This window comes from Thermostichus sp. MS-CIW-38 (assembly GCF_054058415.1).
The window spans coordinates 1-45,476 of record NZ_JBSSAH010000023.1; the positions used below are offsets into that span (position 1 = coordinate 1).

Consider the following 45,476-nt stretch of genomic DNA (forward strand, 5'->3'; position numbering starts at 1 on the left):
TGGACTCCGTCCCGCTGACGCGAACAGAGATAGGCAGGATGCGATCGCTTCTTTCCTGAACCATGTTCAGGAGAGTTCAGCGTGAATGTATCAGGCTCAACAAAGTACCTCAAGTCATCTAGGGAAGACTGCTCGACGAGTAGTCCTGGGATCCAGACTGGAGAGAGCGGCGGGCCAGCTTGGCATAGGTCTTCACCGTCTCGTAGGGCATCTCCAAATCAGCGGCGATCTGTTGTAAGCTCTCTCCACCTTCGCGGCGGGCCAGGATCGTCGCCCACAGTTGGGCAGTTTTTTCGGCGCGGGATCCCCCTTGTCGTTGCCGCTGGCTGAGAAAGAGGGCGCTCAGCTCCTCGATCCGCTGGGCCACCTGCTCTTCCCGGGAAGGGACAGGGGAGGCGGGTAGCTCTTCGGCCAACCAACCCAGGCGGGTTTGCCCTAGCCCAAAGGGGGTTTTGTGGCCGGTGCCGCAGTAGGGGGCAAGGTGGATCAGGGCTTGGAGCTGCTGCTGCAACAGCTCAGGCGCACGGGAGGAGACAGCCAACTGCACACAGCCGATGAATCCCGTCACGGATCCCTGGCGACCTGCGGTGGTTTTCACCGATTCCAGACGGTGCCGCTGGATGATCACTTCCCCATCCACCCAATCCAGAAAAGGCTCCGCCTCGATGGGCAGACCGGAAAAATCGTTCCAACGGCGCAGATAGCTGTGGAACAGGTTGCGAGGGATCGGCAGCGGCAGATGGTGGCCCCGGTGGCGAAAGCTGGTGGGCGAGACGAAAGAAAGGCTCCAGGAGCGGGAGGAAAGAGGCTGCTCCAACAGTTGACGATAGGTGCGCGGGGGGATCGAGATCTGCCATCCCAGGATCTGCAGCGGGGATCCCCGCAATTCCAGCCAGGTGGGCAGCCGTTGGCACCACCCTCGCAGCCACTCCACCACCGGCGGGTTGAGGCCGGTGATCCACCAGCGGAAGGGGAGATGAGGCGGGATCAGCGGTCGCCCCCCCTGCTCGCGGAACGGCCCCATCAGCCGGGAGAGGGTAAAAGGTTTCTCCGATTCTCCATCGTGCAAATAGGCCGATAGCTGCGGGTCTGTCTCTTGCACCTGGCTCAAGAACCAGGCGTGCAGCCCTTTGGCATAGTGGGGATCCAGCAGGTAAGACCGAGGAGCCTGAACTTCCAAGGTGATCCCCACCAACTCGGATCCCGTCGGCCACTTGCCGTTCGCTTCTCTATCAGCAGATGGCTCTGAGAAACTCAGCATAGGCACAGCCCATTCCCAGTCCACAGCAACAATCAACACAAAACCCAACTTTCCATTGAGAAAATTTTAGAAGGGATCCCTTCTTATTGGGTTTACTCTCGAATTGCCCGTTGTACAGGCAGAAAAAATCTCACAATCTGAAGAAAGCCTTGAAATCGTCTGCAACCCATCGCACTCGATCTATACTGCTAGCAAGCTAGAGGACTGAAAACCATGAGGCGAGAGCGTTTATCGGATATGGCTGAAACAATCGGTAACCTCAATGGCATCTCTCGGCTTGATTCGATTGGATTCGATTGGTTACCCACCCAACCGGCAAACCCTTTTTTGAAGGGCTTTGGTCTTCCGCGAAGGATTAAAAATCGAGGCCAATTGCCCCCAGCCTTTAGGGATCTGTCCGTCGCAGCCGATGGAAGCCCTGTCCAAGACTTGTCTTCCTTTTTCGCATTTCGCAGGTGCTGCTCATGACCCCTACTTCTGCTCCCTCTCCCGTTCCTGTTGCCTTGGCCTGGTGCCTGGCGTGGGGAGAACAGCGGGATCCCCAGTTTGCCCTGGAGACCTTGCAGCAGATGCGGGCCGCCGTTCGCGCCGACAACGAGGCCGGGATCCCAGAAGAGCTACGGCCCATTTTGGCTCAGGTGCGCCAATTTCAGGAGAGCATGGCGGCGAAGACCTTTCCCAGAACCCCGGCGGAGCTGCAATCCCGCTACCCGGAGCTGTGGCAGCAGACAACCCGCATCGGCTTGGTTTACGGGGGGGCCACCAAGATCAAGAGCTATGTCTTCGAGTCGGCCAAGCTGTCGGAAATCCGCGGGGCCTCCGCTTTGTTGGATCGCATTAACCTGGTGGATCTGCCCGCCTTTTTCGGGGATCCCGAGCAAACCTACCTGGGATGGGAAGGTTTGGGGAAAGAGTCTCAAGCAGAGCTGAGGGCCTATGTGGCCGAGCAGATCCGGCCTTGGCTGCAGCAGCACTACCCGGCTTTGGCGCAAGCCCTGATCCCGGAGCTCATCATCTACTCCACCGGGGGCAATCTCCTGGCCTTTTGCCCGGCGGCCCATGTGGACGATCTCTGTGAGGCCATCGAGCGGCGCTACACCGAAGAAACCCTCACCGCTAACGCCTGCGCCGTGGGATCCGCCTTTCGGCTGCTGGAACTGCGCTACGGCCTGTTGCGGGATCCCATCGAACGCACCCCCTGGCTGGATTGGCTGGCGCAACACAAAACCCATCCCCTGGTGAGAGCCTATTTTGGGGATGGCAGCGAAGCCAGATTTCAAGACCGCAAAAGTTTCAACGAGTTGGTGGGTTACCTGGCCGCCCGCTTCAACCACCGCCGCAACGGCAATCCGGATCCCGGTCGCCCCAGCCGCGCCCATCCCGCCTTTTTTGAAACCCATCCCTACCTGCGCCGCGACAGCACCGACCGTCGCCCTGCCATCGCCAAAGCCGACCTGGTCGATCAGCCCTGGCTCTCGGAAGCCACCGCTCGCAAAGCCCTGGTGGGTCGCCAGGCCAAGCGCATTGAAACAGGCAAGCAAGGGTGGTTCCGCAAGTTCCCCACCTGGGATCCCGGCTTTGTGGAAAGCTGGGTAGCGCGATTTGCCCGCTTTCTCAACTCTCCCGCCGGCGAGCCCTACCGGGAGCGCTATTTGCAGCCCCATCAGGGATCTGTCCAGGGGATCGGCGAGGCCCAATCTCTACGGGAAGTGGCCAACGCCAGCCTGGGCAGCCAGGGCTTTGTGGCTTACCTTTACGCCGATGGCAACGACATGGGGGGCTATGTGCAGCAGATCCAAACCCCAGAAGCCTACCGACAATTTAGCCGGGATGTTTCCGAGGCAACGGAAAAAGCCGTTTACCACGCCCTCGCCCAGCACCTGCAGGCCCATCGGCTGCACGGCCTATCCCCAGATCCGGAAACCGGCAGAGACCGCAACGGCGAGTGGATCCACCCCTTCGAGATCCTGACCATCGGCGGAGACGATGTGTTGGTGGTGGTGCCTGCCCACAAAGCCCTGGAAATTGCCGCCACCTTCTGTGAGCAGTTTGAGCAGCTCCTGCTGGACACCTCGGCAACCTATGCAGCTCAATCTTCCGGCAAGGTGCCTCACCGCTACCCGGCGGCAGATCGGAAGCTCTGTCGGCTCTCCGCCTCGGTGGGGGTGCTGATCGCCTCGGAAGACACCCCCATTTACTACGCCGAAAAGCTCACCGAACAACTGTTGAAATCCGCCAAGAGCTACGCGAAAAAGCTGAAGCCCAAAGACAAGGACTGCTCTGTGGCCACCATCGACTTTCTCTCGTTGAAGTCGGTCGCCCTGGTTGCCTCCAGCATCCAGGATTTTCGTCGGGAAGCTCTGGAGATCCGCCAGAACAGCCACACCCTCAAGCTCTACGCCGGCCCCTATACCGTCCCGGAAATCCACGGGTTGCTGAGAACGGTACAAGCCCTGCAGGAGGCCAATTTTCCTCGCTCCCAGCTTTATCAGATTCGCAGCTTCTTGGAAAAAGGCAAACGCACCGCCACCCTCAACTATCTCTATTTCCGCAGCCGCCTGGGCAAAAAGGGGCAGCCGCTGATGGAGGCTTTTGAGCGCACCTGGTGCAAGGCCAAAACCAACGACGGCCACCTTCCCCCCTGGATGTATGTTGAGCCACAGGTATCCTCGTCAACGCCAACCTATGAAACCATCTGGCGGGATCTGGTGGATTTGTACGCCTTTGTGCAAAAACAGCCCCAGGCCGAGGGTCGGCCCGTTCTGGCGGAGGTGGAGTGATGGTGAGACTGGCAGAGCTGCCCCAAGCGGGGCGAACGATCACCTCTATCCCTTTGAGGGCCACCCTCGCCTCTGCCCTGGCGGTGGGAGCCGGCGGCTCCAGCGGCTCCCTGGCGGATAAGCCCCTGCTCAAAGATGCCTTTGGCAGGCTGATCATTCCCGGCTCCCAACTGAAGGGGCGGCTGCGCCACGAGTGCGAGAAACTGGCCCGTGGCCTGGGCTGGGCCATTTGCCGCTCTCCCGACCCAGAGCGCATGTGTCCGCAGCGGGAGGGCAGCGCAGGAAATTTCCACCGCCCCGAATACCAGGTGGAGGGCTATGCCGGATCCCATTGTCTGGTCTGCCAGATATTCGGCAATCCGGCCCTGCCTGCCCGCCTGTGGGTGGAGGATCTCGTCTGCGAGGTGCCGCCAGCAGCTCTGGAACCAACCCTTCGCCCTGGGGTCACCCTCAACCGCCGCCGCCGCACCGCCGAGGATCAGCGGCTCTACCTCATTGAGACCTCTCCCGCGGCTGAGCTGACTTTTTCCGGATCCCTGCAGCTTTTGCCCGATTGCCCTTCCTGGGGCAAAACTCTCCTGTTGGCGGCCCTGCACCACCTGATCGCGCTGGGGGGCAGCAAATCCGCAGGTTTGGGCTGGCTGCACTGGGATCCTGGATCCCTGCAGGCTCTCCAGCCCACCGCAGCCGATTGGGCTTTCTTGGCCCAGGGAGGGAGCTGATGGAAGCCATTCAACTCACCCTAACGGCTCAGTCTCCCTTGGCCATCGGTCGGCAAAAGCCGGGCGGCTCCATCAGCGAGGCCCAGGATTACATTCCCGGCAGCGTGATTCGCGGTGCTCTGGCCGACCTCATGCTCAGCCAAACCCAACATCGCCCTGCCGAGGCGCTGGAAGGAGATTTGGCCGCCCTGTTTACGGCAGCTCGGCCTGCTGTGTTTACCCACGCCTATCCGGGATCCGGCAGCAAGGTCTTGCCGGCCACGGCCTTCAGCTCGAAAAACAATCCCGGCTTCCGCTCAGAGGCGGGCAAAACGGGGGTGTTCGACACGCTCCTGGATCGCTTCTGCTCACAGCGGCTGGGGATCCCGTTCGATCCCACAGAGCCGGACGGTTCCGGGGGAAGAGTGGAGCCCTTCGGGGGGTTCTACAGCCAGCAGGAGTCTGACCTGGGGCCCCGCTACGAACGAGCTGCTGTGTCCAAACGCCTGCTCACGCGGGTGGGGATCAACCGTCGCCGCGCCACTGCTGCCGACCAAATCCTCTACAGCCTAGAGGTGATGAACGAGGGCAAAGCCCGCCCCAATGGGCATCTGGAGCGCTCCCTTTTCAGCGGCTACATCTACCTGCGGGATCCCGAGCTGGCCGAGACCCTCACCCGCTACCTCAACGCCCACGCCCACCTGCTGCGCTTGGGAGGAGGGGTGTCGCGGGGATTGGGCCGGGTCAACGTCACGGCTCGGCGTCTGGCTGCTCCCCGGCCTTCCCTGGCCCAGCGGGTGGAAGCCTTCAACCAAAAGCTGCGGCAGCGCTGGCAACAATGGCAGGTGTTCGGGGATCCCTGGCAGCCCCTTCCGCCGGAGCGGCAGTATTTCTCCATTGGGCTGCAGTCGGGGGCCATTCTCAAAGAGCGCTGGCAACGCACCACCGTGCTCACCCCCCAGATGCTCCAGGAAGAGGCCAACTGCGAAGATGGATCCCTGGCTTTGGAGCTGGCCTTCAGCAGCTACGCCTATGTCTCCGGCTGGAACGCTGCCTGGGGTCTGTTCAAAGATGTAGAATTGGTAACCACGCAGGGCAGCGTCTTTCTGCTGAGCACCACGCAACTGGAGCGTTGGATCCCGATTTTGGCGGAGATGGAATACTGGGGGATTGGCGAACGCACTGCTGAAGGATTCGGCCAAATCGAAGTTTGCAGTCCGTTCCATCATCATTTCTGGGAGAACCCGCTATGACCTTCGCCACCAGCGAGATCACATCGGAACAAGAGCTCAAGATCCAACGGCAAATCCGGCTGGCCGAAGATGATCTGGTCGCCAGAATTCAAGCCGCCTTGGATAACTTCAGAGGTCTCAACAGATTGGAAGAGGCCCAATATCGCAACCTATTGCACGTGGCAGCTTCCACCGAAAGCTCAGAGGTGATCAAGAACTTTTTGCGCTACCAGGTGGGGCGCGATGACAAGTGGGGGCGGGGCAAAGACTCTTTGGCAGAAGCCATCATCAAAGACATCGACAACTGGATTCATCAAAGGGCTATAGCCATCGCCAGGGAAGCCGGAATTGAAAGAGCATCCCCCAAAGTCAACGAGATCAAAATTGACTTGATTCGGCGCTACCTGGGCTATGGGGCCCGCTACCTCAAGTACAAGCGAGAGGGAGGAGGATCCTAGACCGTGACCTACAGCAGTTTTACCCTTGAGAGAGCCATTTCGACCTTTCAGCTCAGGTCAAGAATCATCCATGGCCTGTTTGCAGAGGTTCCACCGACTGAGTGCTCCGATTACTTGAAAATAACCCTAGATCGCTATCTCGGCTTGGCCACCTCGGTCAACAGCGAAAAAGCCCGCTCCGAGTTTATCATCGCCCCTGTGCTGGGAGAGGTGAAGTACCTATGTCGGGATCAAATCTCGCTGTTTTCCGGCAAGGAATTCAACGTGGATCCCGAGAGGGGGTTGGTGGGCCTATGCGACTACATCATTTGCCTATCCCCTCTCCAACTCTACATTCAAGATCCGGTGGTGATTATCGTTGAGGCCAAAAAAGAAGACTTGATCGGGGGTCTGGGCCAGTGCGTTGCCGGTATGGTGGGGGCACAGGTCTTTAACAAGAACTCCAATTCTCAAGTAGACAGTGTCTATGGAGCAGTAACCTCAGGAACCAACTGGCGATTTGCAAAACTCGAGGGTGACCAACTCTTTATCGATGACAGGGAGTACTTTATCTCAGAAATTGCTCAGATCCTAGGGATCCTCTTGAGTTTTATTAGGGGCTCCGTCTCGCTTCGGGAATGGCAAACCTCTGCAGTACAAGCCTTAACTTGAGCAGCCATTTGAGGGAACAATGTTCGACGTTTTCAAAAACCGCTTGGAAATCACCGGCACCCTCACCACCGTGACCGCTCTGCACATCGGGGTGGGCCGCTCCACCGAACCCATCGGCTCGGATTTGCCGGTTCTCAAGGATGCGCTGGGCCGTCCGCTCATTCCCGGCTCCAGTTTGAAGGGGGCGATGCGCTCTCGCCTGGAAAGTTTCTTGCGGGGCATCAACCCAGAGCTGGCCAGGGATCCCGGCGAATTGACCAGCAGCGAGCAATTTCAGATCATCAACCAAATTAAAAATGACTACAAAGGGGACGATGCGGCTCTGACTCAAAAGCTCATTGAGGCCACCGACTGGGTCTCGCAGGTGTTTGGATCCCCTTGGTTGGCCGGCAAGGTGCAGATCCGAGATTTGCCCGTGGTGCCGGAAGCCTGGTTTGGCCAGTACCAAGAGCGGGATGGCGTGGCCATCGATCGGGATACGGAAACGGCGGCAGATGGCAAGCTGTACGACTTGCAAGTGGTGCCTGCCAGCACCCCCTTCCGGTTTCATGCCGTCGTCGAAAATGCCGAGGAATGGGAACTGGGCCTCTTGGCCATTGGCCTGCACCAATTGGAAACGGAACAGATCCCCCTGGGAGGGGGGCGCTCCCGTGGCTTGGGGGTTGTCCGCCTGCAGATCTCGGCAATCTATTGGTTCGACTCGGAAGGGGATCCAAGACGGCTGCTGGCCTACCTTCAAGAGCTGGTGGCCGGATCCCGACAGCCGCTCAGCCCGGAGCAGGCTGCCGCTTTGCGCCAAGACTGGGTGGAAGCCCTGGTTGCCAAATTAACAACGGCCTCTCAACGGCAATCGGTCGGCCCCCGCCGCTAGCCCTATTTCATGTCAGGAGGGATCCCGATGGTCTTCATGGACTCTACAACGGTTGGCGATACGGTCAGCGTTTTCCACCCCTATCGGTTGACAAACTGGACAGACTGCTTGCCGCCCCAAGCCCCTCAACCAAAAGCTCCTGTTCTGGTGTGAAGGATCCCAGGCTATGCACAAACGCTACGTTAACCATTGCACCCTCTGCCTCACCCTCAAGCCCGATGGCCCTGTTCTCATCAAGGCGGGCAAAGAAGGGGCTGACCCGACGAAGCCGGATATGGAGTTCGTCGAAACCTATCACGGCGGCGGGCGAACGGTCTATTTTCCCGGCAGCTCCCTCAAAGGGGCAATTCGCGCCCATGCGGAGCGCATCGTCCGAACGGTGGGCAGCGACAGACGTCCTGAGGGGGGAGGCTTCAAACTCTGGGCCAGCGATCCCCTCGACCAAAAGGCCAATCAATGGCTGGAAAAAATTGAAGAGCCCCACCAGGTTTACGCCCTTTCTTCCTTTACGGATCAGATGTTCGGCAACACAGCCATCGCCAGCCGGGTCCGCATCGAAGATGCCTATCCCAAGCCGGGAACCCCTCTGCGCCTGGAGGAACGTAATGGGGTGGCCATCGACCGCGTCTTCGGCTCAGTGGCGGTGGGGCCGTTCAGCTATCAAGTGTGCGTAGAGGGATCCTTTCAAACCAAGATCCACCTGAAAAACTTTACCCTGGCCCAACTGGGTCTGCTGGGACTGGCGTTGCGGGATCTGGATGAAGGCTGGTTTGGCATCGGCTTTGCCAAGTCCCGCGGCATGGGCACCGTTCGGGTTGAGTACGAGTGGGCGGTGGTGGACTATCCGGGCTGCCTGGTGGATGAGGCAAACAAGCAGATTCGACTGCTGGGATCCCCCCTGACCTGGCCACAGGGATCCCTGTTGGGGGCGGGCGAATTTTTAACCCCCGAAGAGGCAGGCAAATACGGCTTCCCCAAACCCGATTGCCAAGCGGTGCCGGTGGGAGCGGAGCCAATGCCTTTGGGATTTGGGGCGCGGCTGACCTGGGATCAGACGTCTGAGGCCAAGGTGGAACATCTGCTCGCCACCGCCGTAAACAGTTGGGCCAAACTCCTGCAAGCGGAGGCCAAAGCCGTATGAAACCAGCCTACGTCGCCTCCCTCAAGATTCAAGATGGGGCAGAGTCCTCGCTTTCCCAAGTGCTCTCGGCTTGTTTTTCCACTTCTGAAAAAACCTACTCCTTTCTGCGCTGGCCCCATCGAGTCAGCGGCATTCAGGTGGGGATCCCGGCGGATCCCGTCTGTCCAGAGGGGCAAGTTTTCTCCCAACAAGGGGAACTGCGCTGGAAAAGCACCCCCCACGGCTGGGATCTGCTGTATCTGGGGATCCAAGCTCCCCCGGACTCCTTTATCCCTCTGCCGGGAGAGTGGCGGTGGGAGGATCACGCAGCCGACCTGTACGGATCCCAAAATCGAGAAACCCGCTTTCCCAAGCCCCTCAGCCATCCCCAAGATCTCAAGGTGGGCCAGCGCTACTTCCGAGATGAGCGAACTGCCCGCGTTCACTTTATTGCCCTGATTCCGAGGTGACCATGACCCCCCAAGGCCCTCGCCCATTGCCCAACCAGGCCGCATCTGCAAGATCGTCTGCCGGCAACAGCAGTCGAGGTGGAGGCAAACCAACCGTGTTTCCCAGTGGAGGCAAACCAACCGTGTTTCCCAAACCCTACGAGCTGATCCCGTTTCCCACCCAGCGCCCCACGCTGGAGCGGCCCGCCGGCCACGCCCAGTTCCATCCCGATAGGTTGCACGGCACCCTCTTCCTCACCCTAACGGTGCAGACTGCCGTCCACATCTCCACCGGCCACTTGGCCTTGGGCAGCGATGTCGGGGTGAAAGGGATCCCGGTGCTCAAAACCATGACCACCACTCCCAACGGAAGGCTTAAAATCCAGGGCAGCTCCCTCAAGGGGGCCATCCGGGCCATGTACGAGGCGATCACCAACAGCACCCTTGCGGTGATGACGAGCCGGTACAAAAATCAGATCCCCCCGGAGCGGCACCCCTGCCGCAACAAGGAGCAGCTTTGTCCGGCCAGCCGCGTTTTCGGTGCCCTGAACTGGCAGGGATTGGTGGAGTTCAGGGATGCCATTGCCACCAGTGCCGGATCCGGCGGCGGATCCCTGCCCCCCCTGTACCGTCCACGCCCGGATCAGTGCAAAGCTTATTTTCAGAGGGAAAACGGCAGAGTCATCGGGCGCAAGTTCTACTACACCCACAGAAACGCGTTGCAGAACAGTTCAAGGGGAACGCCCACCCAGCAAGCGATACAAAACACAGTTTTCAAAACCCAAATCCACTTCAAAAACCTCACCCCTGCCGAGCTGGGCACCTTGCTCACGATTTTGGGGCAGGATCCCAACCATCCCATGCTGCTGAAGGTGGGGGGCGGTAAGCCCGTGGGCCTGGGATCCCTGCAGGTCACCCTCGACAAGATCGAGCGGCCCGGCAACCTAAAAGATCGCTACAGCCGCTACGATCCCCCAGAAGCCGATACCCTGGAAGGAAAACGCCTCCAAGCCTTTGTGCAAGAGCAAATTCAAGCTGCCCAGGGCTACATCTTGCCCGAACAACTCAAGCGATTGGCCGCCATCCTGAGTCCCACTGCTCTGCGCGAGCCGCCCACCGGAGTGTACTGAGGGTTCCCCCATGCTGTCAGACACTGTCGATCTCAGCCCCCAATCTTGGGATCTCGCCCACGGCATCGCCCTGACCTTGGCCAAGGAAAGGGTGGATGTCAACGAGTTGAGCAAATGCGTCGCCTATCTGCGCTCGGTTGCCCATCACCCTGACGCGGGATCCCGCTTTTTCCGATTCACCGGCGAGCTGGTGCGGGAAAATGGCCTATGCCGTACCCAACAAACCAGAAGGTACCATCAGCTCATTGACGAAACCTGCAAAAGGTACTTGCAACCTCTGCAAGACAGGCCGGCGGAGATGCTGCAGATCCTGGGCTGGGCAGCCCGGCTGGCTCGCTACTACAAGGATGGAGGGATCCCCATTGGCGAGATTTCACCACCTCAGGGATCCCAACCCAACGACAACTCCGGTCACAAGGACTCCGTTCCCCAAGGGGCGGGAAACAAATCCCAGGACGACAGACAACAACAAAACCATCAACACCAACAAGACCAGGCCCAGCATCAGGCCCGCAAAGCCTGCTTCCAGATCGGGCAAAAGCTGAAGGCCACCATCACCAACATCAAGGGCAACGAAGTCACCTTCCAGATTCTGGACACAGACACCAAGCTCACCCAGAAGGAGCCCAAACGGGCGGGATCCCTCTCGGTGGGGCAAGAGGTGCAGGTGGAAGTTCTGGGTCTAAAGGAAGATGGCAGAATCCGCAAGGCCAAGCTGCTCTGGGCGCAAAGCGGAACAGAGCCCTCGAAAAATTCGAGTTAACCGCCTATCATGCAGACCATCATCATGACTGTGGGCACCTCCTTGCTCACCAACCTTGACAAAGACCTGCAGCCGCAGCGCCCCTGGGTGGGACAAAAAACCATTGGGGATCCCCAGCGTGCTCTGGCCTGGATGAAAGAAGCAGACCTGGAATTGATCAGCGCCGAAACCAACACCTACTTGCGGCTGGATCCCACCTCGAATGATGCCTTGATTTTGCTGCACTCAGAAACCCCCGACGGATTGGAGTGTGCCCAGATTTTGAAGCTCTTTTTTGAGCAAGAGCTGGGTCAGCAGCAGGTCTCTTTGGTTCCCCTTCCCGGCATCAACTACGAGCTAGAGGGATCCTCTCTGGAGCGGATGGCCGAGCTGTTGAAACAGTTGGCAGAGAGCGCCAAGGGGATCGTCACCTTTGCCGCTACCGGCGGGTTCAAAGCCCAAGCCATGATCATGGCTGTGGTGGGCAGCCAATTGGGGATCCCAGTTTGCTACATCCATGAGCAATACAAGTCTTTGGTCTACCTGCCCTACCTACAGCCGGAAGTTCAGCCCCGGATCCCTCGGGCAGATCTCCCCGATTCAGGCCGAGATCGCTCCCAGATCATCCAAATCCGAAGCGATGCCAGCCATCACCGACCCCGCAGTTGGGCCAAAGTGGAAAGACTCCTGCGAGACATTCCCTGGGTGGATCTGGTTCGATACGATCCACACGCCTACGCTGCCCCCAAAAACAGCGTCAAAGCCTCAAACCGCAAAACCGAAGATGGCCGCCACATTCTGTGGATCCACCTCCACGAGAGCCAGGACACCCACCTCGCTGTCAGAGTAGAAACCACCGGCTACACCCCCGAGCACCTAGAGCTGGCTGCCACCGAATTGCGGCAACGCTTGGGCCGTCTGCTTTGAGTGTTTCCATGAATCCCGCTTCCCCAAAGGGAAGTGACTTATCAGGTATAGGGTTTTTGCTACGCAAACCTACATAAAATAAGGTATCGCATTCGGAACAACGGTTGATCCGGGTGGCGTGGAAGTTGCTTGCGGCTCAGGATCGGTTCCATTAACAGGAAATTACCGAGTACAGCGTATTCGCTTCGACCATCATCCGTTTCAACTACCCCTGCCAAAAGTGCCAGATCAGATCTAGATCATCACGCCTGCAGTTATTAAGCTTGTCTGAGACACATATTACGAACAACGCGAAAAAAGGAAGTAATATGGTAGAACATGAAAGCCTGAATACACCAACCAAACTTCTCCTAGTTGGAGTGGAGATCCTTTTTGTCTGTGCCCTGTTTCTCATGCGTCTTGGAGTCGCCGGTTGGCTTCTAATGATGTTTGGAGCGCTGCTTATTTTGCTGCTTACTTTATGGGCATTTGTGCATATAGCTTTGATGATCACATTCATTAGCGTTTTTGAATCAAGAAAGAGCGATATTGCGCTCTACCTCGCGACTCATTTTTTCTATCTTTGGGCCTGGTTATTTCAATTCGATGGCGATGATACCAGTGTAAAGTGGACTATTCGTCTCCTCCCATGCACGAACTTTCTGGAGCCTCTCCTCCGGAAATGGGGCGGAGTTCTATTTTTAACCACGAGTATCGCTACATTTGTTTGCTATTTGATAATCTTCATTTTAATAGTTATTCGCTTGGCTCGATTAATTTTCCATTGAGTTTTCATTAATTCCACTGCCCCGAAAGGAAGCGACTTCCGCCGATTATAACCCTTGCCCAGAGCGGGATCCAGGGGCCTAGATCGACAGGGTCTCGTTTAAGGACTCCGTCCCGCTGGCGCGAACGGCTGCAATTTCCCCTTATTTTTCTCCGCCGAGGGGCCTGAAACCCTTGCCCAGAGCGGGATCGACCGGGTCAACGGAAGAATCAGGGTTTGAGGCTTGTCGCCGACCCTGTCGCTAACCATGTTGGTGTAGAAATTAACATGGATCCCTGTGTGGAGGTTGCTGGGGAGCTGCTCCTGAGACGCTGAAGCAGAGGGCCAATGGGGCGAAAAAAGGACTCCGTCCCGCTGGCGCGATGAGAGGCTAGGGAGCAACGACATAGCGATCTTGGGAGAGGCGCTCGTTACCCCGATACACGCTCACCTGCAAATGCTGGGGATCCAGCCGGTGCCCCTCTACACGGATGGGTGGGATCCTCAGGGCGTGGCGGGATCCCCGTCCCAGCACGGACACAATCAGGTTTTGGCCGCGGATCTGAACTCGTAGGCGCACCGGCCAGGGGAAAGGGTTGCGCAGCTTGAGGTCGGCCAAGCCGTACCAAACGGTGGCATCTAAGCCAGGGGGCACCGACTCTACCTGCCGGTAATGGGGGTGCCTCTCCACCACCTCCAGCCCTGCCAACAGAGCGGCATTGTAAAGGCTAGAGGACACCTGACAGATTCCTCCCCCAACCGAATCCAGGGTTTCGGCCACCATAAACACCGGCGCGGGCACATAGCCTCGTTCCAGGCTGCGCGGCCCCACCACTTGGTTGAAGGAAAAAATCACTTCTGCCTGTTCCTGTGAGCGTGTCGCAGGCATGATGTAAACTCCATCCAGGCTTTGGACGGCTCGGCGAATGTTGTGGAGCTGAGAAGGGGTACGCTCCCGCAAAGAAGTAACGTATTGGCTTAGGGTTGTTGGCGTGGGATCCGTCCACCACAAGGCCAGAAGGGCCAGTAGCGCCCCCACCAGCACAGCCAACCTCCGCAGGTCAACCCTTCCTCTCACCTCACACCTTGCCCGTCAGAAGGGGTTTCAAGGACTCCGTCCCGCTGGCGCGAGCGGGCAGTTGGCGGGAACCGGTCGCGACCAGCAGCTCTTGGGCGCGGGTACCTGCCGGCAACGTGCGGGATGGGCGTAGGGCCACCAGAGCAGAGCCTTGAGCATCCACCTGAAAGTCACCACAGTGGAGGAACTCGCCATTATCCAGCTTGAGCCAGAGGGAGTAGCGCTCCCCCGCCACCGGTTGGGGCAGATCCCGTGCGGCCAAGATAACCTCCTGCCAGTCTCCTGGGCGAAACAGCACATTGGCCGTCCCCACCTCCCCCTGCAAATGCACCAGACGGGATCCCGGCTGTTGCAGGAGATGAGACAATGCTCGCACCGGCTCTAACTGGGCTAGTTGCAGTGCTTGCCGCAGTCGCCAGTTGTCTAAGCTGAGCAGAACCAAAATTGCCGCCACCAAGCCTCCCAACCAGCGCCACCCCACCCCAAAAGCAGGCAGTGGAGAGTGAAGGGGGACTGCCATCTCCTGCTCGCGTAAGCCGATAGCCCCCACCTCTGCCATCACCTGGTCGCGCAAGCTGGCAGGCGGGAGTACTCCTGGCAATCCGTAGGGCAACAATTCCAAGGTTTCTTGCAAGGCTTGCAGTTCGGCCACCAGCCGAGGGTCTTGAGTTAGGCGTGCCTCTAGAGCACTCGCCTGCTCGGGAGACAAGTCCCCCAGCAGATAGCCGGCCAGTTCTTCCCGTTCCTCTGTTAAAGGGGGCGAGGTGGATAAGGACTCCGTCCCGCCGACGCGAAAGGACTCCGTCCCGCTGACGCGATAGGACTCCGTCCCGCTGACGCGATCAGACATGGCCATCCCGACACCAGAACTCAACTCCAAACCTAGGACTCCGTCCCGCTAACGCGAGCAGAAACCCAGAAGGGCGCGCAGGGATCCCCGCAATTTGCAGAGAGCTTGGCGAGAGCGGGTCTTAACCGTCCCCAACGGGATCCCCAATTGGCGAGCAATGTCCGCCTGGCTTAACCCTTGGTAATAGAGCAACTCCAGGATCTGCCGTTGGTTTTCGGGCAATTGGCTGAGGGCCGCTTGCACCGCTTGCCGCCGCTCCTCGATGGAAACCTGCTCAAAAGGGAACCGAGTCTTGCTAAAGGACTCCGTCCCGCTGACGCGATCGGCGCTGGGAATGGTCTGCCAGCGTTTCAAAAGAAGTTGGTGGCTGCCCTGAGAACGCAGACGGTCAATGGCCCGCGAGCGGGTCAGGATGCACAAAAAACTGCTCAGGGATCCCCGCCGCTCGCGCGACTCGGACGGAGTCCTTGGATCACAGCCAACCTTGCGCCACAGCTCGACAAACACCTCCTGAGTCAGGTCTTCTGCCTCGGCCACGTGGCCCAGGATCTTGAAGGCCAGCCCATAGACCAAGCCGGCATAGCGATCGTAGAGCGCAGCCAGAGCAGCAGGTTGCCCCGCCTTGAGCGCTTCCATCAGCTCCCAATCGGCGCGGGATGACCAATCTCTCACCCGCTCACGCCAGCGGGACGGAGTCCCTGGTTGCTCACCCATGCTACACCCAGTTTCGCCCCACACAACTAGAGGATAAACCTGCCCGATCGCGCCAGCGGGACGGAGTCCTTAAGTCTACCCCCTCAGCCACGACGGGCCGCCCATTCCAGGCTGAGCAAGGCTGTGTTCACCAGCAAGGCCAGGGATCCCACCGCCAGGGATCCGGCCCAGATCTTGTCGTAGCGACCGGCCTGGGCAATGCCATCGAACAGCAGGGTTCCCAGTCCCCCTGCCCCAAACTTGGCGCCCACGGTGGCAATGGCAATGGCCACAATTGCCGCCAGCCGCAGCCCTGCCAAAACAATGGGCAGCATGAGCGGCACCTGCACCTGCCACCACCGTTGCCAGAGGTTCATCCCCATGCCCTTGGCAGCTTCCAGGATGGCAGGCTCGACCGAGCGCAGGCCCACGCAAAAATGGCGCACCAAGATCACCTGCGTGTAGATCACCATCGCCACCACCACCGAGCGGGCATTGAGGCCAAGCCAGGGCACCAACAAAATGATCAAAGCCAGGCTGGGCACTGTGTACAGGATGCTGAGGATCCCCATGACCGGCAGGGCCAACCAGCGCACGTGGTGAACCAGCAGAGCCAGCGGCACCGCCAGCACCACCGCCATGCCCAAGGTCATCCCCACCATTGCCAGATGCTCTTGGGTGAGCTGCCACATCAGGCCGGGGTGGTTGAGGAGATAGCTCACGCGGATCCCCCCTCCAGCATGGCCAAGCTGCGAATGTGATCCAAGGTCAAAACGCCGATGGCCCGCCCGTCCTCCCACACCGTCAGGGCTGCCGCCCCTGTGCGCAACAGCAGGGACAAGGCTTGCCGCAAAGTGGCCTGGGGCCTCACCATCGCTCCCTCTTGGATTTTGTGGTTGTGCGGGATCCCGGCCATCGCCGTTTCCACCCGCAGCACACTCAACTGCCGTACCATGTCATCTGCCCCCAGCAGTTCCCTGACAAAGGGAGTAGCCGGCTGGGTGAGCAGCCGAAAGGGAGTGTCGAACTGCACCACCCGCCCCTTCTGCATCACCAAAATGCGATCCGCCAGGCGCAGCGCCTCTTCCACATCGTGGGAGACGAACAGGATGGTTTTTTTCAATTGCCGTTGCAGGCGCAGGATCTCCTCTTGCAGCTTGCTGCGGGTAATGGCGTCGATGGCCCCAAAGGGCTCGTCCATCAGCAGCAGCCCTGGATCCCCGGCCAGCGCCCGAGCCAGACCGACCCGCTGTTGTTGTCCACCCGACAGTTGGGCAGGGTAGCGGTTTCTGTACTCATGGGGGGGCAAATTAACCAAGCTGAGCAGCTCGTCCACCCGCTCGCGGATGCGCTCCTTCGGCCACCCCAAAAGTCGCGGCACTACCGCCACATTCTGGGCCACCGTCATGTGGGGAAACAGCCCCGATTGCTGGATAACATAGCCGATCCGCTGCCGCAGAGCCGTGATGGGAAACTGGCGGATATCCCGCCCGTCCAAGCGAATCTGCCCCTGGGTGGGATCCAGCAAGCGATTCACCATTTTCAGAAGGGTGGTTTTGCCGCAGCCAGAAGGCCCCAGGATGACCACCAACTGGCCCGACTCCAGGGAAAAACTGCACTCCTCCACAGCCGGCTGGGAACTGTGGGGAAAGCGCAGCGATACCCGCTCGAACTCGACGGTGCTCACCTCAGGGTCTCATGCAACAGGCAAGGTTATTTCTTGAGAATGCCGGCTTCCACCAAGAAAGTTCTGGCCACCTCCGCCGGCTCCTTGCGGTTGCCGCTCACCTCGTAGTTCAACCGCTGCATCACCTCGTCCGTCAGCAGGGGGGAAAGGGCATTTAAGGCAGCGGCAATGCCGGGGTTGGCCTCTAGGGTGTCCTTGCGCACCACCGGCGCCACCTGGTAGGGGGGGAAAAGCTGCTTGTCATCCTCCAGCAGCACCAGGTCAAAGGCGGCAATTTCTCCATCGGTGCCGAAGGCCACTGCCACATCCGCTTCCCCATTGACCAAGCCCTGGTAGCGGAGGCCGGGATCCACTGCTTTGTAGGCCTTGAGCCGGAAATTACCGTAGACGGCTTGGATCCCAGGTAGGCCATCCTCGCGGGCTTGAAACTCCGGCGGCCCGATCATCACCAGCTCGCCCGCTTTGGCCACCATGTCCGAGATGGTGGCAATGCCCAGCTCAGCCGCTCTGGCGCGGGTCATGGCCAGGGCCTGGGTGTTGTTCAGGGGGGCGGGATCCAGCCAAATCAGTTGGAACTGGCTCTCGTACTCGCGGGCCACCGTCGCGTACACCTCTGCCGGGTCGCCGCTGCTGGGCAACTTGAGCACTGTCAGCAGGCCAGTGCCGGTGTACTCGGGGTAGAGATCGATCTCGCCGCTCAACAAGCCCGCATGGGCTACCGGTGTTCCGCCCAGGTTGAGCTTGCGCTCCACCGTGAACCCTGCCGCCTCCAGGGCTAAGGCGTACATTTCCCCCAAAATAAACTGCTCGGTAAAGTCCTTGGAGCCGACGGTAATGGGCTTGGCGAGGCCCCCTAAGGACTCCGTCCCGCTGGCGCGATGGGGAGTGAGAACAAGAGCTGCCAGCCCCGACAGGGCCAGCAAAGCCAAGCGACGAGTGGTTTTCAGCATAGGCAAGGGGAGAAGGGATCCCAGGCTAATGACAAGAGGCCCTGCCGAGAGCGTTCCGGCCTGGGCCAGGAAGTTTCGACTGTTAAGTCACCATTAAACCATTATTTTCCCTGAGCCGTAACTGCAAGAACCAACCGTAGAGATCGCCAGTACGGTCACTGCAAGTTGGTTTGAAATAGCCCAAGTGTAAGGACTCCGTCCGAGTAGCGCGAAAGGACTCCGTCCCGCTGGCGCGATCAGCCTCCGCTGGGGGCCGGGAAAGAGCCTGTTACCGCCCGGATCTTCTGTCGTCGCCCGGCTCGCTCGATCTCCAGCTCCAGGGTGCTGCCCACCTCAGTGCGCTCCACCTCCTGTTGCACCTGATCGGCTGTGGTTACGGCACGACCATTGATGGAGAGAATGACATCCCCAGACCGCAGCCCTGCCCGTTCCGCTGGGGATCCCTGGATGACTTCGCCAATCAGTACACCCTGATCCACCGTTATCAAAATGCGGCTATTGGGATCCTGGTTGAGGCGCTCCTTCAGCTCTGGAGTCAGCGTGAGCATGCGGATGCCCAGGTAGGGGTGATCCACCTTGCCGCGAGTGATCAACTGATTGGCCACCCGCTGGGCCGTCTCAATGGGGATGGCGAAGCCCAACCCTTGCGCTCCCTGGATGATGGCGGTGTTCACCCCTATCACCTCCCCTTGAGCGTTGAGCAGCGGGCCGCCGGAGTTGCCGGGGTTAATGGCCGCATCCGTTTGGATAAAAGATACCCGCTTGTCAGGCACCCGAATCTCCCCGCTGGAACGGCCCAAAGCGCTGATGATCCCAGCCGTAACGGTGTTATCCAAACCCAGGGGGTTGCCGATGGCAATGGCCCACTGGCCCGGCTCCAGGGTTTCCGAGCGCCCCAGCTTCACGGTCGGCAGGTTCTGGGCGTTGATCTTCACCACGGCGATGTCCGTAACCGGATCCGAACCGATTACCTGCCCATCAAAGCTGCGGGTATCCTTGAGCGTCACCGTTACCTTGTCGGATCCCTCGACCACATGGGCATTGGTGATGATCTGGCCGTCTGGGCTGATGATGAACCCAGAGCCGGTTCCCTGCTGTCGCCGCTGCCGAGGGATGGAAGGGATCGCTTGGCCAAAGAAATCCCGGAAAAAGGGATCGCTGAAAAACTCCTCCGGAAAAGGGGCAGGGGCGCGCACCGTCCGCTCAGCATCGATGCGAACCACCGCCGGCCCCACCTTTTGCGCCACATCGGCGATGAAATTCAGGTTCAGTTGGGGCGGGGTTGCCGTCGTCTGGGCAGATACCCCCTTGCCCCCCACCAGAGCCGCTCCCAGCCCAATGCCCAGCAGCACCAGCAGCACTGACGAGAGAAGAGACTTCCAAGTGGAGATGGCAAAAGGCTGGAAAGAGGATTGAGCAGGTTGGGCGGAAGCTTCTGACCCGGGAGAGGGCTGGCCCGGCATGGATGTGCTGCGCTTCATAGCTACAAGAAGAGGGTTGGGATGCTGCAAGACTTCGGCCCCACGCAGGGGAAGAAACCTAGAGCCTAATCTAACATGGACAGCAGGGATCCCAGAGTGGGCAACCCTAGCGTTTTTCCGTACTTCTATCTGGAGCGAAGAGCAGCGGAATCTGCTCACCCAAGGTAGCCCATCTCCCATTCAGTTGGCTTTGATCACGATAGTGAGGCCAGGAAAGCTTTTGTTCCCGACTTTGGCCGGTTTGCAGCTAACGTAGGAATAATGAATGGGGGTAAGACCATGACCAACCCAGCCAGCCGCCTGTTGGCTCCTCTGCTTGGCGGATTGCTCTCAGCGCAGATGGCCGCCCCAGTTTTGGCCCAAATGGGGCCCTTGCCACCACCGCCTGCCGGTGAGGGATGGCGTCCTGTGAATCCTCGCCCCCTTCCCCCTGGCCCTCAACCCCTGCAACCTGGCCAGCCCTTTCAACTGCAAACCACGTTGCTATTGCGCTCTGGGGATCTAATCCAAGCGGTGCATCGCTCTCCAGAAACCCTCTTGATTGCCCCTGGGGAAACCCGTGCCGTCAGCCTTAGCTTGGATACCCCTCTGCGGGACATCTACGGCAACATGGTCGTCCCGGCGGGGGCTGTTTTGGAAGGCCAATTTCAGCCGGTGAGCGGCGGCACCCAGTTTGTCTCGCGGGCCCTGATTTTCAACGGCCAATCCTACCCCCTCTATGCCCAGAGCCAGGTTATCCCGCTGCGCAAGGATCCCCGCCACACTTCCGGGGAAGCGATTGTGCAAGATGCCTTGATTGGGGCAGCTGCGGGGGCCATCTTGGGAGGCTTGTTCGGCGACCGGGTGATCTCGACGGAGAAAGTGCTGGGCGGAGCGGCGGCAGGGGCTGTCATCGGCAATGTAACGGCGCCGGAAGTGGCGGTGATCGACGCCAATGCCAACTTGACGCTGACGGTCACCCAAGATTTTCAGCCCTACCTGCCCTAGCGAGCTTCTGAAAACAGCTCTGGCCCTAGGGACTGGCGGTGAGCCGATCCAGAATCTCCTCGTGGGAGAGGCCCTTGCGCACCCATTCCTCGCAGTGGTGCAGCCGCTGAGCCGTGCCGATGAGGAAGCGGTTGAGATCGGCCCCCAGGGATTCGCAGGTGGTCTGTACGCAGATGAGATCCCGCCCCGAAAGCAAGGAGAAGAGGCTGGCCAGCATTCCCGCCTCCAAATATCCGGCAGGCTCTCGCCGTGCAGAAGGTTCCTCCGGGTTGAAGCTGGCGCGAGCGGCAAGGGCAAACCCGGAATGGCGGATCCCGGCCTGAACCAAGCCGTGGTCGGCGGCGGAAAAATCCAGCTCCAGGCGTCCCCAGCCGTGGGTAGCCCAGAGATCGCTGAGGGCATCCAGGAAGATCCCCATCGGCAATTCCTGCAGCGGCTGCTGGTAGTAGCCGGAAAGCTCGTCTTCAATACGGCGGAAAAACGCCTCTCCCCAATCGCGGCCACAGTTGTAGAGAATGACGCGGGTGGCTTGGCCGGTTTCGTAGCGCAGGCCGGAGTAGAGAGCTTCCAGCAGGGGCATGGGAAAGGCCGCCAAGCGGTATCCTCCGCGGCTGTAGAGCAGTCCGGTGTGGATGTCGGGGCGGATGTAGTGGGCGGGGCTGAAGCAGTGTCCGGGCAAGATCTGGTCTTGCAGAATCTCTTGCAGGGTAGTCATGGCTATTCTCGCAGTCAGGTGGACAAGAGGGCGGGGATGGATAGATTGGGGAGCGGCTGGAATTTTTGGCGTGAGGGAATGAATGATTAAGGAGTGAGCTGTATAAGCTGTATACAGTAAATCGGGAGAAGGAGGTCGCTATCGGAGGGCGCAGGGAACTTTGGTGAATAGATTGAGGGCGAATGGACTCAGTTAACCAGCATGGATTTGGCCAAAAGCAGATAAGGGCGGATCATTTCGCTCTCTTCTGCTCCAAAGATGTGGGTCAGGGAGTCGAGCATTAACTTGTAGGCAGGCTGGCATTGGTCGCGCATCTTGAAGGATTTCAGGATCGTCTCCAGCCAGTAGAGCAATTTATCCCTCAGGTAGTCTTCGTCGTTGAGCAGCATAGCCATGCAGCAGTAGCGCCACACCATGCTCAGATCCCGGCGGCAGCGCTCCCAGGCCAGGTGACCATGCTGGCGGATTAAATTCGGCATCATCGGCTGAAACTTCTCCATCACCCGATCCAGCAACTCTTGTTCTTTGGCCTGCAGAACCTGGTAAAGGCGTACCCGCCTCGGGATCCCTTCCACGTAGGCGTGTAGAGTTTTCAACTCATCTGGGCGCAGATAGCGGCCCTCACTTTGGTGCATCAGCTCGGCAACCCTTGAATTCATAGATAGAGCCTCCTTCAGTGGGCTTCACACAAACATTTCCGCCAAGGTGAGAGCCCTCTCCGGCGGAACTGTGGGCAGGTCAACCTCGGCCTCAGACCTAGAAGAAGAGGGGGAAGGGAACTGGGCCTGAGAAGTGGCGCAGACAGCTTGTAGCTCTTGCCAGTAGGGGGCAAGCAAACCCTGCTGATCCGCTGGCAGGGATCCCTGAACCACTGCCCGTAGCTGAGCGAGCGCTTGCGGCAACCCTAGGTACTGTTCCATCGCACCAAGAGTTACCTGCTGCACAGGGGTGGGATCCCCCAGCAACAGACTCAGGCCCAGGGAGCGCAAACAAAAGGCCAATTGACGAGCCAAGAGGCGCTGAGCCGGGGTTAGAGAAGGTTCTGCCCCCTCTCTGGCGGGATTGCTGCTGGGCAACGCTGTCGCGACGGGGGTTGGCCCCTGCTGTTGCAAAACCTTTTGGATCCAGGTCAGCTCTTGCTGTTGTAAGACTTGGTAGAGCTCCAGCCGTTCTTCAAAAGAGAGCGAGTAACGAATCAGGTCTTGCAGATCGTCGGGTGTTAGGTAACCCCCTTCTCGATCGGCAATGCGCTCCGGCCAAGAGTGAAGGTCATCCATGGGTGAAGTCTCCTTAAAAACAGAGGGCAAAACAAAACCGAGATCCCTGAACAAACCAGAGCTAGAGCAAAGCTCCGCCAAACAAGGCGGCAAAATCCTCAAGGGTAAAGGGATCCTCCGCTGGCAATTCCGGCACCGGCTCCACCCATGGGCGGATGCCCGACCAATTGAAGCCGGCAAAAAACTGGCCCACCGACTGGGCAAAGAGCATGGGGGACTGCGGCGGCGGCTCTTGAGCAAAGGGAGCCTTGGCCGGGGGTCGGTTATCCCAGTTCAACCCCTGCAAGAAGAGCATCAGGGGCTGGGTTAGATCTCGAGCAGGATCTAGGGTGAGCATGTCAGCTTCTCCAAAGCGCTGAGGAACGACAGAACCACAAGCAAGCCTTACATTTGCTGTAAACGCTGCTCGATCTCGCGGGCGCTGGCCCCTTCGGTGATCCAAAAATTGGCGGCATCAATGCGTTCTTGCCCGCCCAACAGGAACTTGCAGTAGGTTTCCCCCATGGCGTAGCACTGGATCTCGATGCAGGCCAGCTCGCGGGAAGTCATAGCGGTGAAAAACCCGGCAAATAGCCCGGCATAGAGATGGCAAACCGGCTTGCCCACATCCCCTAGGGTGCGAGCCACCATCGAGTCAAACAAGTTGATAAACAGGAAGCCTTTTTGTTTGGATTCGGTTTCCACCTCCCACTTGCCCCAGCCCTGAGCCGTAAAAGGCCACCACCAAGTCTCCAGCAAAAACAAAAGGTTGGACTGTTTTACGCCAATCCCATACTCCCGCTCGTACCACTCGGAGAAGTGCTTGGCATCGCGGATGCCCCAATCTCTGCCAATGGTGTACATCACCGCCGCCGAAGCATCTCCCACTTCCCGTTCCAGGCCTGTTTGCAAGCCCACAATAAAGTCTTCGCTCAACAGCAGATTTTGGGTGTTGTTCCAATCGATAATCGTGCCCTGATCTCGGTTGAAGCGAAAGAAATCGCGGTAACTGTAGTGGGCATGCTTGTCGCGGCCCACAGGCAGGGTGACTGCAGGACGGGGATCCGGTCGAGATGTGGTGGCCATGGCGCTCTCCTGATAAAAAATGGATAATTCTAGATTGCAAAGCAACAGGATTTGGTGGGATTTGTAGGGATCAACTGGGCCAGACAATGCCAATGAGTCAACAAAATGAATGGCTAAGCATTCGATAAACTTGGTCAGCTATCTGAGGGATCCAACATTGTTCAATCCTTGGTTGATTGTCTATAAGTTGTCTATAAGACAATGCCCGCTGAGCCCAAGGGATCCCTGAATATCGACAATCCATCAAACTTCCCGAGTTTGGGCCAGCGTATTGCCAATGATGCGGAAGTCCTCATTTTCTAGCTGCTTAACAGTAGAGCGAGTGATGATCTTGCCCTGCTCCACCAAAACCTTCCCCGTCCGTGGGTGCAGCAGGTCTTGTTCGGCCCGCCGACCGATGAGCACTTCGATATCCCTCAGCGAGTTCACGTACATCCCCGGCGGCAGCTCCACCACCACGCCATCGGAAACCACCCGCGCCTGACAGGCCAGCCGGGAATTGCTGCGGGCGCTGGTAATGGTCTCCAGAGTCTTGGCCTCGCGGGGGGTGATGGGAGTGAGGCTTTCCATTCCCTCTTTGACGTAAACATGACAGGTGGCGCAGAGGCCGCGACCGTTACATTCCCGCGAAACCTGCAGCTCCTCCGACAAAATGGCCGACAGCAGATTGCTGTAGGTATCGACCTCTGAGACGCGAGATAAAGGCTCTAGCCGGATTTGTTTAACCATAGACGGGATCCACATTAAGGGCAGACAAAAAACCCCGGCGGGCAGGATCTACTGCATAAGCAACGCAAACCAATCACAAAAATTGATTGATCCCTTCCCCTGCAGCCCCCTTGCAGGTCTACAGCAACACCTGAGTCCCCAGTCAATCAAACCAGAGCACTTCACCAGAGCACTTCAAATGATGAGCCCTGCACCTGTGACCCTGGGAGAGGCTGCATTCTTTACTTAACTTATATTCTGGATCTGGAGCAGGTTATTCTGGATGGAAGTGTCATAATACTTAACTACGAATAAACACGGAATTTTTTTATCGGCTAGAAAGTTACAAAGTGAAATCACGTAAATTGGAGAAAATGACAATCCTTTCGTAAATATTTATCGCAGATCTCCCCCGGTCGTTCTGTCGGCAAGGTAAATCTTAAGTAGAACCTTCACGGTCTTTTATTGGCAATTTTGTTACAGAAGGATGTGCTGAAGTTTGCCGTAAAAGCGTATTGAGCCATTCGCTACTCTCTTGGCCATTTCTTTAAAATAGCCCCTCGTTTTGTCTGTTTTTGTCAGTTCTGTCGATTGGGAGCTAGGGTTATGGAATCGCGCCAGCGCCGGCAGGATCCGCAAACGTTGCAAAACCTGTTGCGGGCTGCCTACCAACAGCTTTTGGAACGCCAGCCCTACCAGCACGAGAAAACAGGAGAGCTGGAGAAAATCGAGCAGGACTTCTTGCGGGGGCGGATCGGGATTAAGCGCTTGGTTCGCCAGATTGGGGGATCCCGTCTTTATCAGCGGCTGTTTTTCAGTGCCGGCTGCAACACCCGCTGTGTAGAGCAGGGTTTCAAGCACTTTTTGGGGCGGGCCCCGGCCAGCAAAGCTGAGGTGGCCACCTACCACGATATTCTGGTGCACCAGGGCTTGCAGGCCATGGTCAATGCCTTTATCGACTCGGAGGAGTACCGCCACCATTTCGGCAACGACCATCTGCCCCACCCCCGCCAACGGCTGAGCGGCCACCCACCTTTGGCCTACTTGCTGACAAACCAAATGCACCGGCGCCATGAGCTGGGGATGCAGGGATCCCCGCTTTTGCACAGTTTGGCGGCGATGGAAGTGGGGATCCCTTAGGCAGTGGGGCCGGGGAGGAAGTCGAGGGTATAGGCTTGGCGAACCTCCAGACCCGCTGCGCCGATCCCCAGGGCCACCATCTCCTGAAAGTAGGTTTGCCAGCGCTGGTGGGTCATGGCGCCGATCCCCAGCGTGGCGGCATCTCCACTGGTGAGAAGGCCGTAGTCTTTTAGGGCTTGGTGGGCGTAGGCCAGGAGGGCCTCGCTCATGTTGGGGTTGTCTTGGCGGATGAGGCGATTGCCGGGGCGGGGATCCTCTAGGTAGCTCTGCCAGCCCTGGATGGAGGCAGCTACAAATTTTCGCACCTGCTCCGGGTGCTGTTCGGCAAAGGGGCGGGTGGTCTCCAGGGTGGTGGCGTAGGGGGAATAGCCGTAGTCGGCCAGCAGAAAAACGACGGGATCAAAGCCCCCCTCCTGGCGCACGCGGAAGGGCTCGGAGGTCACATAGCCCTGCTGGGCAGAAGACTTGTCCAGCAAGAAGGGCGTGAGGCTGAGGTTGTAGGGGCGCTTCTGCTCGTCGGTAAAGCCAAATTTGGCCCGCAAAAAAGGCCAGTAGGTGAGGTTGGCCCCCGGTGACACCCAGATGGGCTTGCCCCGCAGGTCTTCCAGGCGCTCGATGCCCACCCCTGGATGGGCCAAGAGACACTGGGGATCCTTCTGGAAAAAGGCGGCCACGGTGAGAACAGGGATCCCAGCTTGCAGAGCCGCCAGAGCGTCGGGGCTGCCGCCGAGCACAAAATCTGCCGCTCCCCCGGCTAGCAGTTGCAGCACGTTAACCGCCGTTCCCCCCATGCGGATTTCCACCTGCAGACCGTAGTCGGCGTAGATGCCGGTGGCCAGGGCTTGGTAAAAGCCGCCGTGTTCGGCCTGGGCGTACCAGTTGGTGACCAGTCGCAAGGGCCGGGATCTGGCCGAAGAGGGGCGGGAGCCCGCTCCTACTGCTAGCAGAGCAGCTCCACTGGCCAAAAAACGCCGCCGCGGCCAAGGCTCTGGAGTTACACCGGACATAGGCAGGGATCCTCAGGCAGCCACGCTTTCAGTATCTCGCAAGTAGACCAGTTTTTCCTCAGGCTGGCCACCCCTTGGAAGAGGAGCTGTTGGGAGGCGTCTTCGATTTATATTTGCAAAGCAAGCGGGATCCCCTTCTTACAAGGGGCAAGATCGACATTCCAAGGGGTAGGGCATGGGCAAGGTGTATCTAGTGGGGGCAGGGCTGGGCGGGCGGGCGGGCCTGACGCAGGGAGCACTGGAGATCCTACGGCAGGCTGAGGCTATCTGGATCGACGAGCTGGTGGATGAGCGCTTGTTGGCAGAGTTGCCGCCGCAGGCGCAGGTGTGGCGACGCTCTGGGCCAGGAAGCCTCCAGGAGGGCATCCACTGGCTCATCCAGCGCTGCCGAGAAGGCAAACAGGTGGTTCACCTCAAGTCAGGGGATCCCTTGATCTTTGGCCGCGCTCGCGAGGAGATCCAAGCCCTTAGGGAGGCGGGCTGTCCCTTTGAGATTTGGCCGGGGTTGTCGTCGGCCCTGGCTGGCCCCCTCTGGGCAGGGATCCCGTTAACGGATAAACACTTGAGCCGCGCTTTTGCCGTTCTCACCGCCCACGAGCTGGAAGCTCTGCCCTGGGGCGCTTTGGCCCAGTTGGATACTTTGGTGATTTTGATGGGATCCCGGCAGCGACAGCACATTGGCGCACGGCTGGTGGAGTCTGGGATCCCGGCAGACCGACCGGTGGCCTTGATCTGGGGGGCGGGGCAAGCAGAGCAGCAGGTGTGGGTGGGCACCTTGGCGGAGCTGCAGCAGGAGGCGGGTCAGGCAAAGTTGCCGGGCCTACTGGTGGTTGGGGAGGTGGTGCGGCTGCGGCAGGACTTTTTGCCGGGGATCCCACCCTTGCCGCCACCGGCTCCTTTGGCAGGCAAGACGGTGCTGGTTACCCGTTCTGAGGGGCAATCGCCAGCTTTTCGGGAGCTGCTGCAGGCCCAGGGGGCGCGGGTGCTGGAGATGCCCACCCTGGTGATCCAGCCGCCCACGAGCTGGGATCCCTTGGATACAGCCATTGCCAACCTGGAACAATTCGACTGGCTGCTGCTGACCTCTGCCAATGGAGTGCAGGCTTTCTTTGAGCGGCTGCAGCGGCAGGGGCGAGATAGCCGAGCACTCCACTCCCTGCAAGTGGCGGTGGTGGGATCCAAAACCGCTTCCGTGCTGGCCCAGTACGGCATTCGCCCGGATCTGATGCCCTCCGAGTTTGTGGCCGAAGCCCTGCTACCCATTTGGCCGCAGCCAGTGCAGGGGCAGCGCATCCTCTTTCCCCGCGTTGAGTCAGGAGGGCGGGAGGAGCTGGTACAGGGGTTGCGGCAGCGAGGAGCAGAGGTGGTGGAGGTGGCCGCCTATCAGTCCGCCTGTCCGGCGACAGCGGATCCCCAGGTGGTGGAGGCTCTGAAGGCCCGTCAGGTGGACATCCTCACCTTTGCCAGCTCCAAGACGGTGCAGCATTTTGCCCACTTGATCCAGCAGGCAGGGCTAGGCCCTGAGATCTGGGATCCACCCGTGCAGATTGCCGCCATTGGCCCCAAGACGGCCGCAACCTGCAAGGCTGCATTTGGTCGAGTGGACATCGCAGCCCAGGAGTATACTTTGGAAGGATTGGTGGAAGCCCTCATCCAAGCGACCAACCGTTCTACCTAGCCTTTTCAGGCCGTTCGCGGTAGCGGTGCAGAGTACCCAGGTGCTCCTCATAGTGAGCCCCCATCAGCCAAACGGAACTCTCCTGGCCCGGCATCCCAATAGATACACCCAGACACCATGTGGCAGACGGCCAAGCTCTACGAAGACATTCTTTACGAAAAAACGGATGGCATTGCCAAGATCACCATCAACCGTCCCCACAAGCGCAACGCCTTCCGCCCCAAGACCATTGCCGAGCTGATTGATGCGTTTGCCGATGTGCGAGAGGATCCCAGGATTGGAGTAGTGCTCTTAACAGGCGCCGGGCCCCATACCGATGGGAAGTATGCCTTCTGCGCCGGCGGGGATCAAAGCGTACGGGGCGAGGCCGGTTACCTGGATGAGGCCGGGATCCCTCGTCTCAATGTGCTGGATCTGCAGCGCATCATCCGCTCTTTGCCCAAGGTGGTGATTGCCCTAGTGGCAGGCTACGCCATTGGGGGTGGCCATGTTTTGCATCTCATCTGCGACCTGACCATTGCCGCCGATAATGCCATCTTTGGGCAAACCGGCCCTAGGGTGGGCAGCTTCGATGGGGGCTTTGGGGCCGCCTACCTGGCGCGAGTGGTGGGGCAAAAAAAAGCCCGCGAGATTTGGTTCCTCTGCCGCCAATACACCGCAGCCCAAGCCCTAGAGATGGGTCTGGTCAATGCCGTGGTGCCAGTGGAAGAGCTAGAAGCTGAAGGGATCCGCTGGGCGCAAGAAATTCTCCAGCACAGCCCCTTAGCCATCCGCTGCCTCAAAGCCGCCTTCAACGCCGACTGCGATGGGCAGGTGGGGCTGCAGGAGCTGGCCGGAGATGCGACGTTGCTGTTCTACATGACCGAAGAAGCTGCTGAGGGCAAACGCGCCTTTTTGGAAAAGCGCCCACCTAACTTTCGCCAGTTTCCCTGGCTGCCATAGTTTGTTTGTTTTCATTAATTCCACTTCCCCGAAGGGAAGCGACCTGCCCCCAATTTTGTTGTTCTGGGGGAAACAGGAGGGTTTCCATTAATTCCACTTCCCCGAAGGGAAGCGACCCGCCTGTGCTGTGCGATTCAGCGGCTGTACGACCAGAGTTTCCATTAATTCCACTTCCCCGAAGGGAAGCGACTGCCTATCTACTCTTTTTACTCCTGCTCTTAGCCTTCCCGTTTCTCTGGTTGGTGGTTACCCTAGATGCGGTTCAAGTTGCTGTTGCAAAGCTCGGATTTTCTCCTAACCTATCTCTTGTGCTGCTGACCCTAGTAATTATTGGGAGTACGATTAATATCCCCCTTTATGAGAGAGTTTCCAAAGTAGCTATGGTACCTGATTTGGATCGATTGTGGACGATGCGCTTCTTTTGGGGTATTCCCTTAAGGCGAATTGAACAGAAAACGATTGTGGCGTTGAATGTCGGGGGTGGTCTGATTCCAACCCTATTGGCCATTTATCAGTTTACCTGTGTTTCGCCAATTTTGATTGTGCTTGTCACGGCTGTGGTGACAATAGTTAGTTATTATTCTGCCCAGGTGGTGCCGGGGATTGGGATTCAAATGAATGCCTTGATTGCTCCCCTAACGGCGGCGATGACTTCTGTGCTATTAACGGCGGGGTCTGATGTTGTGGCAGCACCGATTGCCTTTGCTGGCGGTGTATTGGGAACACTAATTGGGGCTGACCTGTTACACCTGCCCCAAATTGAGCGGATGACTCCAGGCATTCTTAGTATTGGTGGGGCTGGGGTTTTTGATGGTATTGCGCTGTGCGGTTTATTCGCCGTTTTGCTGACTTAGAAATTACTCAGAAATTCCAACAATTCACTTAATTGGTACATTCGGTTGGCTCGTAATTTATTCTGAAAAACGTTCTGAACAACACGACTTATCCCTAAAATTGATCCCCCATTAAGGTGGTTTTTCTACCCACTCATACAGTTCTAAATCCGTTGAGGCGCAGGAGTGACAGCCCCCACACTTCCGCTGGTGTACGGGGCGCACCCGCCCTTTGCGAATTAATACATCCAGGATCGGACGGAGGGCATCGGCATCCATTTGCCAGTGTTGACATAATTTGGTCAACGAAACTTGCCGGTGCGTTTGCAGATAACGTTGTAGGTCTTGCAAGAGCATCCCTTACCTCCCGGAGGGTACCCGCCGCAAACGGGGGCTACTGACGGCACGCAATCCCCACAAAACCCCCAACTGTACCAGCATGAGTCCCAATACCCACAACAGGGAACGTGCGGGGTGTTCATTAAAAGTCATGAACTGGTAATAAAAGGTGGCAACCCAATAGGCCAGCCCGGTTGTCCAACAAGCGATAAACACCGTCCAGCCTAGATTGGTTTCCCGATAAACCGCCGCCGTCGCTGATACACAGGGGAAATACAGCAGGACAAACAGCAGAAACGCAATCGCCGCCGTGGTACTGCCAAAGCGGGAAGCCATCTGCCCAAAGGTAGTCGTCTGCACCCCCAATTCCTCCGCCACTGCCTCCTCATCCCCACTCCTGCGGACTACCCCCATCCCCAGCGGGTCCAGCAACTGCTCCCCTAGGGCGGCAAAATTTTGGGGAATGCTGGCAACTGCTTCCTGGAGACCACCCCACAGGTCAAATGCCGCCGGTGGTTCCCCACTATCTGCTGCTTCCGCCTGCGCCAACTGCCCATAGAGGGAATTCATGGTTCCCACCATCACCTCCTTGGCAAACGTCCCGGTAAATATCCCCACCGTTGCCGGCCAATTCTCCGGTTGCACGCCCATCGGTGCAAATACCGGCGTAATCTGCCGCCCAACCGCACTGAGCAGGGAATCGGTACTGTCCTGTTTCCCAAAGGAACCATCCGTTCCCACCGAATTTAACAAGCCCAAAATCATCACCATCACGATAATCATCCGCCCCGCTTTGGTAATAAACGCTTGCAACCGTCCCCAGGCGTGGATGGCTACCCCCTTGAGCGTGGGCAAATGGTAGGGCGGCAATTCCATAATGAAGGGAGCCGCTATCCCCTGTAGCAGGGTGCTTTTCATCACCAAACCCGTAAACACCGCCGCCCCAATACCAATCAGGTAAAGCAGAAACACCACATTTTGGGCATTTTTCGGAAAAAACGCCGCCCCAAACAGGGCATACACGGACAGCCGCGCCCCGCAGGACATAAACGGGTTCATCAGAATCGTCATCAACCGATCCCGCCGATTTTCCAGGGTACGGGTCGCCATAATGGCGGGGATATTGCACCCAAACCCCACCAGCATCGGCACAAAGGACTTCCCCGGCAAGCCAATCCACCGCATCAGCCGGTCCATCACAAACGCCGCCCGCGCCAAATACCCGGAATCCTCCAACACTGATAAAAAGACAAACAATAAGCCAATTTGGGGAATGAAGGTCGCCGTCGTTTGAATGCCACCCCCCACCCCGTCCGCCAACAGCCCAATCAACCAGCCGGGTGCATGGAGTTGGGTCAACAGATGCGCCGTGCCCTTCACCGCAATCGTGCCCACCCCTATATCAAAAAAATCCACAAAGGCTCCCCCCACATTCATCGCCACGAAGAACATGAGGTACATCACCCCGAGGAAGATGGGAATCCCCAGCCACCGGTGCAGCACCCAGCGGTCAATCCGATCCGAAAGCGTTTGGCTAACCTGCCCAGCGAAAGTGACCGTCGCCCCCATCACCTCCCGAATCCAGGTGTAACGGACATCGGCAACCAAGAGGTCAATGTCTTCCCCCAAGGTTTGAAAAATCTCCTGCCGATGGGTTTCTAACACCGGTGCAACGTTCGCCCCATCCACCGCTTGCAACCCGTACAGCACCGCCCAAGGGGAACCCAGACCTGCTGTATAGGAAAGTTCGGTAAAGGCTTGCTCGATCACCGGGGGATAAACAGGGCGCACCCCCGCCCCCTGCGGCTGGGTCAATGCCTGCCGGATGACTGCCTTAAGTTCTGCCACCCCCCGCCCCCGATGGGCACACAAAGGCACGACCGGACAGCCCAACCGCTGTTGCAAACCAGCCACGTCAATCCGTATCCCCCGCCCTTCCGCTTGATCCATCATGTTCAGGGCAATTACCAGCGGCACCCCCATTTCCAAAAGCTGGGTCGTCAGGTAAAGATTCCGCTCCAGATTGCTGGCATCCAGGATATTCACCACCAGGTTGGCTTCACCGCTGAGCAGGTAATCCCGTGCCACCTGTTCATCCAGCCCCGTGCCCCCCGCTGCCACATCCAGGGAATAAATCCCCGGCAAATCCACCACCGTCACCGTTTGCCCCTGATCCCGGTAGGTGCCCTCCTTGCGTTCCACCGTCACCCCGGGCCAATTCCCCACCCGTTGGCGCGCCCCCGTCAAGGCATTGAATAGGGTCGTTTTCCCACAGTTGGGATTTCCCAGTAAGGCAATCGTCCGCTTGCTCATTGCCCATCGCTCCCTAAATTTGCTTCTCCCTCCACCGGCACTACCTGTAATGCCGCCGCTTCCCCTTTGCGCAGACTCAGGGCAAACCCCCGCACCTCAATTTCCGTCGGGTCTCCCAAGGGCGCATGGCGTTTCACCTGCAGGATCGTCCCCGGCGTTAAGCCCATCCCCAGCAATTTCCGCTTGTAATCCCCCGCTCCCGGCGCATAGCCCACCACCCGCACCCGACTGCCAATAGTCGCCTCCCCCAAGGTCATCCTGGGCATTGCCGCCTCCCATCGCTCGACACCAATCCGTTCCGCCATACCCGCCCCCAACCCCCACCGCTGACCTTGACATTCCACCAGCACCGACCCGGAATCCAGATGGCTCAGCACCGTCAGCACCGCCCCCTGGGTAATGCCCATGCCCACCAACCGGGGATTGGCATCATCACAATCCACCCGCACCACCCGCACCCGTTCCCCTGCCCGCATTTGAGATAGGGGCATTATTTGCAAATTACCTTCACTAGCAATTCCCGGCTTAGCCCGGCTCACTGCCGCCTCGTTGACATAGGTAAAACCCAGTTTTTGACCGTTATTTCCCGGCTGACTCCCTGAATGTGGCACCAGAACCTCCTTGATTATTAGTGGCGTTTGTAATAACTTTAGACCTGAACATAATAAATATCATTCTCAATTCAATTCAATTAACACAAAGGCAACCCGACGGCGCCCCTGCCTTAAGCAAGTTTTAATGCTCAGGACGCCAAATTGTTATCAAATATTACGGATGGGATGGATTATAACTGGGAGGATTCTTGGGAGCGATTGTTTTGCAATGTACTGCCAATACCCTGCAAAATCCCCCGCCCAATCAAGCCCAAGCCCCGCCCAATGATCCGGGTGAGCAGGTAGGCACTGGTACGGCCAATGTAATTTGCCACCGCCCGCAGTATGGGTGCCACCGCATCTTGAAACTCCAACCAGAGGGTGACCAGCCAGGGAATGCCCCGGAGTTGGGCCAGTTCCGCCGTGCGCCCCGCATACACCGGGTACAGGACAATCGCCTGGTCTTGGATACGCAAAAGTTGATAACAACTCTCAAAAATCGCCCGGGGTTCGTCCCAGTAGCGTTGCCAGCGGTAGCGTTGGGAAAGTTGGTTGCGGAGCCGTTCGGTTTCCCGGGTAGAGAGCAGGTTGCGGCGATAAAACCGTTGCTTCACCGATTCATGGTGGGGAAAGCAGTTGAGCAGGGGTTGCACCACCCCGTTGGCGACCTGGATCACCAGATTTTCCAGGAGGATGGCGGCGTGGTCGCTGGCGATTTGGCTGTTGGCCGCATACAAGACCCCATCAATGCCCAGGGGCGTTTGAAAGAGATGAAAGCTAAAAAGGTCCTTGACCAGGGGAATTTTGTCTAAAATCAGGGCGCGCACCGTGTCCCGTTGTGCTAGGAGGATGTCAATCACATCCTGCCCGTCAATGGTGTAATAACGTCCGACAAAATCCGTCAGGGCTTCCTGCCACAGCCGTTCCACCAACTCGGGGCAACGGGGGGTCAGTGCCTCGGGGGTGATGCGGGCTTCGAGCAATTCCGCCAGCAGGGCTTCCCACCGATTGAGAATGGTATTCCACAGTTCCCGTTGTTTTTCAAACCGGAGCAGGTCGGTTTCCAATAATAGATTGCTGGTGTTGGTCAGGGGTTGGTTGAATTTTTGCCGCACCTGGCTCAATCGTTCCCCACTGGGGAGGGCAGGGGGGGGAGTCGCCACGGCGGGGGGGCCAACACGGCTCCCGGTCGCCACAGCCAGGTGATCAACCGGCGGGCGGCGTGCAATTCCCGGATGCGCCCCCGGGTGATCTGGGTTGCCAGCCAGGGACGGGGACGTTGGGCCCATTGCTGGCATTGCGCCAGGGCCGTCTCAATTTGCGCCAAACCCTGGGTATACAACTCGGAACGCCAGCGGGGGGTGAGGATGGCCGGTTGCAACCAGGGGGAATAGCCCCCCAAAATGGCCTGCATCCATTGCCAGAGGGTCGCCGCCGGGGTGTACCGTTCCACATACGCCGCTAGCCCCAGTTGTTGAAATTGTAAAAGCTGATCCCGGCTCACCGGGGGGCCCAGGGCGAGGATGGGCAGGTGGGGGTAACGGCGGCGCAGGGATTGGCACAGGGGAATGTCCACCGGTTTCAAATCCACCACCAGCAAATTCACCAGGGGTTGGGTCTGTTGCAACCGTTCGCTCAAGAGATTTTGCAAATCCCCCGGTTGGTCGCTGGCCAAAGTTTGGATCCGCTGCATTAATTCTCTGGAATCTAAGGAATTATTTTCGTTAACCAGTTGTCCCAATAAAGAAGTCCAGACAGGAACTGTTCTCTGTCTTACTTTACCCTCTTGAGCATTGGACTGGTTAACATATCCTATGGCCGAGAGTAAGCCAAAAACTCTCAGGTGCTGGGAAAGTCGGAGCACTGCGTTGAGATCTTCCTGAGAAAGAGACTGTTTCCCCTGAGATTTTATGTACTGTTGGATGTGTTTATAGGCTAGCAGGCTGATATGCTCCGGGCGCACGCCTGTTGGTTGTCGCTCAGACGACGTAGGAACAGGGGATCTGTCTATTGGCGGGTTGGAAGATATAGCTTTGCTCTCCAATTTGGGATTTGGAGGAGCGGGCTTAGGAGAGCTCTTGGCGTACTTGTTTTTCGACATCCTTAAACTCCTGCGGTGTTTTCAGATTTGGCTTGTAGAGCGGGCGGAGAAGCATTGGAGACCCATCCTTGAACCCAGCCTCGTCCAACGTTGGCTTGTCCTCCTACTTGGAACAAACCTTGAAGAATGTTGATCAAAATCTCATGTTCTTGGGTGAGATCTTGCTGATAGGGCAGGGGGCTATATCCCCAAGTAAAATAAAGAATCGTGTCACGAGGGATGCACACATCTGTCCAAAACACTTCTGCCGAGCCTACTTGGTTAGCTCCTTCAGGATCTTCCTGAATCTTGTTACGGATCTGCGTCCAAAGGGAGTGCTCCATCAAGATCTGGAAATCGCTGTCGGGAAGAATGATCCGATTGTGTTTCCAGGTTTTTTGGGTATCCCCCTGTAAAACAGTAGGCCACTCCCCAACCAGTGAGAAGGTTTGCCCTTCAGGGAGTTTCTCAACATGCACTTCTGCGTCTGCCACAACATAAACGCCAGGTTTTGTTCCTACAGGGGTTCTGGGGAGAACTGGAAGAGGCTGACGGCACAGCAAGGCGTGATCTCGCAGTAGGGAATGACAGCTCACCCAACAGAAAACGGAATCGGATCCCTCTAGAGACATGGTGCGCATCGGCACCCACAGTAAACGGGCATCTCCAAACCAGACTTGGTGAACCCCCATCTGGCCGTCTTTTTGGAGTTCCCGTCCAAAGAGGGTATCAGCGATTTCTGGATCTTGGAGTGTCACCTCGTTCCGCAGGCTTCCTCGTAAAGAGGATCCTGGGATGTAGGGAAAGTTGGTGTGAGATTCACGGGCAATTTCCAGGATATTGCCTAAGTCGCCTTCTCCACCGCAATGGATGGGGGCAAGGCTGTAAAGATAGCCAACGCGAAAGTCAGGTTGAATCATTTTACAATTCCCCACAAAAGTGTTCCGTAATTCAACGATGCAAAAGTCTGCAACTGGGCGCATGGGTTACCCACAAGCTGCCTTGGCAGTGGTGGATCCTCCTTGAAGTGATACACTGTGCCGGCGGGGATGAAAGCCCGTTGAGGTAGCAGCGCAAAGTCTAATCGCTCACTGCCCTGTCGCCGAACCGCAGAAATTCCACCCCATAGCAAGGCCCGATCCGTGGCGCATCCCGCCAGATAAGGCTGCCACTGGGAGGGATAGGCCTGATAGATGCGGGGATCCGCTTCAGGCTGCGCTAGGCCCGGAGTGAGGAGATAAGCCACCCGACCCGTCCCCTGCCGAAACCGCTCCCAATCGATGCCGGGATCCCAATCTTCCAGAGGCGTGACCAGGGCGCGATGTCCCTCTCCGCCCAAGCGAACGGTGGTGGCCGGGATCCGAGCACTGATGGCTGCCGCCAATCGCCACCCCCACCGCAGCCGGGTTGCCACCTCGGTAAAGTAGCCCGCCTCCTCTTTCACTTGGCGAGTGTCAGATTTGATGTCGATGTGAGGTAGTACCTGGGTATCCCAGGGATCCTCATGAAAGTCGTCGGCCTGGGGCAAGGATCCCTGTAGATAGGCACTCAGCGCCGAGGCCCGCATCCAGGGATAGGGACGACCTTTGATGTACTCCCCTTTTTTGAGAGGCGGAGGCACCAGGGGCGGGAGTTTTTGATCATCCCAGCCGATAGATTTTCAAGGATCCCCCTCGACCGGCTGCAGACGAGAGTACTTGTCTCCCCGGATTTTCTCCTCGAAGTTATCTTCTCGGATAGCGTCTGGATCAGCATGGGGATCCGATTGACCCGTAGCCAGGAGATCCTTGGGAGCGAGTAGCCAGAGCGTATCTTGCTCATCCAGGAGAAATGGCCCTAGGAACTTGAGATTTCGAGCCTTGTCTGAGGTGTAGGGCAGGGCGGAGCGTAGCGCTTGAAAGATCGTGGTGGGCATAGGGGGAAATAATCCTTTCGCCCAGGATCCCTCGCCAGGAGAAAAAGGTTTGCTCTCGCGAAAGAGCAGCACATCCATAGGCTCTAGGGCGTACCAGTACAGTTGAGTTTCAGACATAAGAATTACCTGCCTTGTGGAAATAAATCTTCGACACAGAAGGTGACCTCAGAGAAAGCCAAAGGAGAGAGGCAATCACGCTCTTTAACCACTTGCACTTCTTGATAAAAACCTTCCGCAAGGTGTGATAAAGAGCGCTCTCCTTGGCCTTGACATCAACAACCCAGTCATCCCAGATCCCGGCTTTAATAACTCCACCCGGTCGGCATCGGTCAACACACCGTTTTCGATCATGTGATGGTAATCTTCAACTCTCCAGGGGTGAATATTTCGTAACTTGGCTTTGTCTTGTAACCGCATCTCGATCCTCTTACTTTGCCTCAATTTCCTGAGGTTTTTTGATCCAATCATCTCGTTGTTTTTTCTTGTCTATCCAAAAGGCTGAGAATCTCAAGAGATTACCCAAATCTCTAGGAGTGGTGCCCAGAGCCTCTGACTTGCCTTGAAACTCGAATGCCCAGCTTTCCCAGGCATTGATCCAGTTCACCAAAAGCTCCCGAACAGGTTCCAGCTTCTCAGCTCGGTCTAGTCGCGCCAAAATCGTGGTGGTGGCCAGCTTAAACAGCTTGTTATTTGCAGAGATCACACAGCGCAGCGGCAGTTCTTCGGCCAAACGATATAGCACTGGCCCCAGATCCAGTTCCGGCCCTTGCTTTAACCAGTCCCACCATTGCTCCAGCAGTTTCCCTTTCATGAGAGCTTCCAGGGTATTCCCGGATTGGTAAATGACCCGGAAGCAAAGACCATCCTTGCCAGGGATCTTCTTGGCTCGATGCTTCTCAGCTTCCCAGAGATTTTCCAGGACGGTGGGCAGAGGGATCCCTTTGTTGGCGATCACCACGCCGATGCTCATGGTGGCTCCTTCGCCCATGGTGAAAAGGGGACGATTGGGCAGGCCGGAGAGATCTTTACCCGGCTGGGGATGCCAAAATCCTCCTTCAAATCTGAACTCGTCTTTGGGATCCCGTTTCCCACACCAATTCCCACACCAAGCTGCGCGCAGGAAGAGGAGATATTCGGGCAGATCTTCTAAGGGCAAGAGAGCCATGACATCGTCTCCGCCACTGTAGACCACCCGACCACAGAAGCGTTTCTCCGTCAGGTAAGGAACTAGTCGATTGGAGAAATCCAACAAGGCCCGATTAAGCCCCACGTGGGTGGCTGGCCCCATGCGCTTTTTGACATTTTGCAGAAGCTCCTGCCACTCCAAGCCATTCTTCTTCAATTGATCGGCAACATCTTCAGGCAGGTAGGTCTCATAGGGGTGTAGCCTGGAGCCGCTGACATACTTGCCCATGTTGTCTCCATCCGCCAGTACAATCACCCACCAGTCGGAGGGACTGCCCCCGGTTAGACCCACCTGTCGATGGGCTTGATCCACGGCTTCTCGCAATAGGGCAATATCTTCAGGATCCTGGAGCCCCAGATCGTCCACCAGCCATCTGCTGGAAAACATCACTCCGTTGTAGGGTGCTTCTCCCCTCGTCCGCTGGGAGAGGGGTTGGGGATCAGGAATCATTTGCTCATCCGTCTTCGGCACCTGAAAAGGGCGGCGCGTCAGGGATCCAAATCGATCCCGATATTCCGGCAGAACTTGTCGGATCTGCTTCTCCAACACGTGCCAATACTGTTTCACCTTTTCGGGAGCATCATGGGCAAAGCGGGCTGCTGCAATGGAGCTGAGGTTGGGAAACCGGATCAGGTTTTCCAGATCGTCCTCTTCTTCGGCTACTCCCAGAGAGTTGGCAATGCCCCCATACTTCCAGGCCATGCGTTTGGTCAGTTCCACCGCGTTCAACATCTCCGAGCCGTTGAAAAGCCCCGGATAAACTTCGGCCATCAGTTTCCAGAACATGCGCAGGGATCCCGCCGGCAACCCTGCCCCTTCACAGAATCGATCCCGATAGAGCAAATTGGGGTGAACCGCGCTGTACATGCCTGAGAGGGTAGACCGCTCCCCAGGGGCCACCGGGATCTGCCAGGTGCGGGTATTTTTAATAGCCTGAATCGACTGGCCCAGACGCGCCTGCAAGCTGCCCCACCAGGTGCCCACATTCAAATTCCCATAGGCTTTTTCTTCAGGGTTGGTCGGCAATTCAACTCAGCTTTGGGCTAGAGTTTGCTGAGATTCTTTCCATAACGTGTAGCCGGGATCTTTGGTATTTGCCTGCAACGGCTTGTCGGGATCCCCCAGCGGAACCAGAGTCCAATAGCTTTCCCAAGTATGATCAAGTCTTGGTACTGATGCTGCTCCAGTCGGCATTCAAAGACGCTGTACTGAACCCGCCGGCCATAGCCTTCAAGCAAGTCAGAGACTTTCTTGCGTCGTTTGTTGTCGGGGATGTCGTAGGTGATGACGTAGAGCTGCATGTGGGATCCCCTCAGCGGATGAGGAACGGCAAGTAAACAGGGATCTGATCATTTACAAACTGCTTGTAGGTCTGCACCTGCCGGTTGATGACGGCCCAGCACAGTACCCCATGTGGGAAAGATAGGCGATGGGGATGTTGCGCTCTAGGCAACTCTGGATCAGTTGGGTTGTGACTTGGGCATGGCCAAAGATCAAAATCTGATCCAAGTGGGGCAATTGAGCCTGTTGAAGAACAGCTCCAGCCCGTTTGACAACCAGGCGTTCCTGGTCGAGGCTGAGGTAGCAATCCTGTTGGGACACATAGAGTGTTCTACCCATGAGGCCACTCCCAGAAGCCTAAAATTGAAGCTGAGGTGGGAACAAAACGGGGTCTTCTTCAAGTTAAAAGTCAGGCCCAAAAATGCTGTAAGGGAAGATGCGAATGGCGAAAAAGCAGAGCAGGGTTTCTGGTGTGGGATCCGTTCGTGACGGTGCGCTCCTGATGAAAGATCTGCAAACCCTGAGACACTACGGCATCCTTGGGGATCTGGTGTATCGTTGGGGCTACTATCTCGGCTCTAGCACCATGACCGAAGTGGAGTTCAACGCCGCCCTCAGCGAGGGGATCCCAAAGCCCAAGAGGTCTTTCAGGCCCAAAAGCCGCGGTTCGGTTGACGCAGACGAGACAGAGCAAATCAGGGCACTGAAGGTCTCACTCTGGCAAACGAGCAAAGCTGACCCCTCGGTAGTAGTAGGCCAAAATTTGGCGGTAAGTCCAGCCTCGGCGGGCCAATTCTTGGGCGCCCCACTGGCTCATGCCAATGCCATGCCCAAACTTGGGATAGGGGCTGACATCCGGTAAGCTCCTCAAATAAGGGATCCCACTCACCCCGACGGTTTGGCCGCCGCTGCTGGCGCTGTACATGGCATTGACAAACTGACCCCCATACACCATGACCACACCACGGGTGGCTTGTGTTGCTTCCAGGGCGGCTGCCGACCGCTGGGAAAGCCCTCGGTACACCTGGGAGCGAGTATCGCTAAACACATCAAACCAACCGCGGGAGTTGCGATGGTAAAGAACGTAGCTGCGGGCTGCCACCGCTTGCGCCTTCAGGGCTTCTGGGAAGAACCGGGATCCCATTTCTGCATCCACCACACTGGCCACATAGTCTTCTAGATCCACGTAGTTGATGGCCATCACCATGTTGTAGCCAGTCAAGAGCACCTTGCCGGAGTACCAGCGGCCATTCACTGCCACCAGGCCACCCTCCTGAGGTTCGATGAACAGCACCGGGTCAACCACCCCATGCAGACGCACCCCTTGAGGGCTGGGCTGAGCCAAAAACCCTTGCATAGGGGGCAGATCTGCCAGCACCTCTCCCCGACCGTTGATCAGTTGGGCAGGGAGAGAAACGCCTACCACCAGAGGGGCAGTGGTATCGGCCAATTGCACTCGCACTGTCACCCCCCAGACAGACTCCACCCATCCCCAGAAGGCACTGACCACCAGGGATCCCATCAGGGCCAGCCAATGCCGCGCTTCCATAGCCCGTGCCCAGAGTTGCTTTTTGTACACCAACTCCAACTTAGGATAGGGCGAGTTTCCAGAAATGGGCCGGTTTGTCTGTAGAAACTGCAGAGGGCTTGAGTCTCAATTCAGGTGTGGATCAGGTGTGGAGCAGGGGGGATCTGATAGAGATATGAGACTATCTATGAACGGGATCCCGTCTCCGGGGGAGCGGGCTGACCCGGTGGCTCCAGGAGGTCGGGTTGCGGCTGTCCTCCAGACAACCCGAAAGGCTATCCGGCCCCAGGCCCAAGGCAAAGCGCAGCGAGTCCCCCGGTCGTCCATTGGAGAAGAAGAGAAAAGAACCCAAGGAAGCCAAGGAAAGAAGAGCCGCATAGCCAAACATGGCTCGATAGCCGGATCCCGCTGCTAAGGTGCCCAAAAGGGGCCCCGCCAGGCCAATGCCCAAATCAAACCCGCACATCACCAAGCTAAACAGGCGACCCCGCTCCGCCGGCTCCGAGCGATCGGCCACGAGGGCAGAAATGAGAGGGATCAAAGTACCAAAACCGCAACCCACCACGATCCCAGCAGCCAGAAAAGCGCCGGTGCTGTTGGCAACAATCAGGATCCCCATTGCCAAGGCATAGGTGGCCAAGCTGAGGGAGATAAATGGCCCCCGCCCATAGCGATCGGAAGCGCGACCGGTGAGCAGGCGCACTCCAAAGCTGGCAAAGGCCACTGCCGTATAAAAAAGACCTGGATTCAGGGGAGCTCCGGCTTCTTGGATTAACAAGGCCACAAAGGTGGTCTGGGTGCCGAAGGCCAACCCCACCAAAAACATCACCCAAGCGAGGGAGCGCACCTTCGGGCTGCCCAGAAAGCTCCAGAAGGCCCCATCCATCGGCAGGGATCCCCAATGCTCACGCCGCTGTTCTCGAACCAGTTGGGTACAAAGAAAGCCCACCAACCCCAGCAGAGCAGAGAAGAGAAACGAAGGGCCATAGCCGGCAAACTCCTGCAAAAAGCCGCCCAAAGCAGGGCCAATGGCTGCGCCGATCGGATTGACCAAACTCATGTAGCCCAGGATCTCACCCCGTTTTTCTTCTGGGGCAAAATCCACCACCAAAGTCACATAGGCCGTGGCAAAAGCGGCGATGCTAACCCCATGAAAGGCTCGCACCAGCGCTACCCATGGGATCCAATCGGAGAGCCAGTATCCTATGGGGGCCATCCCCACCACCCCCATGCCGATAAGCAGCACGATCTGCCGGCTGTGGCCATCCGCCAGGCGACCCAACGCAGGGCGAAAGGCCAGCAACCCAATCGAAAAGGCCCCCATTACCCAGCCCACTTGCTGGCTGGTGCCACCGGCATCTCTGACGTAGAGAGGCAACGTGGGCAGCAGCGAGGATAAACTGGCCCAAAAGAGCAGCCCAGCCACAAACAAAATGCCCAAGTTGCGCCGCTGTGCCGGCTGCAGCTGCCCGAATACCCTCACGCCAACTCCTTATGCAAAATGGAACTCAAAGCGTTCTCCCAGAACCGCGCCCTAGGATAAGCCCACCTTCGCCGGATCCCTCAGCCCGAAATATTTAGGTGCTAACCTTTCTGATTGTAACCGTATGGTCTGGGGCTGGGAACCGGCCCTGCTCGCCTTTGCAGGCGCCTCCAGTCTGGGATAACAGCTAACCTCAAGTTACCTAGAGATGCGCTTTTTGGACTCCGACCCATGCCTGAACGATCGGATCCCCTCACTCGCAGCTTGATTGCCCTGATCCGGGGTTACCAGGTGGGTATTTCTCCTTGGCTGCCGCCTGCTTGTCGCTACTACCCCACCTGCTCCCAGTACACCTTGGAAGCGGTGCGGCGCTACGGTGCCCTACGAGGGGGTTGGCTGGGGATCCGTCGCCTCTGTCGCTGTCATCCCTGGCACCCAGGGGGCTACGATCCAGTTCCCGATTTGCCGGGATCCGCGCCGACCCAGAAACCATTCCGCTAGCCGGACTCAGGAGACATTTAGGTCGATTGTGGGTAGCAGGCCACAACCTCGATTTCTACTCGGGCATTGAGGGGCAGGCGGGCCACCTGTACGCAAGAGCGGGCCGGAGCCGGATCGGTGGCAAAAAACTCTCGATAAACCTCGTTCATGGCCGCAAAGTCCTCCATATCGGCCAGGAAAACCGTTGTCTTCACCACATTGGCGAGAGTGGTGCCCCCCGCTTCCAGCACTGCCTGCACGTTCAGCAACGCCTGCCGAGTTTGAGAAACAATGTCCTCCCCCACCAGTTTGCCGGTTTTGGGATCCAGGCCCACCTGTCCGGCGGTGAACAGAAACGGCCCCAGAGCAGTAACGCCCTGGCTGTAAGGGCCGACAGGAGCGGGGGCAGCCTCAGTTTGCACAGCACAATGGCCTGGCCCGATTTGGCCCTGCTGGTGGCCGATCTCTGGCTTGGCCGGCTTCGTCTGCTCCATAGAGGTTTGCCCAACTCTGTCGCTACGCTACCACAGGTGGATTGCCGAAGAGCGGGGCTGAGAATGCCAAGATGAATTTCAAGATGAATTTGTTGATAGGGAGAGGGATCCATGCCTTTGATCAAGCTGCAAACGTCTGTGCAACCAGAAATCGCCGCAGTAGAGGAACTGCTTAAGGTGCTGTCTGCTGCTCTATCGGAACAGTTGGGCAAGTCGGAAGCCTACGTGATGACCGCCTTTGAGGGTGGGATCCCGATGACCTTTGCTGGCAGTGGGGATCCCTGTTGTTACCTAGAAATCAAGAGTATCGGGCAATTTTCCGCCCAACAAACCCGGGCCATGAGCGAGTTTTTTTGTGGCACCATCGAGGCCCGATTGGGGATCCCCAAGAAGAGGATTTACATTGAGTTCAGCGATGCCAAAGGCTATCTTTGGGGATGGAACGGCACGACTTTCGGGTAAAGATACTTCCCCCACTCCAAGAGCTGTCTACTCTGGCTTGCCCTAGCTCGCCTCACAAGAACTTTGTAGGAGTTTAGCCAATGGAAGAGCTACCTCAACTCAACACAAATCCCCAAAAGCAGCGGATTTTGCTTAAGCTTGCTACCGGCTTGGGCTTGGCCATTTTTATCTTTTGGGCAGCCCATCGATTGGGATTTTTTGGAGTTATTCAAGACTGGCTCGCCGAAGCTCTGGCTTGGATTGAAAGCTTGGGGTTGCTGGGGCCAATCCTCTTCATTGCCATTTACATTGTAGCGACGGTGCTGCTTCTACCAGCCTCGGTGCTGACCTTGGGGGCAGGGGCCGTGTTCGGGTTGCTGGCCGGAACTGTGTACGTGCTGATCGGGGCAACCATTGGAGCCAACTTGGCTTTTTTAATCGGGCGCTACTTGGCGCGGGAACAGGTGGTGAAATGGATTGAGGGAAACGCCAAGTTTGCGGCCATCGATCGAGCGTTGGGACGTGAGGGATGGAAAATAGTCGGCCTGATTCGGCTGTCGCCTGCGTTTCCCTTCAATGTGCTCAACTACGCCCTGGGGCTGACCCGAATTTCTTTTCTGGATAACTTGTTGGGCACTGCCGGGATCGTGCCGGGCACTTTTATGTATGTGTACATCGGCTCGTTGGCGGGATCCCTGGCCAACATGGAAGGCAGGGAGTTGGATCCTCAGGCTCAAACCGCCCAATGGGTCGTTCGCCTCGTGGGGCTCATCGCCACCGTAGCTGCTACCCTCTACGTCACTCGCATTGCCCGCAAAGCCCTACAAGAAGCGGTGGAGCCTGCCTAGGGAATTGCATTTTAAACAAGAATGAAATCTGTTGCATTGCTTCCCAACTCCTCTCTCTCTGGGAGAAGGACTGGAGGTGGTCGCAGAAGCGGCGCGGAGCGTTTGGGCAGCAGTAGGAGTGTCTCAATCCAGTTTGAAATGACTATAAGTTGGCTCGGCGAGCTAGTGTGTAGAAAGCACCGGGTTGAGAACACTCACCGTTGGGCAGAGGCTTAGCCAACAACTTGGCAGAGGGTTTCCTGCCTGATACATTTACGCTGAACACTGCTGAACATCACTGTTCAACTATGCAGCGATAGCATTCTGTTTGTTTCCATTCGCGTTAGCGGGACGGAGT

At 57.8% G+C, this 45,476-nt stretch carries 48 protein-coding genes; 19 read left to right on the top strand and 29 right to left on the bottom strand.

Annotated elements, in window-relative coordinates:
• Positions 1-118: 118 nt before the first annotated feature.
• Positions 119-1,261, bottom strand: a complete 1,143-nt coding sequence (gene cas6, locus ACVWXZ_RS08960; RefSeq protein ID WP_457482420.1) for a CRISPR-associated endoribonuclease Cas6 — start codon at positions 1,259-1,261, stop codon at positions 119-121.
• A 569-nt stretch (positions 1,262-1,830) separates the two neighbouring features.
• On the opposite strand from cas6, the gene cas10 (ACVWXZ_RS08965) reads away from it, so the two are divergent.
• From cas10 (ACVWXZ_RS08965) to ACVWXZ_RS09015, 11 genes are all read left to right on the top strand, one after another.
• Positions 1,831-4,041 (top strand): type III-B CRISPR-associated protein Cas10/Cmr2, encoded by a 2,211-nt coding sequence (gene cas10, locus ACVWXZ_RS08965; protein WP_457482421.1) that lies wholly within the window; start codon positions 1,831-1,833, stop codon positions 4,039-4,041.
• On the top strand, positions 4,041-4,763 hold the full coding sequence (locus ACVWXZ_RS08970; RefSeq protein ID WP_011432243.1) for an RAMP superfamily CRISPR-associated protein: 723 nt from the start codon (positions 4,041-4,043) through the stop codon (positions 4,761-4,763). Before cas10 (ACVWXZ_RS08965) ends, ACVWXZ_RS08970 begins: the two co-directional genes overlap by 1 nt.
• Positions 4,763-5,995, top strand: coding sequence for a type III-D CRISPR-associated RAMP protein Csx10 (gene csx10, locus ACVWXZ_RS08975; RefSeq protein WP_414344022.1), 1,233 nt, complete (start codon positions 4,763-4,765; stop codon positions 5,993-5,995). The genes ACVWXZ_RS08970 and csx10 overlap by 1 nt, the downstream gene beginning before the upstream one ends.
• Entirely contained in the window at positions 5,992-6,432 is a 441-nt protein-coding gene (locus tag ACVWXZ_RS08980; RefSeq protein ID WP_414344023.1) for a hypothetical protein, read from the top strand. The genes csx10 and ACVWXZ_RS08980 overlap by 4 nt, the downstream gene beginning before the upstream one ends.
• Before the next feature lie 3 nt (positions 6,433-6,435).
• On the top strand, positions 6,436-7,083 hold the full coding sequence (locus tag ACVWXZ_RS08985; protein WP_457402903.1) for a hypothetical protein: 648 nt from the start codon (positions 6,436-6,438) through the stop codon (positions 7,081-7,083).
• Positions 7,084-7,102: 19 nt separating this feature from the next.
• Positions 7,103-7,954, top strand: a complete 852-nt coding sequence (gene csx7 / locus ACVWXZ_RS08990) for a type III CRISPR-associated RAMP protein Csx7 (protein ID WP_011432239.1) — start codon at positions 7,103-7,105, stop codon at positions 7,952-7,954.
• Positions 7,955-8,120: 166 nt separating this feature from the next.
• On the top strand, positions 8,121-9,095 hold the full coding sequence (locus ACVWXZ_RS08995; RefSeq protein WP_414356026.1) for an RAMP superfamily CRISPR-associated protein: 975 nt from the start codon (positions 8,121-8,123) through the stop codon (positions 9,093-9,095).
• Entirely contained in the window at positions 9,092-9,544 is a 453-nt protein-coding gene (locus ACVWXZ_RS09000) for a hypothetical protein (RefSeq protein ID WP_011432237.1), read from the top strand. Before ACVWXZ_RS08995 ends, ACVWXZ_RS09000 begins: the two co-directional genes overlap by 4 nt.
• A gap of 122 nt (positions 9,545-9,666) precedes the next feature.
• Positions 9,667-10,653: an RAMP superfamily CRISPR-associated protein gene (locus tag ACVWXZ_RS09005; protein ID WP_457402907.1), complete on the top strand. Its 987-nt coding sequence runs from the start codon at positions 9,667-9,669 to the stop codon at positions 10,651-10,653.
• A 10-nt stretch (positions 10,654-10,663) separates the two neighbouring features.
• Positions 10,664-11,416 (top strand): hypothetical protein, encoded by a 753-nt coding sequence (locus tag ACVWXZ_RS09010; protein ID WP_457402909.1) that lies wholly within the window; start codon positions 10,664-10,666, stop codon positions 11,414-11,416.
• A gap of 9 nt (positions 11,417-11,425) precedes the next feature.
• Positions 11,426-12,322 carry a putative CRISPR-associated protein gene (locus ACVWXZ_RS09015; RefSeq protein ID WP_457402911.1) on the top strand — a complete coding sequence of 299 codons (897 nt, stop codon included), beginning with the start codon at positions 11,426-11,428 and terminating at the stop codon, positions 12,320-12,322.
• A 1,136-nt stretch (positions 12,323-13,458) separates the two neighbouring features.
• On the opposite strand, the gene ACVWXZ_RS09020 is transcribed toward ACVWXZ_RS09015, so the two are convergent.
• From ACVWXZ_RS09020 to ACVWXZ_RS09050, 7 genes are all read right to left on the bottom strand, one after another.
• Complete coding sequence (locus ACVWXZ_RS09020; RefSeq protein WP_457402913.1) at positions 13,459-14,145, bottom strand: VanW family protein; 687 nt, start codon at positions 14,143-14,145, stop codon at positions 13,459-13,461.
• Position 14,146: 1 nt separating this feature from the next.
• Entirely contained in the window at positions 14,147-15,001 is an 855-nt protein-coding gene (locus tag ACVWXZ_RS09025; RefSeq protein WP_457402914.1) for an anti-sigma factor domain-containing protein, read from the bottom strand.
• A gap of 42 nt (positions 15,002-15,043) precedes the next feature.
• A complete protein-coding gene (locus ACVWXZ_RS09030; protein ID WP_414418643.1) occupies positions 15,044-15,709 on the bottom strand; it encodes a sigma-70 family RNA polymerase sigma factor in 666 nt (221 codons plus the stop codon).
• A gap of 83 nt (positions 15,710-15,792) precedes the next feature.
• Entirely contained in the window at positions 15,793-16,410 is a 618-nt protein-coding gene (locus ACVWXZ_RS09035) for an ABC transporter permease (protein WP_414344038.1), read from the bottom strand.
• Positions 16,407-17,375 (bottom strand): ABC transporter ATP-binding protein, encoded by a 969-nt coding sequence (locus tag ACVWXZ_RS09040; RefSeq protein WP_457482415.1) that lies wholly within the window; start codon positions 17,373-17,375, stop codon positions 16,407-16,409. The genes ACVWXZ_RS09035 and ACVWXZ_RS09040 overlap by 4 nt, the downstream gene beginning before the upstream one ends.
• A 26-nt stretch (positions 17,376-17,401) precedes the next feature.
• Positions 17,402-18,325, bottom strand: a complete 924-nt coding sequence (locus tag ACVWXZ_RS09045; protein WP_011432229.1) for a glycine betaine ABC transporter substrate-binding protein — start codon at positions 18,323-18,325, stop codon at positions 17,402-17,404.
• Positions 18,326-18,561: 236 nt separating this feature from the next.
• Complete coding sequence (locus tag ACVWXZ_RS09050; protein ID WP_011432228.1) at positions 18,562-19,806, bottom strand: HhoA/HhoB/HtrA family serine endopeptidase; 1,245 nt, start codon at positions 19,804-19,806, stop codon at positions 18,562-18,564.
• 279 nt (positions 19,807-20,085) lie between these two features.
• Between ACVWXZ_RS09050 and ACVWXZ_RS09055 the strand changes: the two genes are divergently transcribed.
• Entirely contained in the window at positions 20,086-20,793 is a 708-nt protein-coding gene (locus ACVWXZ_RS09055; protein WP_011432227.1) for a hypothetical protein, read from the top strand.
• 25 nt (positions 20,794-20,818) lie between these two features.
• Here the strand turns inward: ACVWXZ_RS09055 and ACVWXZ_RS09060 are convergent, their stop codons facing one another.
• The 6 genes from ACVWXZ_RS09060 to ACVWXZ_RS09085 all read right to left on the bottom strand — a co-directional run bounded on the left by ACVWXZ_RS09060 (position 20,819) and on the right by ACVWXZ_RS09085 (position 24,579).
• Positions 20,819-21,508, bottom strand: coding sequence for a V4R domain-containing protein (locus ACVWXZ_RS09060; protein ID WP_457482416.1), 690 nt, complete (start codon positions 21,506-21,508; stop codon positions 20,819-20,821).
• A 188-nt stretch (positions 21,509-21,696) separates the two neighbouring features.
• Positions 21,697-22,167 carry a phycobilisome protein gene (locus tag ACVWXZ_RS09065; protein WP_457439616.1) on the bottom strand — a complete coding sequence of 157 codons (471 nt, stop codon included), beginning with the start codon at positions 22,165-22,167 and terminating at the stop codon, positions 21,697-21,699.
• Positions 22,168-22,191: 24 nt separating this feature from the next.
• The gene (locus ACVWXZ_RS09070) at positions 22,192-22,785 is read right to left on the bottom strand and encodes a globin family protein (protein ID WP_414406981.1); all 594 of its coding nucleotides are present in this window, start codon (positions 22,783-22,785) and stop codon (positions 22,192-22,194) included.
• A gap of 61 nt (positions 22,786-22,846) precedes the next feature.
• Complete coding sequence (locus ACVWXZ_RS09075) at positions 22,847-23,122, bottom strand: hypothetical protein (RefSeq protein WP_414406980.1); 276 nt, start codon at positions 23,120-23,122, stop codon at positions 22,847-22,849.
• A 47-nt stretch (positions 23,123-23,169) separates the two neighbouring features.
• Complete coding sequence (locus tag ACVWXZ_RS09080; protein ID WP_414344053.1) at positions 23,170-23,850, bottom strand: V4R domain-containing protein; 681 nt, start codon at positions 23,848-23,850, stop codon at positions 23,170-23,172.
• A gap of 243 nt (positions 23,851-24,093) precedes the next feature.
• A complete protein-coding gene (locus ACVWXZ_RS09085) occupies positions 24,094-24,579 on the bottom strand; it encodes a 2Fe-2S iron-sulfur cluster-binding protein (protein WP_414331883.1) in 486 nt (161 codons plus the stop codon).
• 585 nt (positions 24,580-25,164) lie between these two features.
• Here ACVWXZ_RS09085 and ACVWXZ_RS09090 point away from each other — a divergent pair.
• Positions 25,165-25,698, top strand: a complete 534-nt coding sequence (locus ACVWXZ_RS09090; protein ID WP_457402921.1) for a phycobilisome rod-core linker polypeptide — start codon at positions 25,165-25,167, stop codon at positions 25,696-25,698.
• Here the strand turns inward: ACVWXZ_RS09090 and ACVWXZ_RS09095 are convergent.
• A complete protein-coding gene (locus tag ACVWXZ_RS09095; RefSeq protein WP_414344061.1) occupies positions 25,695-26,705 on the bottom strand; it encodes an ABC transporter substrate-binding protein in 1,011 nt (336 codons plus the stop codon). The two genes, ACVWXZ_RS09090 and ACVWXZ_RS09095, sit on opposite strands and share 4 nt — an antisense overlap.
• 175 nt (positions 26,706-26,880) lie before the next feature.
• On the opposite strand from ACVWXZ_RS09095, the gene cobA reads away from it, so the two are divergent.
• From cobA to ACVWXZ_RS09110, 3 genes are all read left to right on the top strand, one after another.
• Positions 26,881-28,383, top strand: a complete 1,503-nt coding sequence (gene cobA / locus ACVWXZ_RS09100) for a uroporphyrinogen-III C-methyltransferase (protein WP_457402923.1) — start codon at positions 26,881-26,883, stop codon at positions 28,381-28,383.
• Between the two features lie 117 nt (positions 28,384-28,500).
• A complete protein-coding gene (menB, locus tag ACVWXZ_RS09105) occupies positions 28,501-29,325 on the top strand; it encodes a 1,4-dihydroxy-2-naphthoyl-CoA synthase (RefSeq protein ID WP_011432215.1) in 825 nt (274 codons plus the stop codon).
• A gap of 164 nt (positions 29,326-29,489) precedes the next feature.
• The gene (locus tag ACVWXZ_RS09110) at positions 29,490-30,179 is read left to right on the top strand and encodes a DUF1614 domain-containing protein (RefSeq protein ID WP_457482422.1); all 690 of its coding nucleotides are present in this window, start codon (positions 29,490-29,492) and stop codon (positions 30,177-30,179) included.
• A 111-nt stretch (positions 30,180-30,290) separates the two neighbouring features.
• On the opposite strand, the gene ACVWXZ_RS09115 is transcribed toward ACVWXZ_RS09110, so the two are convergent.
• The 13 genes from ACVWXZ_RS09115 to ACVWXZ_RS09175 form a co-directional block, all read right to left on the bottom strand.
• Entirely contained in the window at positions 30,291-30,515 is a 225-nt protein-coding gene (locus tag ACVWXZ_RS09115; protein ID WP_457402926.1) for a FeoC-like transcriptional regulator, read from the bottom strand.
• Between the two features lie 3 nt (positions 30,516-30,518).
• Entirely contained in the window at positions 30,519-32,810 is a 2,292-nt protein-coding gene (gene feoB / locus ACVWXZ_RS09120) for a Fe(2+) transporter permease subunit FeoB (protein WP_457482417.1), read from the bottom strand.
• Entirely contained in the window at positions 32,807-33,301 is a 495-nt protein-coding gene (locus ACVWXZ_RS09125; protein ID WP_099812437.1) for a ferrous iron transport protein A, read from the bottom strand. Before ACVWXZ_RS09125 ends, feoB begins: the two co-directional genes overlap by 4 nt.
• 293 nt (positions 33,302-33,594) lie before the next feature.
• Positions 33,595-34,566: a DUF3685 domain-containing protein gene (locus ACVWXZ_RS09130; protein WP_414421451.1), complete on the bottom strand. Its 972-nt coding sequence runs from the start codon at positions 34,564-34,566 to the stop codon at positions 33,595-33,597.
• Positions 34,524-35,096, bottom strand: coding sequence for a hypothetical protein (locus ACVWXZ_RS09135; RefSeq protein WP_457402931.1), 573 nt, complete (start codon positions 35,094-35,096; stop codon positions 34,524-34,526). The genes ACVWXZ_RS09130 and ACVWXZ_RS09135 overlap by 43 nt, the downstream gene beginning before the upstream one ends.
• Positions 35,097-35,506: 410 nt before the next feature.
• Positions 35,507-36,466: an RAMP superfamily CRISPR-associated protein gene (locus ACVWXZ_RS09140; RefSeq protein WP_457402933.1), complete on the bottom strand. Its 960-nt coding sequence runs from the start codon at positions 36,464-36,466 to the stop codon at positions 35,507-35,509.
• Positions 36,400-37,104, bottom strand: a complete 705-nt coding sequence (locus tag ACVWXZ_RS09145; protein ID WP_457402935.1) for a type III-B CRISPR module-associated Cmr3 family protein — start codon at positions 37,102-37,104, stop codon at positions 36,400-36,402. Before ACVWXZ_RS09145 ends, ACVWXZ_RS09140 begins: the two co-directional genes overlap by 67 nt.
• Positions 37,105-37,143: 39 nt before the next feature.
• Positions 37,144-37,515 (bottom strand): type III-B CRISPR module-associated Cmr3 family protein, encoded by a 372-nt coding sequence (locus ACVWXZ_RS09150; RefSeq protein ID WP_457402936.1) that lies wholly within the window; start codon positions 37,513-37,515, stop codon positions 37,144-37,146.
• A 310-nt stretch (positions 37,516-37,825) separates the two neighbouring features.
• A complete protein-coding gene (gene cas10 / locus ACVWXZ_RS09155) occupies positions 37,826-39,610 on the bottom strand; it encodes a type III-B CRISPR-associated protein Cas10/Cmr2 (RefSeq protein ID WP_457482418.1) in 1,785 nt (594 codons plus the stop codon).
• 17 nt (positions 39,611-39,627) lie between these two features.
• Positions 39,628-39,885: a CRISPR-associated endonuclease Cas2 gene (gene cas2 / locus ACVWXZ_RS09160; protein WP_457482419.1), complete on the bottom strand. Its 258-nt coding sequence runs from the start codon at positions 39,883-39,885 to the stop codon at positions 39,628-39,630.
• A 52-nt stretch (positions 39,886-39,937) separates the two neighbouring features.
• Positions 39,938-40,204, bottom strand: a complete 267-nt coding sequence (locus ACVWXZ_RS09165; protein ID WP_414344071.1) for a CRISPR-associated endonuclease Cas1 — start codon at positions 40,202-40,204, stop codon at positions 39,938-39,940.
• A 373-nt stretch (positions 40,205-40,577) separates the two neighbouring features.
• Complete coding sequence (locus tag ACVWXZ_RS09170; protein ID WP_238376874.1) at positions 40,578-41,444, bottom strand: SpoIID/LytB domain-containing protein; 867 nt, start codon at positions 41,442-41,444, stop codon at positions 40,578-40,580.
• A gap of 130 nt (positions 41,445-41,574) precedes the next feature.
• A complete protein-coding gene (locus ACVWXZ_RS09175; RefSeq protein ID WP_457388316.1) occupies positions 41,575-42,876 on the bottom strand; it encodes an MFS transporter in 1,302 nt (433 codons plus the stop codon).
• Positions 42,877-43,107: 231 nt separating this feature from the next.
• On the opposite strand from ACVWXZ_RS09175, the gene yidD reads away from it, so the two are divergent.
• Positions 43,108-43,377, top strand: coding sequence for a membrane protein insertion efficiency factor YidD (gene yidD, locus ACVWXZ_RS09180; protein WP_011432210.1), 270 nt, complete (start codon positions 43,108-43,110; stop codon positions 43,375-43,377).
• 17 nt (positions 43,378-43,394) lie between these two features.
• Here the strand turns inward: yidD and ACVWXZ_RS09185 are convergent, their stop codons facing one another.
• Positions 43,395-43,778, bottom strand: a complete 384-nt coding sequence (locus tag ACVWXZ_RS09185; RefSeq protein WP_011432209.1) for a RidA family protein — start codon at positions 43,776-43,778, stop codon at positions 43,395-43,397.
• Between the two features lie 183 nt (positions 43,779-43,961).
• On the opposite strand from ACVWXZ_RS09185, the gene ACVWXZ_RS09190 reads away from it, so the two are divergent.
• Positions 43,962-44,312 (top strand): phenylpyruvate tautomerase MIF-related protein, encoded by a 351-nt coding sequence (locus ACVWXZ_RS09190; protein ID WP_011432208.1) that lies wholly within the window; start codon positions 43,962-43,964, stop codon positions 44,310-44,312.
• Between the two features lie 80 nt (positions 44,313-44,392).
• Positions 44,393-45,139: a TVP38/TMEM64 family protein gene (locus ACVWXZ_RS09195; RefSeq protein WP_457402946.1), complete on the top strand. Its 747-nt coding sequence runs from the start codon at positions 44,393-44,395 to the stop codon at positions 45,137-45,139.
• The last annotated feature ends 337 nt before the right edge of the window (positions 45,140-45,476 follow it).

Excerpts from the sequence above, each read along its gene's own strand:
- ACVWXZ_RS09070 (WP_414406981.1), bottom strand. The coding sequence starts at position 22,785 with ATGGATGACCTTCACTCTTGGCCGGAGCGCATTGCCGATCGAGAAGGG.
- ACVWXZ_RS09025 (WP_457402914.1), bottom strand. The coding sequence starts at position 15,001 with ATGGCCATGTCTGATCGCGTCAGCGGGACGGAGTCCTATCGCGTCAGC.
- ACVWXZ_RS09135 (WP_457402931.1), bottom strand. The coding sequence starts at position 35,096 with ATGCAGCGGATCCAAACTTTGGCCAGCGACCAACCGGGGGATTTGCAA.
- ACVWXZ_RS09115 (WP_457402926.1), bottom strand. The coding sequence starts at position 30,515 with ATGCTCTTGCAAGACCTACAACGTTATCTGCAAACGCACCGGCAAGTT.
- cas10 (WP_457482421.1), top strand. The coding sequence starts at position 1,831 with ATGCGGGCCGCCGTTCGCGCCGACAACGAGGCCGGGATCCCAGAAGAG.
- ACVWXZ_RS09000 (WP_011432237.1), top strand. The coding sequence starts at position 9,092 with ATGAAACCAGCCTACGTCGCCTCCCTCAAGATTCAAGATGGGGCAGAG.
- ACVWXZ_RS09080 (WP_414344053.1), bottom strand. The coding sequence starts at position 23,850 with ATGGCCACCACATCTCGACCGGATCCCCGTCCTGCAGTCACCCTGCCT.
- ACVWXZ_RS09075 (WP_414406980.1), bottom strand. The coding sequence starts at position 23,122 with ATGCTCACCCTAGATCCTGCTCGAGATCTAACCCAGCCCCTGATGCTC.
- ACVWXZ_RS09190 (WP_011432208.1), top strand. The coding sequence starts at position 43,962 with ATGCCTTTGATCAAGCTGCAAACGTCTGTGCAACCAGAAATCGCCGCA.
- ACVWXZ_RS09010 (WP_457402909.1), top strand. The coding sequence starts at position 10,664 with ATGCTGTCAGACACTGTCGATCTCAGCCCCCAATCTTGGGATCTCGCC.
- ACVWXZ_RS09030 (WP_414418643.1), bottom strand. The coding sequence starts at position 15,709 with ATGGGTGAGCAACCAGGGACTCCGTCCCGCTGGCGTGAGCGGGTGAGA.
- ACVWXZ_RS08970 (WP_011432243.1), top strand. The coding sequence starts at position 4,041 with ATGGTGAGACTGGCAGAGCTGCCCCAAGCGGGGCGAACGATCACCTCT.
- ACVWXZ_RS09055 (WP_011432227.1), top strand. The coding sequence starts at position 20,086 with ATGACCAACCCAGCCAGCCGCCTGTTGGCTCCTCTGCTTGGCGGATTG.
- yidD (WP_011432210.1), top strand. The coding sequence starts at position 43,108 with ATGCCTGAACGATCGGATCCCCTCACTCGCAGCTTGATTGCCCTGATC.
- cas6 (WP_457482420.1), bottom strand. The coding sequence starts at position 1,261 with ATGCTGAGTTTCTCAGAGCCATCTGCTGATAGAGAAGCGAACGGCAAG.
- ACVWXZ_RS09015 (WP_457402911.1), top strand. The coding sequence starts at position 11,426 with ATGCAGACCATCATCATGACTGTGGGCACCTCCTTGCTCACCAACCTT.
- ACVWXZ_RS09090 (WP_457402921.1), top strand. The coding sequence starts at position 25,165 with ATGGAATCGCGCCAGCGCCGGCAGGATCCGCAAACGTTGCAAAACCTG.
- ACVWXZ_RS09195 (WP_457402946.1), top strand. The coding sequence starts at position 44,393 with ATGGAAGAGCTACCTCAACTCAACACAAATCCCCAAAAGCAGCGGATT.
- cas2 (WP_457482419.1), bottom strand. The coding sequence starts at position 39,885 with ATGCAGCTCTACGTCATCACCTACGACATCCCCGACAACAAACGACGC.
- ACVWXZ_RS08980 (WP_414344023.1), top strand. The coding sequence starts at position 5,992 with ATGACCTTCGCCACCAGCGAGATCACATCGGAACAAGAGCTCAAGATC.
- ACVWXZ_RS09050 (WP_011432228.1), bottom strand. The coding sequence starts at position 19,806 with ATGAAGCGCAGCACATCCATGCCGGGCCAGCCCTCTCCCGGGTCAGAA.
- ACVWXZ_RS09150 (WP_457402936.1), bottom strand. The coding sequence starts at position 37,515 with ATGTCTGAAACTCAACTGTACTGGTACGCCCTAGAGCCTATGGATGTG.
- ACVWXZ_RS09125 (WP_099812437.1), bottom strand. The coding sequence starts at position 33,301 with ATGCCCCTATCTCAAATGCGGGCAGGGGAACGGGTGCGGGTGGTGCGG.
- ACVWXZ_RS09060 (WP_457482416.1), bottom strand. The coding sequence starts at position 21,508 with ATGACTACCCTGCAAGAGATTCTGCAAGACCAGATCTTGCCCGGACAC.
- ACVWXZ_RS09085 (WP_414331883.1), bottom strand. The coding sequence starts at position 24,579 with ATGGTTAAACAAATCCGGCTAGAGCCTTTATCTCGCGTCTCAGAGGTC.
- ACVWXZ_RS09065 (WP_457439616.1), bottom strand. The coding sequence starts at position 22,167 with ATGAATTCAAGGGTTGCCGAGCTGATGCACCAAAGTGAGGGCCGCTAT.
- cobA (WP_457402923.1), top strand. The coding sequence starts at position 26,881 with ATGGGCAAGGTGTATCTAGTGGGGGCAGGGCTGGGCGGGCGGGCGGGC.
- ACVWXZ_RS09140 (WP_457402933.1), bottom strand. The coding sequence starts at position 36,466 with ATGCGCCCAGTTGCAGACTTTTGCATCGTTGAATTACGGAACACTTTT.
- ACVWXZ_RS08995 (WP_414356026.1), top strand. The coding sequence starts at position 8,121 with ATGCACAAACGCTACGTTAACCATTGCACCCTCTGCCTCACCCTCAAG.
- csx10 (WP_414344022.1), top strand. The coding sequence starts at position 4,763 with ATGGAAGCCATTCAACTCACCCTAACGGCTCAGTCTCCCTTGGCCATC.
- csx7 (WP_011432239.1), top strand. The coding sequence starts at position 7,103 with ATGTTCGACGTTTTCAAAAACCGCTTGGAAATCACCGGCACCCTCACC.
- ACVWXZ_RS09095 (WP_414344061.1), bottom strand. The coding sequence starts at position 26,705 with ATGTCCGGTGTAACTCCAGAGCCTTGGCCGCGGCGGCGTTTTTTGGCC.
- menB (WP_011432215.1), top strand. The coding sequence starts at position 28,501 with ATGTGGCAGACGGCCAAGCTCTACGAAGACATTCTTTACGAAAAAACG.
- feoB (WP_457482417.1), bottom strand. The coding sequence starts at position 32,810 with ATGAGCAAGCGGACGATTGCCTTACTGGGAAATCCCAACTGTGGGAAA.
- ACVWXZ_RS09165 (WP_414344071.1), bottom strand. The coding sequence starts at position 40,204 with ATGGGTAGAACACTCTATGTGTCCCAACAGGATTGCTACCTCAGCCTC.
- ACVWXZ_RS09045 (WP_011432229.1), bottom strand. The coding sequence starts at position 18,325 with ATGCTGAAAACCACTCGTCGCTTGGCTTTGCTGGCCCTGTCGGGGCTG.